Here is a 54,725-nt window from a genome sequence, read left to right as displayed (position 1 = left end):
GGTTCGCGTGCGGTCATGGCCGCAGCCTGCCCCCGGATTGAACCGGGGGCAAGTCAGCGATCAGCGGTCAGTCGAAGCGCTTGCCGCCCTTCGGCCCCTTGGGACCCTTGGCGAAGGGCTTGCCGGCCGGCTTGAAGCCCGGCTTGCCGCCGGCCTTGAAGTCCGACTTGGGCTTGAACGGCTTCTTGGCGCCCGGCCCCTTGGCGAAAGGCTTCTCATTGGGCTTGTCGAAGAACTGGCCGCCTTCCGGCACGTCGGCGCGGGGGGCGTAGGGCTTCTTCTTGAAGGCCGGACGCTCGCCGTCGGCCTCGCCTTCGCGGGGCTGCCACGGCTTCTTCTTGAACGGCGGACGACCGCCCTCGCCGTCCTCGTCGCGGCGGAAGGGTTTCTTGGCGTAGGGACGCTCGCCGCCTTCGTCACGACGGTTGCGCGTCCCGCCCTTGAACATGCCCGAATGCGGGGCTTCCGACGGCGTGATGTTCGCCTCGTTGGTGTTCATGGCCGCCAGCTTCCTGAAGGCCTCGACGTGGGTGTTGGCGATCTCGAAGCGGGTCTCTTCGGGGAAGGTCTTGATCGAACCGATCTGCTGCTTGGTGATGCCGCCGATGCGGCAGATCATCGGAATCAGCCACTTGGGATCGGCGTTGCGGTTGCGGCCGATGTCCATGCGGAACCACGACACCTGGTCCGGCTGCAGACGCTCGAAGGGCGAGGCCCCGGCGGCGAAGGCGTCGCCGCTCTCGCCGCGCGGCTTGCGCTGCGGACCCTGGCCCGGATCGACCAGATCCTCGGGAGCCGGCAGGTCCTTGCGCAGCAGGACCAGCAGGGCGCGGGCCAGGTCTTCCGCCGTGCGCTCGGCCACCAGCTTGGCGATCAGCCCGGCGTCGTCTTCATTGCCTTCCTCGGCGAAGACCGGAGCCGCCAGCAGGCGCTGCTCGTCCTTGGCCAGGATCTCGTCGGCGGTCGGGGCGCCGGCCCAGGTCGCCTCGACCCCGGCCGAGCCCAGCAACATCTCGGCCTTGCGGCGGCGGCTGCTCGGCACCAGCAGAATGGAGGTGCCCTTCTTGCCCGCACGGCCGGTGCGGCCCGACCGGTGCAGCATGGTCGCCTTGTTGATCGGCAGTTCGGCGTGGATCACCAGACCCAGGTCAGGCAGGTCCAGACCGCGCGCGGCCACGTCGGTGGCGACGCAGACGCGGGCGCGGCCGTCGCGCAGGGCCTGAAGCGCGTCGGTGCGCTCGCGCTGGCCCATTTCACCCGACAGGGCCACGGTCGCGAATCCGCGCTCCAGCAGCGAGGACTGCAGGTGACGCACGCTGTCGCGCGTCGAGCAGAAGACGAGGGCGCCGGGCGCCTCATAGAAGCGCAGCACGTTGACGACGGCGTGCTCGATCTCGTTCGGGGCGATGCGCAGGGCGCGGTATTCGATGTCGCTGTGCGGCTGGCTGCGGTCGACGGTGTCGATGCGCACCGCGTCGCGCTGATAGCGCTTCGCCAGCATGGCGATGTCGCGGGCGATGGTGGCCGAGAACAGCAGGGTGCGGCGTTCCGCCGGCGACTGCTCCAGGATGTATTCGAGGTCCTCGCGGAAGCCCATGTCGAGCATCTCGTCGGCCTCGTCGAGCACCAGCACCTTCAGCGCCGACAGGTCCAGGTTGCCGCGGTCGATGTGGTCCTTCAGGCGGCCGGGGGTGCCGACCACGATGTGGATGCCGAAGTTCAGGGCGCGGGCTTCCTTGCGGGCGTCCATGCCGCCGACGCAGGTGGTGATCTTGGCCTTGGACTCGCCGTACAGCCATTCCAGCTCGGCCGAGACCTGCAGGGCCAGTTCGCGCGTCGGGGCGATGGCCAGCATCAGCGGCGCGTCGGCGGGACCGAAGGTTTCGTTCTCGCCCAGCAGGGACGAGGCCGCCGCCAGACCGAAGGCCACCGTCTTGCCCGACCCGGTCTGGGCCGAGACCAGCATGTCGGCCTCGCCGTGGCCTTCCAGAACCGCCGCCTGGACGGGGGTGGGCTCGGCATAGCCCTTGTTGGCGAGAGCGCGGTCTAGCGCGGGGTGGATCGCGGGAAAGGGCATATACGACCTGAAAAAGAGCAAGGCGGTCGCCGAAACGACCGCGCCCGGCCAAGGCGAACAGCCGGCCGGGCGATGAGGAGGCGGTCTCTATACACCAATAACGGCCCCGATGCGGCGGATTTCCGCAAAAAGACCGTCGTTCACCACGCTTGTTCAGGCGTCATTGACCTCAAAGCCACGATCCTGACCGTCCGCAGAGTTCCATTTTCGCCCGGAGACCGATCATGACGATCCCGCCCCTGAGCATCGCGGCCGCCGGAATGCAGAACGCCGCCAACCGCTTCGAGGCCAGCGCCCGGCGCACGGCCACCGGTTCACTGGACAACCTGGCGGTCGAGGCGGTCGAGCAGATCCGCGCCAAACAGGACTTCTCCGCCAACGCCGCCGTGGCGCGTACAGCAGACGAGATGACGGGGACGCTGCTGGATATTCTGGTTTAAGGCCTCTCCGCCTCCCCTCAGCCCGCCTTTTCCGGCAGGTGGAAGAAGTCGATGAAGCGGGCGAAGACGGCGCGGTCGCCCTCGATGCTCATCGCCCCCTCGCCTTCCAGCGCCGCCAGCGGAACCTTGCCATAGACGGCGGCCGCCACGATCGGCGAGGCGGCGCGCACGATCACCTCGCCGTCCTCGACCTCGCCGCGCCGCGTCTCGATGCGCCCGTCGGCCACGCTCACCACCATGCGGTCCTCGTCCAGGGCGAAGCCGAGTCGCATGTTCGCATCGACCGCCCGCCCCGGATCAAACATGGTCTCGAAGGACTGCATGACGGAGACCGCGCTGATCGGCAGGGTCGGGTCGTGCAGGGGCGAGCGCGCGGCCCAGCGGCCCAGCACCATGAAGACCGGTTTGATCTCATAGCCCCAGTCGGTCAGCTCATAGACCTGGACCGAGGCGGGCGGCGGCAGCTTGCGCCGCTGGACGATGCCCGAGGCCTCCAGACCTTCGAGCCGCTGGGTCAGGACATTGGCGGACAGGCCGCACAGGTCCTTGCGCAGGTCGCTGAAACGCCGCGGCCCCATCATGAGTTCTCGTATCACCAGCAGGGCCCAGCGCTCGCCGATCAGGTCGAGCCCGTGCGCGGCGCCGCAGGCGTCGTGATAGCGGCGAGCACGGCCAGAGGACTCTTTAGTTACTTTTTCTAACTTCATAGTTGACTAACATAACACGATAAGACACCGTTACGCCAGATCAGGGAGGATCGCCAATGACCAAGCTCATATTCGTCAACCTGCCCGTCACCGACCTGTCCCGCTCGGTCGCCTTCTATGAAGCCGTCGGCGCGACGAAGAACCCGATGTTCTCGGACGACACCGCCGCCTGCCTGGTGTTTTCTGACACCATCCACGCCATGCTGCTGACCCACGAAAAGTTCTCCAGCTTCACCGACCGCGCCATCCCCGACGCCCACAAGACGGCCCAAGTGCTGATCTGCGTGTCGGAGGACAGCCGCGACGCCGTGGACGCCGTGATCGACCGCGCCGCCAAGGCCGGCGGTCAGGCCGACCCCAATGCGAAACAAGACTACGGCTTCATGTACGGCCGCAGCTACGCCGACCCGGACGGCCATATCTGGGAGGTCATGTGGATGGACCCCGAAGCCGCCGCCGAGGGCCCTGAAGCCTTCGCCGCCCAGGTCGGAGGCGGCTGAGCCATGAGCGACCTGTTCGAGCTGAGCGTCAGCCGCGTCTTCAAGGCCTCGCCTGAAACCGTCTGGCGCGCCTTCACCCAGCACGGGACGGAGTGGTTCACGCCCCGCCCCTGGACCACGCCCCAGGTCGATTACGACCTGCGCCCCGGCGGCCGCGCCGACATCGTCATGCAGTCGCCCGAGGGCGAACGGCATGAGTATCGCGGCGTGGTGCTGGAGGTCATCCCCGAGCGCCGCATCGTCACCACCGGGGCCATGACCGAGGGCTGGATCCCGCAGCCGGGCGAGATGAACTTCGTGCGCATCGACACGTTCGAACCCGAAGGCGACGGCACCCGCTACACTGCCCGCGCCCGCCACTGGGACGACAAGGCCATGCAGACCCACGCTGAAATGGGCTTCGAACCCGGCTGGGGCGCCGCCGCCGATCAGCTGGGCGAGGTGGCCGAGCGTCTCGCCGCACAGGAGGCGACGTCATGACCGACAAGATCATTCCCTGCATCTGGTACGATCTGGGTCAGGCGAAGAAGGCCGCCGAATTCTATGTCTCGCTGGGCCTGCCCGACAGCCGCATCGACCGCGTTGCGACCAGCCCGACGGACAACCCGTCCTCCCCCGAGGGCGCCGAGCTGGTGGTCGAGTTCACCCTGGCCGGGCGGCCCTACATGGGCCTGAACGGCGGCCCGACCTTTCCCCAGACCGAGGCCGTCTCCTTCATGATCATGACCGATGATCAGGCCGAAACCGACCGCCTGTGGGACGCCATCGTGGGAAACGGCGGGGCCGAAAGCGACTGCGGCTGGTGCAAGGACCGCTGGGGCGTCAACTGGCAGATCACCCCGCGCCGCCTGATGGCCTTCTTCAGCGACCCGAACCCCGCCCGCGCCAAGGCCGCCTTCGAGGCCATGATGACGATGAGAAAGATCGACATCGCCGCCATCGAGGCCGCTGCTGACAAGATTGCGTAAACGGTCAAGCTAGGCTGCACGACCCGCGAGCGACCTGTCGCTTTCCACCAAGACGCCGACCACGCCTGCCCCAACTATCCGCCCCCGTCCCTCATTCAGCGAGCCGCCGCGCGGCGAGCGATAGGGGCCAACCACAAGAGGAGACACCCAGATGGCCTACATCACCGGCTTTTTGACCCCCGTTAAAACCGAGAACAAGGACCGCTATGTCGAGTCCGCCCGCGTCGCCTGGCCCCTGTTCAAGGGCTACGGCGCCCTGGCCCATGTCGAGAACTGGGGCGAGGACGTGCCGGACGGCAAGGTGACCAGCTTCCCCATGGCGGTGAAACTGGAGGACGGCGAGGTCGTGGTCTTCTCCTGGCTGATCTGGCCCGACAAGAAGACCGCCGACGACGCCTGGGCCAGGATGCAGGAAGACCCCGCCATGGCGAACATGGACATGCCCTTCGACGGCAAGCGCATGATGTGGGGCGGTTTCGAAACCGTCTTCGACGAGCGCGCCTGACGAAAGCGCGGGGCCGGTCGCACGCCGGTCCCCGCATCTCTTCAGTGGGCGCTGTCCGGCCTCGTGCGGTGAGCGTGCAGGCAGGTGGCCACGCCCAGAACCACCAGAACAAAGGCCAGCGCCTCCATCGCGCTTGGCAAGCGCTGTTCCCAAGCGAAGCCATAGATCAGAGCGAACAGGGTCTCGAACAGGATCATCTGGCCCACCAGGGTCAAGGGCAGCAGCCGGCTCATCCGGTTCCACAGATTATTGCCGAGGATCGAGGCCAGCACCGCCACGCCGACCGAGACCCCCGCCAAACGCATCCAGTCTCCGGCTTCGTGATGCGCGCCCGAGGCGGTCAGCAGGGCGACCGGCAACAACAACAGGCTCTGCGCCCCGGTGACGACTCCGGTCAGCAGGTTCCAGTCCTGGGCTGACACCGTCGTCAGTTGACGCAGCCGCCGCGCGTTTTTCACCGCGAAGAAGGTCCAGGAGGCCAGGGCGCCGACGGCGCAGGCAAAGCCGATCAGGCGCGTGCCGTGCGCGGCCTCGGCCGAAGCAGCCAGGGCCTGCCAACCGATGCAGACGGCGCCGGCGACGCAGAGCAGCAAGGGCAGACGCAGCCGCCTCAGCGGCACGGCGCCGTGGTCGCGACTGCCGATGATCGTCACCGCCACCAGCAGGAAACCGATCACAAGCGAGGTCATGGCGATGCCGCCGGTCTGCACCGCCCCTGACAGCAGGATATAGTAGAGCGTGTTGCCGGTGAGGGCGAGCCAGAACAGGTTCAGCCAGTCAGCGCGTCCGATCCGTCCCGCCACCGCCTGCCATCGCGGCGCCAGCAACAGCCCGGCGATCAGGCCATAGGCGAGGTAGCGACCCACCGTCAGCTGCAGCGGATTGAAGTCCCGCGCCAGCTCCGGCGCCAGGAAGACCAGGCCCCACAGCGCGCCTGCGCCGACGCCGCAGGCCACGCCGACCGCCGTCCGGTTGTTTCACCCCTGATCGATGATGTCCGTCGTCATTTCCGGTTCCCGCCTGGCTCGGCGGCGAGCTATACCAAGGGGCGGACGGGGCGTTTCCTCTCGATCACGGGCCCAAACGCAACAAACACTCGCACAACAAGATCGCCAATGGCCGGACGAACCGCCTCTCCCCAGCGCCCGCTCGACAGCTTTGATCGCGCCATCCTGCGGATCATCCAGCGCGACGCCCGGACGCCGCAGCGCGCCATCGCCGAAGCCGTCAACCTGTCCGCCGCCGCCGTCCAGCGACGCATCGCGGCGATGGAGGCCAGCGGCGTCATTCGCGGCAATGTCGCCCTGGTGGACCCGAGGTCGATCCCCCTGACCATCACCGCCATCGTCGAGGTCTATCTTCAGGACGAGCGGGCCGAGACGGTCCAGAACGCCAAGGCCCGCTTCCAGAGCGAGCCGGAGGTGCAGCAGTGCTACTACGTCACCGGCGGCACCAGCTTCATCCTGATCGTCGTCACCACCGACATGGCGGCCTATCAGGCGCTGACGCAGCGGCTGTTCGAGGAGAACGACAGCGTCAACCGCTTCCGCTCCCTGATCGCCCTGGACCGGGTGAAGACCGACGCCTCGCTCATCATCCCCTGAACGCCTGAAACAGAACGAAAAACGCCGGCGAGGTCGAGACCCCGCCGGCGCTGATCTTCAGGCGATCGGACCGATCAGCTGTCCAGGAAGGACCGCAGCTTACGCGACCGCGACGGGTGCTTCAGCTTGCGCAGGGCCTTGGCCTCGATCTGACGGATGCGTTCGCGGGTCACGCTGAACTGCTGGCCGACTTCTTCCAGGGTGTGGTCGGTGTTCATGCCGATGCCGAAACGCATGCGCAGGACGCGCTCCTCACGCGGGGTCAGCGAGGCCAGGACGCGGGTGGTGGTTTCGCGAAGGTTCGACTGGATGGCGGCGTCGATCGGCAGGACGGCGTTCTTGTCCTCGATGAAGTCGCCCAGGTGCGAGTCTTCCTCGTCGCCGATGGGGGTTTCCAGCGAGATCGGCTCCTTGGCGATCTTCAGGACCTTGCGCACCTTCTCCAGCGGCATGGCCAGCTTTTCGGCCAGTTCTTCGGGGGTCGGCTCGCGGCCGATCTCGTGCAGCATCTGGCGGCTGGTGCGGACGATCTTGTTGATCGTCTCGATCATGTGCACCGGGATACGGATGGTCCGCGCCTGGTCGGCGATCGAGCGGGTGATCGCCTGACGGATCCACCAGGTGGCGTAGGTCGAGAACTTGTAGCCGCGGCGATACTCGAACTTGTCGACCGCCTTCATCAGACCGATGTTGCCTTCTTGGATCAGATCCAGGAACTGCAGACCGCGGTTGGTGTATTTCTTGGCGATCGAGATGACGAGGCGCAGGTTGGCCTCAACCATTTCCTTCTTGGCCTGACGGGCTTCGCGTTCGCCCTTCTGGACCGTCTGGACGATGCGGCGATAGTCGTCGATCGGCAGGCCGGCCTCGGTCGCCACCGCGGCGACGTCGCCGCGGATCTGGGCGATCTGGGCGGCTTCAACCTCGCTGAACTTGGTCCAGCGCACGCCCATTTCCTTGATGCGGTCGGTCCAGTTCGGATCCAGTTCCGAGCCGAAGTAGGCCTTGAGGAACTCGGGACGCGAAATGCCGTAGCTGTCGGCCAGGCGCAGCAGGCGGCCTTCCAGGCCGATCAGGCGCTTGTTGATCGCATACAGCTGCTCGACCAGGGCCTCGATGCGGTTGTTGTTCAGCTTCATCGTCTTCAGACGATCGCTGATGGCCGCGGTCAGGGTCTCATAGGCCTTGTGATCCTTGGCGCTCAGCACCTCGCCCTTCAGGCGGGCCTCGACCAGCTTGTCCTGCAGCTTGCGGAAACCGCCGAAGTCGGCCGCGATGGCGTCCAGGACCTCCATGACGCCGTCGCGCAGCTCGGCCTCCAGCGCCGAGATCGACATGCCGCCGCCGTCGTCGAAATCGTCCTCGTCCTCGTCCTCGCCTTCACCCTCAGGCTTCTCGGCGCCGGGCGCGGGGGCCTCGCCGGCCGGGGGCTGGTTGTGCGGCAGGGACGAGGGATTCAGGATGCCGTAGGTGGCGTCCAGGTCGATCACTTCGCGCAGCAGGATGCGGTTGTTGGCCAGTTCCTCGCGCCAGACCATGATGGCCTCGAAGGTCAGGGCGCTTTCGCACAGACCCGAGATCATGGCGTCGCGGCCGGCTTCGATCCGCTTGGCGATGGCGATTTCGCCCTCGCGGCTCAGCAGTTCGACCGAACCCATTTCGCGCAGATACATGCGCACGGGGTCGTCGGTGCGGTCATAGGCGGACTTGGCGGGGGTCTCCGCCACAGCCGTTTCGGCTGCCGTGGTGACTTCCTTACCTTCGACATCGGCGGCGTCTTCCTCGGCCTCGACGACGTTGACGCCCATTTCCGACAGCATGGCCAGGGTGTCTTCGATGGCGTCCGGGGTCACTTCCTCGGAGGGAAGGACCTTGTTCAGCTCCTCCATCGTGACATAGCCGCGTGCCTTGGCCTGCTTGATGAATTTCTTGACGCCGGCGTCCGTCAGATCGAGCAGGGGCCCGTCGGAATTGGCTTCGGTGTCCTGCGTCTCGGTCTGCGCGCTCATTCAGTCTGTCTCCACGACCGCCTGGGGTGATCAGTCCCCTGCGGCGAAAATACAACGCCCGACAACTTCGTTGGTTACGAAGAAGCCGCGTCTTCCCAAATCGTTCCGGTCTTGATGGCCCGTCGCAATGCATCGCGCTCGGCTTTCACCAGGGTGAAGGCCGAGTTGTCGAACGCATTGTGGGCGCCCGACTTTGCTGACGCCAGCGCCTGCTCCAACGCCGCGACGCGGGTCAGAGCGTCGAACGCCTGCGACCACCGGATCCTCGCCTCGCCGAGGGGCTTGTCTGCAGCCAGGAATGGCGCGCCGGACTTCGCCGCCGCCTTCTCGACCTCGTGCATCAAGGCATCATGACCCGAGTGGGCCAGATGGCGTCGGATCGCGGCAGAGTCAAGGCTCTGACCGGAAAACCGTAGCCGCACCAGTTCCTGCGCCAGTCCGTCCAGCGCCGGGTCGCCGAAACCGTGGCGGGCGATGGCCTCCAGATGATCGTCCATCCGCTCGGGATCATCGACCGCGCCGTGGGCCAGGGCGGCGGCCACCGGCTCGATGGAGCGAAACAGGGCCTGCATGGCCTGGGCGCCCTCGGCCGTCTGGCCCAGCTTGGGCGGCGGACCGCGCCAGCGCCCGCCGGGTCCGGCCCGTCCCCCGCCCTGCTGATAGGCTTGCTGGCCCTGCTGTTGGGACTGGCGCGGAAACAGGGCGTCGAAACGCTCGAACAGGTCGCGCCGGTATTGCTCGGCCAGATCCTTGTCCTGAATGGCGCTGGCCGCCTGACGCAGACGCCCCTTCAGCCCCGCCTTGCGCTCGGGCGTGTCCAGAGGTTCGGCCTCGGCCTCGCGCCGGAACAGGACCTCGATAAAGGGTCGGGTCTCGCTCAGGGCGTGGCGCAAGGCCGGCGCGCCCTTGTCGCGCAGGATGTCGTCCGGGTCCTGACCTGCGTCCAACAGGGCGAAGCGGAACGACCGCCCCGACTTCAGCAGGGGCAGCGACCGCTCGATCGAGCGATAGGCGGCCCGCAGCCCCGCCGCATCCCCGTCGAAGCAGAGCACCGGCTCGGCCGAGACCCGCCACAGACGCTCCATCTGCTCCTCGGTCAGGGCCGTGCCCATGGGCGCCACGGCCGGCAGGCCCGCGCGCTGGCAAGCGATGACGTCCATATAGCCTTCGACGACGATGATGCCCTGCTCGCCCCGGCTCTCGGCCCCCAGGATGCGGCGCGCTTCGGGCAGGCCGTAGAGGGTGGCGCCCTTGTGAAACAGCGGGCTCTCCGGCCCGTTCAGATACTTGGCCCGGTCGTCGGGGTTCATGGCCCGTCCGCCGAAGCTGACGATCCGACCGCGCGCGTCCAGGATGGGGAACATCAGCCGGTCGCGGAACCGGTCATAGGGGGCGCCGCCGCTTTCAGGCGAGATCAGCATCCCGGCCTCGACCAGATCGCCGGGCTTGGCCCCGCGCTGGATCAGGGCCGCCTTCAACCCCTCGCGGTCGTTGGGCGCATAGCCCAGGCCGAAGCGCTCCCATTGGTCCTCGGGCAGGCCGCGCTTTTCCAGATATTCGCGCGCCGCCTTGCCGACCGAGCGACGCAGGTTGGCCGCGAACCACTTCTGGGCCAGGTCCATCCAGTCGGTCAGGCCCTGCTTCTTGGCCTCGCGCTCGGCGGACTGCGGGTCCTCGGCGGGCAGTTGCATCCCCGCCTCGCCCGCCAATCGCTGCACCGCCTCGACGAAGCTGAGCCGCTCGGTCTCCTGCAGGAAGCTGATGATGTCGCCGTGCTTGCCGGACGAGAAGTCGTGGAAGAAGCCCTTGTCGTCGTTGACGAAGAAGCTGGGCGATCGCTCCTTGGAGAAGGGGCTGAGGCCGACATACTCGCGCCCCTGCCGCTTGAGCTTCACCGTCCGGCCGATGACGTCGGACGGGCGAAGGCGGGCCTTCAGTTCTTCAAGGAAACGATCGTCGAAACGCACGATCTCAGACACTCCTGCGCGACGAAGAGGGGAAGGGCCGCCGCGACCTCAAGACATGGCCGTCCCCGGTTGCGTTTTCCACAGCCTGTGAAGATCGAGGAGAACCGCGTCGCTTTTGGACGCAGGCCTATTTCCACGCCTCGCCGGTGCGGCCCAGGGCCTCGCCCAGGTCATAGACGGCGATCATCGACTCCTGGCTGAAGTCCAGGCTGTCGGCGCCGTCGAAGTCCTCGGGGATGGCGGCGACGTGGAACTCCAGCCCGTTGCGGCTGGCGAAGGCCCGGTTGGCGGCGATGGTCGCCCGCAACTGACCGCCCAGCACGGCGTCGAGACTGCGGCTCAGGACGGGAATGGCGGCGTCGCGGGTGACGGCGAAGCGCGGCGCGTCCTTGCCGTTGACCACGACATGCAGGCGCGCGCCCTCGAACACGCCCGACACGTCGTCCCAGTTCCACATGATCTGCGGCAGGGCGACAAAGGGGTTCATCACCCCGCCGTCGACGTGCATCTCTTCGAACACCGCGCCGCGCCCCTGCGAGCGGATCATGACGGGGGGAAAGGCGCCGGGAATGCTGGCCGATGCGACCAAGACGTCCCGGAACAGGGCCAGGGCCTCCGGTCCCCCGTGCTCGGCGATAGCGCCCATGTTCCAGATCACGCCGCGCTGGGCGTCCAGATCGGTGGTGGCGACCAGCAGCAACCGCCCCTTGGCGTGTTCCGCCGCGACCTCGGCGAGCAGGGCCTCATCGACGTTGTTCTCCACCAGCTGGCGCAGCGGCAGGCCGCTGAACACGCCCGAGCCGACGAAGGCGCGCAAGCCCCGGCTCTTCAACAGGCCCGTGGCCTCTCCGCCGGTATAGGCCTCCTTCAACCGCGCATCCCAGCGCGGACCCAGAAAGACGAATGGGGCGGCCAGGGCGCCGGTCGAGACACCCGTCACCACCTCGAAGTCGGGCCGCTTGCCGCTGGCGGTCCAGCCGTTGATCAGGCCGGCGGTGAAGGCGCCGTTGGCCCCGCCGCCGGACAGGGCGATCAGGTCGAAGTGGCCGTCCGGCCCCTTCGGCACGCCCTCGCCCAGTTGCTGCTCGATCTTCTGGGCCGCCGCCTCATCCTCGACCGAAAAGCGGACATTGGGAAAGCCCACCGGCGAGGCCGCGTCGCGCTCATTCAGGCCGAAGTCGCTTCGCGCCCCGCTGGCGCAGGCCGACAACAGCAGACCGGCGCTGAGAACGACGGCGACCGTCCGCATCAGGCTGAAACTCATGAGCGTCCTCCAAGGCGCGCCATCCTAGGCGCTTTCCATGACAGGAGGAAAAGCCTCTCCCAGAAAAACCGCGTTAGGTTTTCATTAACCAAGAAGGCCGCGTCGGCCTCGCTATCGTCCGAATGCGAACGAAGTCACGCGCGACAACAGATCTATCCACAGCCTGTGGATTGATTTGCTTTACGGAAGCTCCCGATGTTCATCGCCATCGCCCGCCCGGCGGTGGAGCCCCGAGGCCCCGACGCCGTCGCCGTCCCCGGCTCCCCCGCCGTTCCGAACCTGACGCCCCGCGCCCTGCATGCGCGCCTGCTGGACAACGCCGCCGCGCGACGTCGCCGCGGACTGGAACGCAAGCAGGCCCGCCGGACCGACGACGCCGCCTACTGGATTTCCGCCGCGCCGATAGCGGTGCGAAAGGCCTGCGAACTGCGGCGGCATTCGACTTTCGTCGTACTGCCCTAGGACTTTTGCAACCGCTCGAATTACAGAAAAATTCAGAGATCCGGCGCAAACCGGCGGAACGTTCCTATCCGAGTTTTCCATGCCCGACGCCGATCATCCCCACGCCGCCTTTCTTCGTCCCATTCTTGAAGTGATGGCGGAGCGACTGGGGGGCGCCGTCATCCTGCACGCCGCTCCCAGCGGCGAGGTCCTGGCTGTGACGGGGGGCGTGCCGGGCCTTGATATCTGCGATCCGATCGGCGCCCGTCCCGGGGATTACGCTGACCGCTTCCAGGTCTTCGCCCAGGACGGCTCGGTCGCCCGCTTCGACGACCTGCCCGTGGTCCGCGCCATGAAATCGGGAGAGCCGATCATGGACGAGGTCTGGCTGCTGGGCGGTCAGGCAGGCCCGGTGCCGGTCTTCGTCGATTCCTATCCCCTCAAGGGCGAGGACGGCGCGGTCATCGGCGTGGTCGCCACCGCCACCGATCCCAAGCGCTGGAGCATTCGGGCTGAGCGGATGAAGCAGTCGATCTCCATTCGCGACGGCTTTATCGGCGGCTGAACCCTAGCGGATGTCGGGCAGTCGCCGCTCGACCGAAGCCGCCGTCTTGCGCCGCCAACGCGTCCAGCCGCCCGGCCCCTTGGCCACGCGGTCCGGCAGGGCCTGGCTCCAGCGCGCGCGCATGGCCTCGACCAGCTCGGGACAGCGGTCGTACTGGTGCACCACAGGGCTGACGCCGCCGCCCGGATTGACGATCAGTCCGTCCTTCAGACCGACGCCGTCCGAGGCCATGCCGATGGTGGCGACGCGGCGATAGTTGTCCTGAACCTGCGCCGGGATCAGGCCATAGCCGACCGCCAACGCCAGCGAGGCCTGATCGACGCCGAAGCCGCCGCCGACCGCCGACCGCGGAATGGCCCCGAGGGTGAGAATCAGGCGGCACAGACGCGCCGCTTCCTCGGCCGGACCGACGATGGTGCCGGCGCATATGCAGGGCCGGTCCTCCAGCTGCTCCGCCAGAGCCTCGCCGGCGAGGGCGCGCAAATGCTTCATCTGGAAGGCGTGGTCCGCCATGCGGCCGGTTTCATACTCGACGAAGACCTCCAGCCCGGTCGGCGCCGGGGCGAAGGGCTCGCCCTGGAAGACCACATCGCGCACGTCGGTCATCAGCACATGACGCAGGTCGCGCCGCGCGGCGATATAGCGCTCATAGGCCGAGAAACGCGCCACCACCGGCTGCGGCGTCCATGCGTCGCTTGGGGCGACCACGACGGCTTCCACGTCATGCGCGGCCAGGAAGGCCAGCAGGGCCGGATCCTTGTGCACGAACAGGGCGACGCCGCCGGAATAGACCGACCGCAGCGAGCGCACGAAGGCCTCGACGTGCTCGACCCCATAGCCTGTGGCGTAACCCAGAACCATGTCCCGCGCGCCCGCCTCGCCGACGGAGACGGGCGCCGGGCGCAGAACCGCGCCCAGCCAGTTCAGATAGCGCGAGCGGGCGATATCAGGCGCCCTTCATCGTCTCGATGAAGCGGTTAAACAGATAAAGGCTGTCAGTCGGGCCCGACGAGGCTTCCGGGTGGTGCTGCACGCTGAACACCGGCTTGTCCTTCAGGGCGATGCCGCAGTTGGTGCCGTCGAACAGGCTGACGTGGGTCTCGACCACGGCCTCGGGCAGGCTGTCGCGATCGACCGTGAACTCATGGTTCATCGACACGATCTCGACCTTGCCCGTAGTCAGATCCTTGACCGGGTGGTTGGCGCCGTGGTGGCCCTGATCCATCTTCATGGTCTTGGCGCCCAGGGCGATGGCCAGCATCTGATGGCCCAGGCAGATGCCCATGACCGGCTTGCCGCTGGCGACCAGCTTCCGGATTTCCGGCACCGCGTAGACGCCGGTCGCGGCCGGGTCGCCCGGGCCGTTCGACAGGACCACGCCGTCCGGGTTGCGGGCCAGGATGGCCTCGGCCGTCGTGCCGGCCGGCACCACCGTGATCCTGACGCCGGTCGAGGCCAGGGCGCGAAGGATGTTGCGCTTCACGCCGTAGTCGATGACCACCACCGACTTGTCGCCGAGGCCCGGCGTGGCGTAGCCGGCCGGCCAGTCCCAGAGCCCCTCGGTCCAGTCGAAGGCCTGGGTGGTCGAGGCGTCCTTGGCCAGGTCCAGGCCGACCAGACCCTTCCAGTCGCGCGCCTGGGCCACCAGGGCGTCCAGATCGAACTGGCCCTCGGGATTGTGGGCGATGACGGCGTGGGGGGCGCCCTTGTCGCGGATGATCTTGGTCAGGGCCCGCGTATCAATGCCGGCCAGGCCGACGACGCCGCGAGTCTTCATCCAGGCGTCCAGGCTGCCGGTGGCGCGCCAGTTGGCGGGTTCGGTCGGCACGTCGCGGAAGATGGCGCCGCGGGCCGCGCGCTCGGGCGCCCCGCCGATCTGCTCAACGTCTTCCATGTTCACGCCGACATTGCCGACGTGGGGGAAGGTGAAGGCCAGGATCTGGCTCATGTAGGAGGGGTCGGTCAGGATTTCCTGATAGCCCGTCATCGAAGTGTTGAAGACCACCTCGCCGAGGACCGAACCGACCGCGCCGACTCCAATGCCTTGCAGGATGGTGCCGTCAGCGAGCGCAAGGACGCCAGTGGCGCCGGACAGAATCTGGGTCGTCATGGCGCAGGCTCCTAACAATGAATACGGGCAGACAAACGGCGGCGTCACTAAAGAGATGCCGGGGCGGGGTCAACCGCCCTTGGACCTTTATACCTTCTGTCCCTGGCGCACCCAGACCCAGGCCAGACTGGTCAGGGCGAAGAAGCCGACGCTGGGCAGGATGTAGCCGCCCGCCGCCGCCGCCACCGCAAAGGCCGAAAAGACGACGCCGACCATGGCCAGGGCGCGCCAGCCGGCCTTCCGGGTCAGCTTCCACAGCGTCACCGAGCACAGGGCGTAGAGGCAGAGCGTCAGCACCGAGGTGACGCCGATCAGGACGCCGAACTGCTGACCCAGCGTCGGCTGGGCGCTGGCGACGACCATGACGCTCATGACGACGCAGTTCAGGATCGGATTGCTCAGCGGCGTCTTGCCCTTCTGTGCCCCGCCGAACCAGCGCGGCATCCAGCCGGCCTCGGCGGCGCCGCGCGAGGTCTCGCCCGCCAGCATGGTCCAGCCGGCGATGGTGCCCAGCACCTTGATGACGGCGCAGGCCGCGACCAGACCGGCCACGGACGAGCCCATGACCCGCGCCACCAGATCGGCATAGGGGCTGGTCGAATGCACCAGCACATCCGCCGGAATGACGCCGAAGACAGCGACGCTGGCCGCGACATAGACGATAAAGGCCAGGGCGACGCCGCCGAGCGAGGCGCGGCCCACGTCGACCGAGGGGTTCCTGACCAGGCTGGACAGGGCCGCGGCGCTCTCGACGCCCAGAAAGGCCCAGAAGATGATGGCCAGCGAGGCCGGGACGGTCTTCAGCAAGGGCTGGTCGCCGGGGCTCCACGAGGCCGCGAAGGTGTCGCCGCTGAAGGCCATGGCCCCGGCGATGATGGCCAGAACAATGGGGATCAGGCCGAGGCCCAGGGTGATGGCGCCAAAACGCGCCGCCGTCCGGGCGCCTGAGGCATAGGCCGCCGAGGTCAGCCAGATCAGGGCCAGATTGCTGACCGCCGCCCACAGGGGTTCCTTCAGCGCCGGAATGAAGAAGGCCAGATAGCCCGTACCCGCCACCGCCAGAGCCACATTGCCCGCCAGACAGGCCGCCCAGTAGGCCAGCCCCGTCTGATAGCCGATGAACCGCCCCATGCCGCGCCGGGTGAAGTCCGACAGACCGTCCGCATCCGGCTGCATCCGCCCCAGACCGCCGAACACCAGGGCCAGGGTCACAGCCCCCAGGCCGCAGATCAGCCAGCCGATGATGCTGCTGCTGCCCGTCGGCGCCAGGGTCGCGGGCAGCAGATAGACGCCCGAACCGATCATGTTTCCGGCCACGACGAGGGCGGCGAGCGCCCAGCCGATGCGGTGCGGCGGGTCAGGCAGGATTTCCGTCTGGGTCATGCCCGCCCTTTACGCGGGAATCCGCGCGCCGTCCCATCCGAATACGCCGCCGCTGTCCGCCGGCGTCAGGCCCTCGATCACCGTCAGCAGGCTGGCCGCGGCAAACGCCGGGGAGAACAGCTGATCGGGCTTGACCCCGCGCTGGAAGGGCGCGCTCAGGGCCGTGTCCACCGTGCCCGGATGCAGGCCCGCCACCACCGCCTGCGGATGGGTGCGCGCCAGTTCCACCGACAGGGTCTTCAGGATCATGTTCAACCCCGCCTTGGACGCGCGATAGCTGTGCCAGCCGCCCAGCCGGTTGTCGCTGATGGAGCCGACCCGCGCCGACAGGGCCGCGAACACCCCCCGCTCGTCGCGCGGCAGCAGGGGCAGGAAGTGACGCGCCGCCAGGGCCGGTCCCACGGCGCTGATCCGATAGTCGCGCATCAGATGCTCCGCCGTCATTTCGCGCCAGCTGCGTTCCGGCGTCTGGCCGGAATGCAGCACCCCGGTCGCCACCACGATCAGGCTCGGCGCCGGCCCCTCGGCGATGCGCGCGGCGGCGGCGGCCAGGCCGGCCTCGTCTTCCAGATCGAGAAGACCGAGCGTCACGCCGTCGATGGGGGCGACCGGCGTGCGCGACAGGCCGTGCACCACGCGGTCGCCCGCATGGCCCAGTTGCTGCGCCAGCGCCCGTCCCACGCCGCCCGACACGCCCACGATGATCGCCGAACCCTTGATCATGGCCTTCGCTCTTCCTTGGTCGGGAAGAAATACGTCGCCGAGCCGCCGCTGGACCGCCCGGCGCCCTACCCTCGCCATCAGCGGGGGTCTAGGAAGCGCCCAGCCTACACACCGCCTGATCCGGACGCTCCCATGACGACCATCACCACCGTCGGCCTCGATGCCGACGACACCCTGTGGCACAACGAGACCATCTTCCGCCTCAGCCAGAAGCGGTTCGTGGACCTGCTGGCCGACCACGCCGACGAGCCGGTGATGATGGGACGTCTGGCCGAGGTCGAGGGGCGCAACCTGCGGCTCTACGGATACGGCGTGAAGGGCTTCACCCTCTCGATGCTGGAGACGGCGATGGAGCTGTGCGACGGCGCCGCCCCGCCGCACATCATCCGCGAGATCCTGGCCGCCGGACGCGAGATGCTGGCCCATCCGGTCGAGACCCTGCCCGGCGTCGACGAGGTCCTGACCGAACTGGCCGAGAAATACCGCCTGGTCCTGATCACCAAGGGCGACCTGATGGATCAGGAACGCAAGCTGGCGGCCTCGGGTCTCGGCGACCTGTTCGCCGCCGTCGAGATCGTGTCGGAGAAGGACCGCTCCACCTATGACCGCGCCTTCGCCCTGCACGGTAGCGGCGCCGCCGAGGCGGTGATGGCCGGCAATTCCATGAAGTCCGATGTCCTGCCGGCCATCGAGGCCGGGGCCTTCGCCGCCCACATTCCCTACCACATCACCTGGGCTCACGAACTGGCCGACGCGCCCGAAGGACACCCGCGCTACGTCTCTCTCAGCCGCATCGCCGAGTTGCCCGACTGGATCGCCGCGATGGAACAATCCATATAAATATCGACGATCTTCGAATGAAAATCGCCCATTTCACAGCATTCACTTCAGTGAACGTCGTGACACCAAATATTGAGACCGAGATCGTCTCAAATGTGTCTTGCTTGCACCACTACGACCACAAGGTGTCATCTCACCCACACTTTGACCAAACCTAGGCAGGTTTAGCCCCATTTCGGTCACAGCCGGGGGAATGTGTGACTGCTTCCGGCTTTTTTGTGTCAGGTGTATTAAAGTAATGAGAGCTTTCCTCCTCGGTTCCACGGTTCTGGTGAGCGCCTTCGCGCTGACGGCTCCGGCGATGGCCCAGTCGGCCGACGCTGCCCAGCCCGTCGCGCAAGACGTCGCCACCGAAGTGGGCGAGATCGTCGTCACGGGTTCGCGCATCCGCCGCGATCCGACCAACGCGCCGACCCCGCTGATCCAAGTCCAGCGCGAGGCGCTGCTGACCACCGGCCAGACGACGGTCATGGACTATCTGGCCACCATCCCGGCCCTGGGCAATTCGGTCGTTCCGTCGGACACGACGGGCTCGAACCTGGGCGACGGCGGCCTGTCGCTGCCGAACCTGCGTTCGCTGGGCTCCAACCGCACCCTGACCCTGGTCGACGGTCGCCGCCACGTCGGTTCGGCCGGCGGCTCGCTGTCGGTCGACATCGACACCATCCCGCGTCTGCTGATCCAGAACATCGAGATCGTTACGGGCGGCGCCTCGTCGGTTTACGGCGCCGACGCCGTTTCGGGCGTGCTGAACTTCGTGATGCGCAAGGACTTCGAAGGCCTGGAGATCGACGCCAACTACGGCATGATCAACCAGGGCGGCGAAGCCAACAAGCGCGTCTCGGCCCTTATCGGCAAGAACTTCTTCGACGACCGTCTGAACGTCTATGCTCACGCTGAATACGAGCAGATCGACGAAGTCACGTCGATGGACATCGACTGGATCCGTCGCGCTCCCGTTCGCCTGGGCATCGACGCTGACCCGACCAACGCACTGTACGACGGCCGCATCGACACCCACGTCTTCACCGGCGTGAAGCGTCTGGACATCCCGCGTTGGGGTCAGACGACCCTGGCCAACGTCCAGCGGCCCAGCGACCTGACCAACCCGAACGTCGCCTACGCCGACTGCTTCCCCGGCGGCGAGTTCTCGTACAGCGCCAACTGCTTCGGCGTCGCGCCCGGCAAGACCTTCTGGTACGAAAACGGCGGCGCTCGCCTGGCCAACTTCGGCCAGCGCGTCGGCGAGACCGGCATCAACCGCCCGTACAACATCGGCGGCGACGGCGAGAACCCGGCCGACTTCTCGACCGGTTCGCGCGTTCCGCGCTCGGAGTCGCAACGCTACCAGGTCGGCTCGACCTTCAAGCTGACCGACAGCATCGATCTTTACGGCGAAGCCAAGTACGTCACGGAAGACACCTTCGACCGCGGCCAGCCGACCTTCTTCGACGTTGATCTGGTCAACTCGTACGACGCGAACACGGCCAACCCGATCTACGGCACCAACAGCTTCGACCTGCGCTGGGACGACAACGCCTTCCTGCCGTCGATCGTCAAGGAAGCCATCCGCACCAACGTCGTCACGCCCTACAGCCGCCCGACGGCCGACGCGGCCGGCCAGGCCCTGCCGGGCATCGCCCTGCAGAACGCCCGCCACACTCTGTTCGGTCCGGATCGCACCCAGGACAACACGCGTGAACTGCAGCGCTACGTCGTCGGCGCACGCGGCAACCACGACCAGTTCGCCTTCGTCAAAGACATCGCCTGGGACCTGGGCTACACCTATGGCAAGGTCGAGATCGAGAACCGCGAACGCGGCGTTGACTCGCAACGCTTCGCCCTGGCCGCCGACGCCGTCGTCGACACCGCCGGCATCGTCAACGGCAAGGCCGGCGAAGTGGTCTGCCGCGTCCAGCTGCTGAACGCGCAAGGCGTGCCGAACGGCGCCCTGGGCGATCCGCAACGTGGCGGCGATCTGCGCGACACCCAGTACGGTCGCGACTCGATCTCGCAGTGCGCCCCGCTGAACATCTTCGGCAAGGGCAACCAGAGCGCTGAAGCTCTTGAGTACGTCGACGCCGTCATCGGCATCACGGAACGCAACGAGCAGCAGCAGTTCCTGGGCTCGGTCTCGGGCAACCTGTGGGACTTCTGGGGCGCCGGCGCCATCGGCCTGGCCATCGGCGGCGAATACCGCAAGGAAACGACCGAGGCCACCGGCCGCGATCGCGACACCGACGGCCGCCTGCTGTTCCTGAACTCGGGCCCGGACTTCCCGGAAGCCTCCTATGAGTCGAAGGAAGTCTTCACCGAGCTGTCGATCCCGCTGTTCCGCGACAGCTTCCTGGGCGAGTACGCCGAGCTGAGCGGTTCGTACCGCTACGCCGACTACTCCACCGTGGGCAACGTCGATGTCTATGGCGTCAACCTGGTCTATCGTCCGATCCCGGACATCAGCTTCAAGACCAGCTACAACACCTCGGTCCGCGTGCCTGACCTGGGCGAAAACTTCTCGCCGCTCAGCCAGACCTTCCTGAACAACATCACCGACCCGTGCGCGACCCTGAACATCGCCGCGGTCACCGAAGCCGACAAGAAGGCCAACCGGATCAAGAACTGCACCGCCCTGGCGGCGCAGCAAGGCCTGACCTTCGACTTCGCTGGCGCCACCGCCACCAACGCCGACGACTTCAACCCGACCTACACCTCGGGCATCGCCGGTTCGGCTGGCGGCAACCCGAACCTGAAGCCGGAAGAATCGACCAGCTTCACCTTCTCGACGGTGCTGAAGCCCCGCTTCATCCCGAACTTCTCGCTGGTCCTCGACTACTACGAGATCGAGATCGAACAGGTCATCGCTTCGGTTTCGGCTCAGACGGCGGCGGAAAACTGCGTCAACGGCGACAGCCTCAACGAGGCCGCCTGCTCGACCATCTTCCGCAACAACCCCGACATCGCCTTCGGCATCGGCGCTCCGAACACGGATCCGATCGGCGGCTTCATCGAGGGTTCGCTGAACTACGCCAAGCTGCAGACCCGCGGCCTGGACGTCACGGCGCGCTACAGCTTCGACTTCGACGAGATGCTGGGCCGCAACTGGGGCGTTCTGGACTACTCGCTGTCGGGGAACTGGCTGATCGAGCAGAAGAACTTCCTGAACGAGTCGGACCCCGGCGACTATGACGAACTGGCCAGCACCCTGGTCACGGCCGGCAATGGTTACCCGCGCGTTCGCCTGTCCTCGTCGCTGACCTGGACGCCGAACGACGTCTGGAGCGTCAACTGGACCGCAGACTGGCAAGCCGCCCAGGACATCGTCCAGGTTCGCGACTGGGTGCTGAACGCCGACTCGCGCACCTCGGACCAACTGGACACCGAGAACTTCGTGCGTAACGACGTGACGGTGCGCTGGAACGTTCGTGACGATCTGTCGGTTCGCGCCGGCGTGGTGAACCTGTTCGACGCCGAACAGCCGTCCTACCTGGGCACCACCCTGTACTCGAACTTCGACCCCTATGGTCGTCGCTTCTTCGTCGGCCTGAACTACCGTCCCTGGTAATTCCGGTCTGAAGACAGCTTGAAGGGCGGCCCGCGAGGGCCGCCCTTTTTCTTTGCCTGCTGCAAGGCTTTCCGGGTCTTGCCAGCGGGGGTCCGGCTCTCTAAACGGGCCGCTTAACCGACAACCTGAACGGATCGGTCGCGGGCCTCGCCCTGCGTCCGGTTTCTTCGCGCGCGTGGAGCCCGGCGCTGAACAGTCACGAGGAAAAGGATGCTATGGTGCGCGCTGCTCTGGCCGAGCAGGGCGACAGCGGGATCACCCCGCGCCATACGTTGTTCTATTTCTACGGCGACGAGGATGCGCACGGCGATCTCTGCGAGGTCGCGCGTCGTGCGGGTTTTCTGACTCGGGGCCAGGGCGACATGACCGTTCTGGAAACAACCATGCCGGTCGATGAGGCGTCGTTTTCGCCTGTGTCGGCCATGATGCAATCCTGGGCCGCGGCCTTCCAGCTCGATTACGACGGCTGGGAGTGCGCGGTCGTGACGAACTGAGTAACGCCGATGCCCAAGCGCACAGACATCAAGTCCATCCTGATCATCGGCGCCGGCCCGATCGTCATCGGCCAGGCGTGTGAGTTCGACTATTCCGGCGTTCAGGCCTGCAAGGCGCTGAAGGCCGAGGGTTACCGGGTCATCCTGGTCAACTCGAACCCCGCCACCATCATGACCGACCCGGAAGTGGCCGACGCCACCTATATCGAGCCGATCACCCCGGACATCGTCGAGAAGATCATCGCCAAGGAGCGCCCCGACGCCCTCCTGCCGACCATGGGCGGCCAGACCGCGCTGAACACGGCCCTGGCCCTGAACGCCTCGGGCGCCCTGGCCAGGTACGGCGTCGAGATGATCGGCGCCAAGGCCGAGGTCATCGACAAGGCCGAGGACCGTCAGAAGTTCCGCGACGCCATGGACAAGCTGGGCCTGGAATCGCCCCGCTCGCGCGCCATCCACCACATCGAGGAAGCCGACGACGCCCTGGCCTTCGTCGGCCTGCCCGCCATCATCCGCCCCAGCTTCACCCTGGCCGGCACCGGCGGCGGCATCGCCTACAACATCGAGGAGTTCCACGAGATCGTGGAGCGCGGTCTGGACCTGTCGCCGACCACCGAGGTCCTGATCGAAGAGTCGGTCCTGGGCTGGAAGGAATACGAGATGGAGGTCGTCCGCGACACGGCGGACAACTGCATCATCATCTGCTCGATCGAGAACGTGGACCCCATGGGCGTCCACACCGGCGACAGCATCACCGTCGCCCCGGCCCTGACGCTGACCGACAAAGAATATCAGCTGATGCGGACCGGCTCGATCAACGTCCTGCGCGAGATCGGCGTCGAGACCGGCGGCTCCAACGTCCAGTGGGCGATCAACCCGGCCGACGGCCGCATGGTCGTCATCGAGATGAACCCGCGCGTGTCGCGCTCCTCGGCCCTGGCCTCCAAGGCCACCGGCTTCCCCATCGCCAAGGTCGCCGCCCGTCTGGCCGTCGGCTACACCCTGGACGAGCTGCAGAACGACATCACCCAGGTCACGCCGGCCAGCTTCGAGCCGAGCATCGACTATGTGGTCACCAAGATCCCGCGCTTCGCGTTTGAAAAGTATCCGGGTTCGGAACCCCACCTGACCACGGCCATGAAGTCGGTCGGCGAGGTCATGGCCATCGGCCGCACCTTCCAGGAGTCGATGCAGAAGGCCCTGCGCGGTCTGGAAACCGGCCTCAACGGCTTTGACGAGATCGAGATCGAAGGCGTCGCCGACGCCGACGACGACGCGGGCGCCCGCGCCGCCGTCATCCGCGCCCTGGGCGAGCCCACGCCGGACCGCATCCGCGTCATCGCCCAGGCCTTCCGCCACGGCCTGACGGTCGAGGAAGTCCACGCCGCCTGCTTCTACGAGCCCTGGTTCCTGCGTCAGATCGCGGACCTGATCCGCACCGAGGGCCATGTCCGCGTCCAGGGCCTGCCCGCGACCGAGACCGAGTTCCGCAAGCTCAAGGCCAAGGGCTTCTCCGACGCCCGCCTGGCGGCCCTGACCGGCAAGACCGAAGCCGAGGTGCGCGGCGCCCGCCGCGCCCTGAAGGTCCGCCCGACCTTCAAGCGCATCGACACCTGCGCCGCCGAGTTCGCCTCGGCCACCGCCTATATGTATTCGACCTATGAGACCGGCGCCCTGGGCCAGATCCCCGAGTGCGAGGCCGAGCCGTCGGACAAGAAGAAGGCCATCATCCTCGGCGGCGGTCCCAACCGCATCGGCCAGGGCATCGAGTTCGACTACTGCTGCTGCCACGCGGCCTTCGCGTTTGCGGACATTGGCGTCGAGTCGATCATGGTCAACTGCAACCCCGAGACCGTCTCGACCGACTACGACACCTCCGACCGCCTCTACTTCGAGCCTCTGACGGCCGAGGACGTGCTGGAGCTGATCGACGTCGAGCGCTCCAAGGGCGACCTGATCGGCGTCGTCGTTCAGTTCGGCGGCCAGACCCCGCTGAAGCTGGCCCACGCCCTGCAAGAGGACGGCGTGCCGATCCTGGGCACCAGCGTCGACAGCATCGACCTGGCCGAGGACCGCGAGCGCTTCCAGCAGATGCTGCAAGCCATTGGTCTGCAACAGCCGCCGAACGGTCTGGCCCGCTCGGCCGAGGAAGCCGCGCAGAAGGCCGAGGAAGTCGGCTATCCCGTCGTCCTGCGCCCCTCCTATGTGCTCGGCGGCCGCGGCATGATGATCGTCCACGATCGTGAGCAACTGGACCGCTACGTCCATGAGGCCATGCGCGTCTCGGGCGACGATCCGGTGCTGATCGACCACTATCTGAACCGCGCCACCGAGGTGGACGTCGACGCCCTGTGCGACGACGAAACCGTCTTCGTCGCCGGCGTGCTGGAACATATCGAGGAAGCCGGCGTCCACTCGGGCGACAGCGCCTGCTCCATGCCGCCCTTCTCGCTGCGCCCCGAGATCGTGGCCGAACTGAAGCGTCAGACCACCGCCATGGCCAAGGCCCTGAAGGTGCGCGGCCTGATGAACGTGCAGTTCGCCATCGAGGAGCCGCACAGCGAAAACCCGCGCATCTTCGTCCTCGAAGTGAACCCGCGCGCCAGCCGCACGGCGCCCTTCGTGGCCAAGACCATCGGCCAGCCGATCGCTGCCATCGCCGCCAAGGTCATGGCCGGCGTGCCTCTGGCCTCCTTCGGTCTGGTCGATCACGATCTGGACCATATCGCGGTCAAGGAAGCCGTCTTCCCCTTCGCCCGCTTCGCCGGAGTCGACACCATCCTGGGCCCGGAAATGCGTTCGACCGGCGAGGTCATGGGTCTGGACTGGAAGCGTGACGGCGAGGCCGATCTGGCCCCCGCCTTCGCCCGCGCCTTCGCCAAGTCGCAGATCGGCGGCGGCACCGTCCTGCCGACCGAAGGCTGCGCCTTTGTCTCGGTCAAGGAAGCAGACAAGCCCTTCATCGTCGAGGCCGTCCGCTCCCTGCTGGAGCAGGGCTTCTCGGTGATCGCCACCTCCGGCACCCACGACTATCTGGCGTCGCAGGGCGTCGAGGTCGGTCTGGTCAAGAAGGTGCTGGAAGGCCGCCCCAACATCGTCGACGCCATGAAGAACGGCGAGGTCCAACTGGTCTTCAACACCACGGACGGCAAGCAGGCCCTGGCCGACAGCTTCTCCATCCGCCGCACGGCCCTGATGATGAAGATTCCCTACTACACCACCGCCGCCGGTTCGCTGGCCGCGGCTCAGGGCATCGCCGCCATCCGCGCCGGCGAACTGGATGTCCGCCCGGTGCAGTCCTACAACTGAGCCCTCGCGGTTTCAGCCTGATCCAGCCCCCGGCGCGGAAGCGCCGGGGGCTTTTTCGTATCCCGGGTCCGTCCCGGCAGAGGCCGGTGATCCTTCGCGACACGGCCGGGCTGGCCGGAAGCTTCCACTGGCGACGGCCGCCGCTCGCCGCCGCTGGCGAAGCCTGACGACCTGAACTGGCGGACGCCTCATCCGTTCAGGGTCCAGTCGACCGATCTTTCGGAGTTTTTCCCATGCGCCTGCCCCGCCTCGCCACCCTTCTCGGCGGTCTGTTGCTGTCGCGACGCGGACGCGGCTTCGCCGGGCGTCATGCCGGCAAGCTGGCCCTCGCCGCCCTGGCCTTTGAACTGTGGCAAAAGCACCAGGCCGGCCGACCCGACGCCGCGCCCCGGTCCTCGTCGGGAGCCAGGCCGAACACCGGAGGTCACGCCCGCAACCGCTGGAGCCGCCGCCGCCGTCGTTGACGCCCGCCTCTGGACGGACGCTGCGTCAGGCGCTCAAGCTGGGACTGCAATAGACGGAGCGCCCCCATGATCCTTGTCCACCATCTGAACAATTCCCGCTCGCAGCGTGTGCTCTGGCTGCTGGAGGAGTTGGGTCTGCCCTATGAGATCAAACGCTATCAGCGGAACCCGGCCACCATGCTGGCCCCGCCCGAGCTGAAGGCGGTGCATCCGCTCGGCAAGTCGCCGGTGCTGGACGACGGCGACGTCCGCGTGGCCGAGACGGGCGCCATCATCGAATACCTTCTCGACGCCTATGATCCGGAGGGGCGGCTGCGCCCGACGCGCGGCACGGCCGAGGGGCGGCGCTTCAGCTACTGGCTGCACTACGCCGAGGGCTCGGCCATGCCGCCCCTGCTGCTGAAGCTGGTGTTCAGCCAGTTGCCGACACGCGCGCCGGGTCTGGTTCGCCCCCTGGTCAACGGCATCGCCGCCAAGGCGCAGCGTACCTTCATCGACCCGCAGTTGAAGAGCCATGCGGACTGGCAGGAGGCCGAACTGGCCGCCACCGGCTGGTTCGCCGGGCCGCACTTCAGCGCCGCCGACATCATGATGAGCTTCCCGCTGGAGGCCGCCGCCAGCCGCGCCATCGACCTGGCGGCCTATCCCAACATCGCCCTGTTCCTGAAGGCGATTCACGCCCGCCCGGCCTGGAAACGCGCCCTGGAGCGCGGCGGAGATTACGCCTACGCCTGAAGTCCGCGTTCGTCGATCACGGCTTCGAGAGGCCGCAACCCCGGCGCTGCGCTGGCGTTTACGACCCCATGCGCTTTTCCGTCATCCAAGTCATTGCGGCCCTGGCCGCCGCCGTCTGCGTCGTTATCGCCTTCATCGCCGCCGGCGTAGGCCTGATCTCCGCGATCTTCAGCCTTCTGGCCGTCGCCGCTCTGGGTTTTATCGCCTGGACCGCCATCCGCCGGGCCATGGGGTCGAGCAAGCCCTGATCCGTCGCCCATGATGCTCTTGAGTTTGGCGAAAGGGCGCCCTACCCTCTTTGCCCGATCACGCGCGCCCCGTGACCGTGACTGTGCCGATTAAACGTCTCTCCTTAGTCTCCGGGCGAAACAAGAAACTCACGACACAATGGAAAAAGTGCCGATGACGGCCGAGGGCTACCGTGTCCTCGACGAACAACTGAAGCAATTGAAGCAGGTCGAACGGCCGAGCGTCATCGCGGCCATCTCCGAGGCCCGCGAGCACGGCGACCTGTCCGAGAACGCCGAGTATCACGCCGCCAAGGAACGCCAAGGCTGGATCGAAGGCTCGATCGCCGAGATCGAGGACAAGCTGTCGCGCGCCCAGGTCATCGACGTGACCAAGCTGTCGGGCAGCCAGGTCAAGTTCGGCGCCACCGTCACCTTCGTGGACGAGGACACCGAGGAAGAGGGCGTCTATCAGATCGTCGGCGAGCACGAGGCCGACGTGAAGTCGGGCAAGATCTCCATCGCCTCGCCGATCGCCCGCGCCCTGATTTCGAAGGAAGTCGGCGACGTGGTCGAGGTCAACACGCCCGGCGGCGTGAAGGCCTATGAGATCCTCAAGGTCGAGTGGAAATAGGCTCGCCTCCTCACGAGGACGCCACAGGGGCGCGCGGTTCCGCCGCGCGCCCTCTGTCCATCTGGGTGGTGTCCGACGGCCGGACCGGCATCCAGAACCAGGCCCTGGGCCTGGCCGAGGCGGTCGCCCGCCTGACGCCCGCCGACATCGCCGTCAAGACCGTCCGCTGGCGCCCGCTGTTCGACCGCTGGCCCTCGGGGTTGAAGACCCCCGCCATGCTGGCGCCGGGCGCGTTCGATCCGCGCGCCGCGACCGAATGGCCCGACCTGTGGATCGCCACCGGGCGCGCCAGCCTGCCCCTGTCGGCCAAGGTCCGCGAGTGGAGCGGCGGCAAGACCTTCGCCGTCCAGACCCAGGACCCGCGCTGGAAGAACAGCGCCTACGACCTGATCGTCGCCCCCGCCCATGACAGCCTGTCGGGCGACAATGTCTTCGAGATCATCGGCAGCCCGCACCGCATCACGCCGCGGCGGCTGGCCGAGGCCGCGCCCGCCTTCGCCGACCGGATCGAGGCCCTGCCCCACCCGCGCGTCACGGTCATGATCGGCGGCAAGTCCAAGGCCTTCGACCTGCCCGAGGCCCACGCCGCCGCCCTGGCCGACCAGATCAAGACGGCGGTGCAGGCGGCGAAGGGGTCGCTGCTGCTGACCTTCTCCCGTCGCACGCCGGAAGCCGCCAAGAGAGTGATGACCGAGCGCCTGTCGGCCCTGCCCGGCTGGATCTGGGACGGCGGCGGCGACAACCCCCTGTTCGCCATGCTGGCCGCCGCCGATCATGTTCTGGTCACCGAGGACAGCGCCAATATGGCGACCGAGGCCGCCTCGACCGGCAAGCCCGTCCACATCCTGCCCATGATCGCACTGAAGCCCGCCGGCAAGTTCGCCCGACTGCACGCCGACCTCGCCGCTCACGGCGCCGCCCGGTCTTTCGACGGATCGCTGGACGACTGGACCTACGCCCCGCTCAATGAGACCGAGCGGGCGGCCCGCGCCGTGCTGGAGGCCATGGCCGCGCGCGGCTGATCAGCCAAGGTCCAGTCGCGCCAGGTTCTCGTCTCCGCGCAGGCAGGCCGGTCCCTCTTCATCACGGATCGAGACGCCCGCCGCCGCCAGTTGGGAGCGGAAGGCCTCGCCCGTGTTCGGCGACGGCGCCTGGCCCTCGATGGCCGCCGCGCCAGGCGCGGGGCGACAGTCGCTGAGGGCCGGGCTGGCGCGCCAACGCTTCAGGGCCCAGACCGCTCGCGCCCGCGCGTCCGCGTCGCCCAGATCGACCGTCTTCAGTTCCTGCACCGGGGGCGTGACCCAGACGTCCACCCCCTCGAACCGGCCGCGCAGCGCCGCCTCCAACGCATAGGCGCTGGCCAGATCGAGGCCCGCGTCAGGCCGCAGCAGAACGATGGCCCGACGGCCCTCGGCGTCCACCATGACCGCGTCGGTGGCGAAGGGCACGGCCTCGGACAGGCGGGTGCGCAAGGTCGCGGTCGGATCCGGGTTCGAGCCGGCGCTGGCCTGAACCGCGCGCGAGGCCGCCTGGGGATCGGCCACGACGATCTGGTCCAGGGTCGCCGTGACCGGCGTGTGCAGGGCCGCCGACAAGCGGTTCTGCAGGTGCGTCTGCGCGTCAACGACCAGCTTGCGAGTGCTGACCAGGGTCGAGACCGTCACGCCCTTGCCCTCGCTGCGGGCGTCGAGAAGGGTGATGCGCGCATCCGACCCCGCGAAGATGTCGGCCACCGCCGTCCGCGTCTCGGCCGTGGCCTGGCTCTCCAACCCGATAGCGCGCAGCGAGATCATCAGAGGGATCGACAGCAAAACGAAGACGGCCAGCACGGCGATCCCGCGCCACGGCGACGGCCGTTCCATCAACCGGGGGCGGAACCCGAAAAAGCCCGCCGTCAGCGTCGCCGCCAGGGCGATGGCCAGCAGGTTGGTCATGAACAGATAGAAGGCCCCGATCGAGATCGACAGGTCCCCTGTGCCGATGCCGAAACCCACCGTCGCCACCGGCGGCATCAGGGCGGTGGCGATGGCCACGCCGATGATGGTCTCGCCGCGCTGGCGCACCACCGCATAGGCCCCGGCCACCCCGGAAAAGACCGCGATCAGCAGGTCGAAGAAGTTGGGCCGTGTCCGGGCCAGGATTTCGCTGGTCGGCTCTTTCAACGGCGACAGAAGGGTCAGCAGGATGGCCACCGTCAAGGCCACGGCCATGCCCACCACCAGACAGGTCAGCGACTGCTTCAGCCGCGCCCAGTCCAGCAGGGCCAAAGAGAACCCCAGAGCCACGATCGGTCCCATCATCGGCGAGACCAGCATGGCCCCGATGACCACCGCCGGCGACGACAGCATCAGCCCCAGCACGGCGATGGCCGCCGAGATCACCGTCATCATCAGATAGCGGCCGCTGAGACCGCCGTTGTCATAGACCGAGGCCTCGACCGCCGCCTGATCGACGCCGCGCCGCGCATAGGCCAGCACGCGGCGCAGATAGCTGCGGGTCTCGCGGATCGGATCGGCGGCGGCAGGCATGACGTAACCTCGTTCCTCGGCGCAGGATGAGCCCCGACGAGGAGGCCCGTCAATCGCCGCCGCCACCCCCGTCGGCCCCGCCGCAGTCCGCGCCCGGAGCGCAGTGGCCGCCGCTCGACGTCGAAGCCCCGCCGTCCGACACGATCGGCGAACCGTCCGACGCCGTCTTGTCCTTCTGCGCCTTCACATTGGCGGCCCCCATCAGAGCCACGCCGAGGCCCGAGCCGATGGCCACGCCCAGCGAGAGGCCCAGTGCCAGGTTGTCGGTCGCCACGCCCAGGGCCGTGCCCATGCCGACGCCCAGGCCGATTCCGATCGGCAGAAGGGCCGCGCTCTTGTTGCTCATGATCAAATCCCCCGTGCAGAACCCGCAGCCTAGCATCGCGCTTCGGGGAATCAGCGCCTAAATAGGGCCATGACCCAAGCTCGTACTGTCCGCCTCGCCGTCATCGGTTCCGGTCCCGCCGGCTGGACCGCCGCCATCTATGCCGCCCGCGCCTCGCTGAACCCGGTGGTCATCGCCGGCCTGCAGCCCGGCGGTCAGCTGACCATCACCACGGATGTAGAGAACTATCCCGGCTTCGCCGAGACCATCCAGGGTCCCTGGCTGATGGAGCAGATGCAGGCCCAGGCCGTGCATGTGGGGACCGAGGTCATCCACGACATCGTGGTCAAGGCCGACCTGTCGCAGCGCCCCTTCCGCCTGACGCTGGATTCGGGCGCCGAGCTGTTGGCCGAAACCGTGGTCATCTCGACCGGCGCCCAGGCCAAGTGGCTGGGACTGGAGTCGGAGGCCGACTATCAGGGCTTCGGCGTCTCGGCCTGCGCCACCTGCGACGGCTTCTTCTATCGCGGCAAGCAGGTCGTGGTCGTCGGCGGCGGCAACACCGCGGTCGAGGAAGCCCTGTTCCTGACCAACTTCGCCGAGAAGGTCACGGTCATCCACCGCAAGAATGAGTTCCGCGCCGAGAAGATCCTGCAGGATCGCCTGTTCGCCCACCCCAAGATCGAGGTGATCTGGGACGTGACGGTCGATGAAATCCTCGGCGTCATCGACGGCGTGGCCCGCAACGTCACCGGCGTGCGGCTCAAGAACGTGAAGACCGGCGACCTGTCGGAAATCCCCGCCGACGGCGTCTTCATCGCCATCGGCCACGCCCCGTCGTCGGAACTGTTCAAGGGCCAGCTGGAGATCAACTCCGGCGGCTATCTGCGGGTCAAGCCCGGCACGGCCTCGACCGCCATCGAGGGCGTCTACGCCGCCGGCGACGTGACCGACGACGTCTATCGCCAGGCCGTCACCGCCGCCGGCATGGGCTGCATGGCCGCCCTGGAAGCCGCGCGCTTCCTGGCCGAGGAAGACCACAAGGCCGCCCACAACCCCATCAGCCACAAGGAAGCCGAGAAGATCGGCGCCTGGTGATCCGCTAAGCCCTCCCCGCCTTGGGGAGGGAAACAATCGGACGGGACGACATGAACTCAGCCACGCGATCGGCGATGATGGCTGTCTTGGTCTTGGCCCTGTGCGGGTGTGCGGGAGCCCCCGGCCGGCATGTCGACAAGGCGGATGCCAGCGCTTTCGTCTTCCTGCGAAAGGACGGCGGATGGGCCCTGTCTTCAGCGCAACCGGCCTATCCCTATAATGCCGAACCCAGGCTTCAGGCCCTGTCGGGGGCCGGGGGCGCCACGCCCTTCGGATGCGGCCTTATGTCAGTCCGCAGCAGCTATTTCTTCGGCGCTCGCGGAGAACTGGCCTGCGTCAACCGCGACTCCGACGGACGCCTGCGGTTCCGCAGCATCGGCCAAGGCGCCGGCTGGTCTCGTGTCTATGACGCCGCGCCCGCGCCGGACGGCTACACCCTGATCGCCAGACCGGTCGGCCGTAAGCCTGCCAGGGCCATCCGGCTGGACGCCCGCGGACGGGTCTGGGAGATCGCCGACCTGCCCGGCGACGCCCCGGCCGAAGCCGTCCTTCTGAGCACGAGGCGCATCGCCCTGCTTCGCCATGACGGCGCAGCCTGCCACTGGAGCCTTGTGGAGCGCGAGCGGGCCTCATTCAAAACCGTCGCCGTCGTGGCGGCGGATCCTACGCTCTGCCATCTCTCGAACACCGGCGGAGAGGTGCTGCGCGACCAGATCAGCGGCCAAGTCTATCTGCGCTCCCGACAGCCCTTGCCCAACGCCCTCTACCGCCTCGACGACAAGGGCGCGGCGAGCCCCGCTACCTTGGCGGCTCGCGACTTCGCCCACGAGGTCGCGCCCGGCGAGAGGGTCGAGGCGGACCTGGTGACCCTTCACGACGGCGCGGTCTACTTCGTGGCGCCGACCGAGGCCGGCCCCATCCTCGGCCGACATGATCTGGCCGGCGGGACGACCACACTCACGGACCTCAGGGCCGCCAGCGGGCGGTGGCAGGATGCAGAACGCCTCTACGGCTTCATGACAGCTCCGAGCCTTGGCCCGTCGCCGCGCGCGGCCGTCATGAACAGCTCCGGTCAGACGCGCGTCCTCCCCCTCCAGCACTGACAACGGCAGGCAGCTGGTTCAGGCCGCAGGCCTGCCCACTTCCTCGACGGCCATGGCGGTGACGCCGGGCGGGGGCGGCGCCACCGTGACGGCCGGGGCCTCATAGGCCTTCAGCCGCTCGTTGATGGCGGCGATCTCGTCCTTGCTGGCCTGACGACGACCGCCCAGGCTGGCGACGCCGACGACGCGGGTCTGGCCGTTGATCTCGACGGTGCGCAGTTGGTTCGGCGCGGCGCCGGCCAGGGCCTCCTCGACGCTGTCGGCGGCGGTGGCCAGAAGGATGCGGGGCCGGGCGAAGCGAGCCTCGTCGATCACGGGCTCGCGGCCCGCCGACCTCTGGACGAAGGCGTTGCTTTCCCCCGGCGCGCCCTTCCAGCGATAAAAGATGTGCGCCCCGACCTGAGTGATCTTGGCCAGGGTCGGCGACCACCAGGGATGGACGTAGTCGGCGTGGTAGTGGGTCGCCGTGCCCACGCGCGTCGCCACATGACCGGCCAGGGCGCGCTCGGCCACTCGCGCGGCGCGGTTCCAGGCCCAGGGCATAGGCGCGCGGCTGAGGGCCCCGTCGCAGGTGAAGCTGAACTGGCAGCCCGTGGTCCGCTCGGCGCCCTGATAGACGACGCCGCAGACCGTGGCGGGATAGTTGGGATCGCGCACCCGGTTCAGCACGACCTGGGCCACGCCCTCCTGCCCCTCCGTCGGCTCCAGCGCCGCCTCGTAATAGACGGCCTGGGTCAGGCAGCGCAGGGCGCGCTTGCGGTCCGCCTCGGTGGCGGGACGCAGATCGAAGGGTTTGGCCGGTTGCAAGGCCCCCAAGGCGTTGGGCATGGCCGCGTTCAGTTGCTGGGCGGCGACGCCGGAAACGCCCGCGTCCAGCGACGGCTTGCCGCCGAGAGACAGGCTCTCCCACCCCGGCGTCAGGCCGTACAGTTCGGGCTGGTTCAACGCCGGATCAAAACGCCGCGCGATGGCCAGCTGGCCGGGGTCCAGCCGCGCCATGATCAGCTTCAGGCCGTTCGGGGTCAGGTCGCCGCCGGTGGCGCGCGCCACGGCCTCGGCCGTGCGGTCCAGGTCGGGACGCACGCTGGAGCTGGCCGACATGGCCAGACCCATGACCGCCAGGCTGACGGCCATGGCCATGGGCGCCGCGGCGAGGGCCCGGCGTCCGGTCGTCTTCAGCTGCGGCAGGCGGCCTTTCAGCATCCAGCGTCCCATACTGCGGCGCTGGCGAGCGCCGGAGGGTGATCTGATTGACCGCCCAATCCGGCGCTTTTCAGGCCCGAAGATTACCGTTCCGTGAGGGGATCAGCGATCGCCCAGGCTGGACCGCAGCATCCAGGCGGCCTTTTCGTGAGCAGCCAGGCGCTGGGTCATCAGATCGACGCTGGCCTCGTCGCCCACTTCGTCGGCGGCGTCCAGGGCGGCGCGAGCCGTGGCGATCAGCACGCCGTGGTCCTTGATCAGCTCCTTGAGCATCTCGCTGGCGTCCTTCTCGGGGTCGCCATCCTTGATCGAGGTCAGGTTGGCGAAGGCCGAGGCGCTCTGCGGGGCCAGTTCGCCCAGGGCGCGGATACGCTCGGCGATATCGTCCAGCGCGGCCCAGATTTCGTTGTACTGCTGCTCCAGCAGCTTATGCAGGCTGAAGAACTCCGGCCCGCGGACGTTCCAGTGGTAGCCGTGCGTCTTCTGATAGACGGCGAAGCTGTCGGCGAGGACCTTGGACAGCTCGCGGGCGACCTCGTCGCGTTCCTTGGGTTTCAGGCCGGTGTCGATGGCGGCGGTCATGGCGGCTCCTGTTTGCGTCGCTGTGTGAATATCCAGCCTTGCAGTTAGGAAACCCGGGCCGCGATCCAAGGGGTCGCGCCCGGCGCCGGCCGGAATCTTCATGCCTGTAACGCTGGAGCCGCAGGGGCGTTGCACGCCCCTGCCGGCCGGTCGCGTCCTAGCGCTGGCGCGCCTTGCGGGCGGCGTAGCGGGCGTCGCGCGCGGCCTTCTGTTCTTCCTTGGTCAGCTGCTTGCGCTCCTTGCGGGCGGCGCGCTTGGCGGCGTCGACCTCGTCCTGGGCGGCCATTTCGGCGGCCAGACGGGCGGCTTCCTTCTCAGCCTTCTGGCGACGCACTTCAGCCTTCTCCAGTTCGAACTGCTGGCGCTGGGCTTCCTTCTCGGCGGCGCGCTTCTCAGCCAGCTTCTCGAACTCGGGGTCCTGGACCGCCGGCTTGGGCTTGAACTTGGCCAGCAGGGCCTTCTTGGCGTCTTGCTGGGCGGAGATACGATCGTTGAAGCCGGTTTGTTTGAGGTCTCGCATGCGTAGAGGCGGTCTTCCTTGAAACTCTGATGGGGGGCGACGCCGATCAACGGCGGCCCGGCGGGCGTGCGGATGCGCGAACGGCCCGGCGCGCTGCCAAAGCGGAATCCGGCGCAGAAATCAAGCTCTGCCGCCGTATCCGAACCTCAAACACGCAATTTCGAGCGAAAATCGCGCCGCGAGCCCTATGTGGGCGCCGGCCTGGTCGCCTACAAGCGACGCCGTGAGGCCGATCTAGCGTTTCGGCTTGTCGATATGGCCGACCGCCGTCCCGGCAGCGCCGCCCACCGCCGCCCCGACCGGTCCGGCCACCACGGCGCCGGCGATGGCGCCGGTCGCGGCCTTTTGCTCGACCGTGTGTCCGCAGGCGGAAAGCGCCATCGCGGAGGCTCCCAGAACGAGAAGGGCGGCGGCGCGGATCGGGAAACGGGTCATCAGGCGGAGAACTCCTTGAAATGGTTGAGCTTGCAACGCTGCCAGGCGCCAAAAGTTCCCGCCTTGCCGGCCAGCGCATCGAGCAAGTAACCCATGCCTCCCCAATAGCGCTTACAGCGAAACCGCCTCCGCCTCGAGATCATCATCCCGTAATCGAATACAGATTTCGCAAGATGTTCTGAAGCAATGACAAGCGGTCGTCAGGGTCGCAAAATTCACCGTCTCTACGGGCGCGACGAATTGTTGCGGCGCAACAGCAATTGCCGAATCAACCACATTGAGGACATAAACAGGTGGCTTAAGGCCCGCCTTCCGGTGGTCGGCCGTTCGTCGACCTCTGGTCCGGAGCGGGTTCGCGACGCGTCTTGTCGCCCGGTTCCGTTGAGTAAAGGGGCGGCATCCTCGCCCTGCTGAACAGGACTACGCTTTTGAGTTTCTCCTCGCAGACGCGTGCGCTGATGCACGCCGCCCGCTCTGTTCGCCTGCGCCCCAAGACGGCGGCTGCGGCGTTCGGCGGCGTCGTCAGCCTTGCTGTCGGTGGAGCCTATCTGGGCGGCGTGGCCGCCCAGGCTTCGACCGTTCGCGCCCAGGCTGAACGCCTGCAGGGCGCCGGGGCCGAGGGCTATACCCAGGAAGCCATGGCCGCCGCGGCCGGCGGCCTGGACGCCAGCGCCCTGGCCATCGCCGATCGTCACGACCCCTACGCCGTCGCCGGCGCCGCCCAGCGCGACCGCCAGGCGGAACTGCTGACCGCCCGCCTCGAAGAATCCCGCAACGGCCTGCGTCGCGCCAACCTGGCCAGTCCCGCCGCCAAACCCTTCCGTCTCGGCACCGCCCTGGATCAGTCGCGCGATCTCGATTGCCTCACCAAGGCCGCCTATTATGAAGCGCGCGGCGAAGGCGTGGACGGCATGAAGGCCGTGGCCCAGGTGGTGCTGAACCGCGCCCGTCACCCTTCCTTCCCCAATACGGTCTGCGCCGTGGTCTTCCAGGGCTCGAACCGCAGCGCCGGCTGCCAGTTCAGCTTCACCTGCAACGGCGCCATGCGCGGCTCCGTCAACCGCACGGCCTGGAACCGCGCCCGCGACGTCGCCTCCAAGGCCCTGTCGGGTCAGGTCTACGCCCCAGTCGGCAACGCCACCCACTTCCACACCACCGGGGTCTCGCCCAGCTGGCGCAACAGCCTGGTCAAGGTCGGCCAGGTCGGCGACCACCTCTTCTACCGCTTCGGCGGGCGCTCAGGCTCCAGCGACGCGTTCCGCTACACGCCGCGTCCCTCGACCGCCCCTGAAGCGCCGCGTCTGATGCAGGCCAGCCTGACGACCACCGAGGCCTCCAGCGGCCCCGTGCCCTATAATCAGCTCGCCGGAAACGCATCGAACACGACTGCGGTCGGCGTCGCCGGCTAACCATCTTCCGGCCAGCGGCGCTTAACGGTCCTGTGTCTTCCACTGGGTGGTCAGGTTCTGCTTCAGATTGCCGAACCGCCCCTGCTGGCCGGTGTTGACGTCGGCGTCCCCGGGCTGACCTGATTGGGCGCCCGTGGCCAGATCGCGTCGGTCCGCCATGTCGTCGATCGGCCGGGCGCCATGGTCGGCGAAGCTGCGCTGCTCCTTGGGAACCGAGGGGGTCTTGCTCATGGGCCTCTCCTTTCGTCGGAATGAAACGGCCCCCGACGGAAAGACGTTCCCGGCGCGTTTCTTGCTGAACGGATGACGATGCGCCTCCCCCCAGGGCGCGGGAGACGGCCCTTGACGACGACGACCACCGCCACGCCCCAGCCGGCCGCCCTCGTGCGGGGCGGGGCGCTCGACGCCCTGCGATTCCTCGCCTCCATGTTCGTGGTCCTTTTCCATTTCGGCGACGAGGCCCCGATCCCCCTGGCCGACCTGCACAGCGTGTGGGAACGCGGCTATCTGGCCACCGACTTCTTCCTGCTGTTGTCGGGCTTTGTCCTGGCGCGGGCCTATGGCGCCGGCGTCGTCTCCGGCCGGATCACGCCCGTCCGTTTCTGGCTCAAGCGCTTCGCCCGCAGCTATCCGACCCATCTGATCACCCTCGCCATTCTGGCCCTGCTGGTCCTCGAGGCGTCCATGATCGGGAAAACGCCGGTCCACGCCGAGCGCTTCGAATGGTCCGGCCTGCCCGCCCAGATCCTGCTGCTGCACGCCTTCGGCCTGGGCGGGGGCCAATGGAACATCCCGGCCTGGACCCTGTCGGCCCTGCTGATCTGCTACGCCTTCTTTCCCTGGCTGTGGCGCGCCATGCGACGCCTGCCCGGACCGCTGACGGCCCTGGCCCTGGGCCTGACGCTGATGCTGGTCGGCCAGGCCCTCAGTCTGACCTTGCTGGGGCACGCCCTGTTCGACCTGCCCTTCCAGTGGGCCATGTTCCGCGCCGCCCCCCTGTTCCTGATCGGCCTGACCCTGGCCCGCGCGGTCGAAACGGCGGACTGGTCGCCCCGCACCGCCCGCCTGATCGGTCTGGGCGGCGGCGCGGCCCTTCTGGCCAACGTCGCCGTCGCTGGGCCGGACCTGGTCAGTCTGATCGCCATCTGCGCGGCGGTGCTGGGCTGCGGCGCCTTGCCGACGGCCAAGCCGATCCCCGGCGCGGCCTGGGGCGCCAAGGTCAGCTTCAGCGTCTTCATGACCCACACCATCACCGGAATCGTCTGGTTCAGCGGCGTGCAGCCCCTGGTCGAGAGATTGCATCCGGCCGCCGCCACGGTCGCCTGGCAGGCCTGGGGCCTGTGGGGGCTGGCTTTGGTCGCCGCCGTGGTCGCCGCCGACCTCTACAACCGGCTGATCGATGCGCCCTTGCAGCGCGCCATCCGCCGCCGTTGGTTCAGCACCGGCAACCTCAGTTCGCGTCCAGACCCACGTCCAGTTGCGGAACCGAGTGCGTAAGGGCGCCGACCGAGATCACGTCGACCCCGGTCGCGGCGATGCCCGCCACTGTCGTCAGGTTCACCCCGCCCGAGGCCTCCAGCGTCACCGGACCGAAGGCGCTGCCGCGCACGCGGCGCACGGCCTCGGCCATGTCATCGAGGGTGAAGTTGTCCAGCATGATGACGTCGGGGCGTTCGGGCAGGACCTCGTCCAGCTGATCCAGACCGTCGACCTCGACCTCGACCTTCATCAGGTGGGGTGCAAAGGCCCTGGCGCGGCGCACCGCCTCGCCCGCCCCGCCGCAGACGGCGACGTGGTTGTCCTTGATCAGGATGGCGTCATCCAGACCGAAGCGATGGTTCAGCCCGCCGCCGCAGGCGACTGAGTGCTTCTCCAGCGCCCGCAGGCCGGGCGTGGTCTTGCGGGTGTCGGCGATGCGGGCGCTGGTTCCCGCGACCGCCTGGACATAGGTCCGGGTCAGGGTGGCGATGCCGCACATCCGGCCCAGCAGGTTCAGCGCCGTCCGTTCCGCCGCCAGCAGGGCGCGCGCATCAGCCTCGACCGCGACCAGCACGGTTCCGGCCTCGAAGGCCTCGCCGTCGGCGACCTTCACCGAAACCTTCGCCTGGGGATCCATGGCGTGGACGGCGATCCGCACCACGGCCCCGCACGCCATCACCCCGGCCTGACGGGCGGCGAAGACGGCGCTGAAGCGCGCGTTCTCAGGAATGCAGGCCTGAGCCGTCACATCGCCCGCGCGACCCAGGTCCTCGGCCAGGGCCATCCGCACGACAGGCTCGATCAACAGGTCCGGCAGGGTACGGGTCATGATCTCAACGTCTCTCATTATCATTATTCGCCGTCATCCCGGGACGCGCAGCGGACCCGGGACCCAGACGGTCAGACTATCTCAACCGCCTGGGTTCCGGCTCGCGCCTGCGGCGCGTCCGGAAGGACGGAAGAATGGGTCATGCGGGTATGCACCGCCGTCGGCAGGCTGTCGGGATAGTCGGCGCGGAAATGCCCGCCCCGGCTCTCGCGCCGGTTCAGCGCCCCCTCGGCGATCAACCGCGCGGCGGTCAGGACTACGGCGTCGGGATGGGCCTTGGCCAGCCGGTCGATGACGGCGATCAGGGCGCTCAGCCCCTCCTCGTCGCGCACCACGCCCGCGAACCGGGTCATGGCGGCGCGCAGCTCGGCCATGGCTTCAGACGGCAAGTCCTTCGAGGCTCGCGCGGGTCTCAGCTCGACCTTGGGCGGCTGAACTTCCCTCGCCGCCGCTCGGCCCGCCCGCCGACCGAAAGCGCCCGCTTCCAGCAGGGAGTTTGAGGCCAGACGATTGGCGCCGTGCACCCCCGTCGCCGCGCACTCGCCGATGGCGTAGAGGCCGGGGAGCGTGGTCCGCCCCTCGTCGTCGGCGACGACGCCGCCCATATGATAGTGGGCCGCCGCCGCCACCGGAATGGGGCTGACGCGCGGATCCAGCCCGGCGCGCATGCAGGCGGCGAACACCGCCGGAAACTCGTGCGGGAAGGCCTCGCCCACGGCCCGGGTCGCGTCCAGAAACGCGCCGCGTCCGTCGGCGCGCGCCGCGTGCACCACCCGCGCCACGATGTCCCTCGGCGCGAGGTCGGCGTCGGCGTCCGCACCCAGCAAGTAGGCGCCGCTTCCATCGACCAGCCGCGCCCCCTCTCCGCGCAGGGCCTCGGTCGCCAGGGGCGCCGGGTCCAGCCCGACGTCGATGGCGGTGGGGTGGAACTGCACGAACTCGGGGTCAAGCACTTCAGCCCCCGCCTCAAAGGCCAGGGCCAGCCCCTCGCCGCGCAGGGCCGAAGGATTGGTCGTCACTTCATAGAGGCCGCCGACGCCGCCGGTCGCCAGCACCACGGCCGGCGCAAAGACCTCGTCCACCCGTCCGCCGGATCGCTCGATCAGGGCGCCGCGCACCCGGCCGTCCACATCCTGGATCAGGCCGCGCAGCCGACCGTCCTCCCAGATTTCGACGTGCTTGGACGCCCGCGCCGCCGCCACCACCGCCGACAGGATGGCCCGCCCCGCCCCGTCGCCGCCGACCCGCGCCACGCGCGGCAGGCTGTGGGCCGCCTCCAGGCTGACTGAGAAGCCGCCCGTCTCGTCCCGGTCGAAGGGCGCGCCCAGCGAGGCCAGCCACTCCACCGTCTCGCGTCCGCGCTCGGTCAGGGCGCGCGCCGCCTCGGGCTCGACCAGACCGGCCCCCGCCCCCTCGGTGTCCTTCGCGTGCAGGACCGCGCTGTCCTTGGCCGACAGGGCCGCCGCCAGCCCGCCCTGGGCCCAGGCCGAGGAGCAGGCGTTCAGCAGCAAATCCGGCGTGACCACCAAGGCCTTGGCCGGTGCCGCCTCCAGCGCAGCCGACAGGCCCGCCAATCCGCCGCCGATGATCAGCGGCCCGTCATGCCGGATGCGCGCCATGCCCCTAACGGCCTCCCACGCCGATGAACCGCAAGCCCATGTCGAAGGCCGGCTCAATGGCCCCGCCGGTCAGGGGCAGCAGGGCGCCGATGGCCGCCGCCGCACAGACCACGGCCGTCGCCAGATACAGCGCCAGACTACGCCCCGCCTCGGGCCAGCTCAGCCGCCCCCACGCCGCGCGCCAGACGCCGCGCTTCAGATGGCTGAAGACGGCGATGCCGAGAAACGCCGCCAGAATGAACCGTCCCGTCGACAGCCCCCACCAGACGGCCAGACCGCCGACGGCCAGCAGGGCGACCTGCTCCAGCCGCGGATGCACCCGCGTCAGCACCGGGCCGAGCGCTTTCGAGCCGTCCAGCGGCGGAGCCGGCAGCAGGTTCACCAGATTGATCATGGCGATGAAGAAGGCCCCCATCAGCCACTCGGGCGACCGCAGCGCCAAGCCGAGGGCCACGAAGGGGATCATGGCGATCAGGCCGAAGGCCGGCCCCGCCAGCGACACCAGCACCCCGTGCCACTCGCTCTTCGGCTCGCGCTGGGCCTTGGCCAGCCCGCCGAGGAAGGGGATGATGTAGATGCGCGCCGGCCCCATGCCGAGGCGGTTCATCGCCAGCACGTGGCCATACTCGTGCACGAACAGGCCGAACAGCACGGCCCCCGCCACGATGACGCTGCCGGTGATCCACCACAGGAAACCCGCCATCAGCAGGGTCGAAGCGATGGCCCAGGCCGGATGCTGGCCCTTGTCCTCCAGCCGCGCGGCCTTGGACGCGCGCACGGGCTCGGACGTCGCCGGTTCGGGCGGCAGATCCCAGGGACCGGGGCGGCGTGGAGTGTTGTCGATATCGCTCATGGCGTCGAACTGGGCTTGCGACGCGCGGCCCGCAACGGGCCGCATCGCCGCAGGACCTCAGATCAGCTCCACGTCGACGTGGTGCCTGGCCTTGATCAGGTCATAGCGCGCCGGGACGGCGGGCGGCGGCAGGTCGATCATCCGCTGCACGGCCAGACGCCCGCGCTCGGCCATTTCCGGCTCCACCGTCACCTCGAACTGCATGTATTTGAGGCAATCGCGGATGTTTTCCAGGGTGATGCGCTTCATGTGCGGGCACAGGTTGCACGGGCCGATGAAGTCGACGCCCGGCACGTCGCCCTTAACGTTCGAGGCCATCGAGCACTCGGTGATCATCACCACCTGCTTCGGCTTGCGATCCACCACATAGTCGATCATGGCCGCCGTCGAGCCGGCGAAGTCCGACGCCGCCAGCACCTCTTCGGGGCATTCCGGGTGGGCCAGGATTTCCGCGCCCGGATAGGCGGCGCGCATCTCGGCGATGTCGTCGGCGGTGAAGCGCTCATGCACCTCGCAGCGGCCCTTCCAGGCGATGATGCCGACGTTCGTCTGGGCCGCGACGTTGCGCGCCAGGAACTCGTCGGGGATCAGGATGACCTTGTCGACGCCCCATTCCCTGGCCGCCCATTCCACCACCTGAACGGCGTTGGCGCTGGTGCAGCAGATGTCGGTCTCGGCCTTCACGTCGGCGGTAGTGTTCACATAGGTGACCACCGGCAGGCCGGGGTAGCGCTGCTTGATCAGACGCACGTCGGCGCCCGTGATCGACGAGGCCAGCGAGCAGCCCGCGCGCAGGTCGGGGATCAGGACGGTCTTGTCGGGCGACAGAATTTTCGACGTCTCGGCCATGAAGTGCACGCCCGCCTGGACGATGACCTTGGCGTTCGAGCGCGCGGCCTCCTTGGCCAGACCCAGGCTGTCGCCGACGTAGTCGCCGACCCCGTGGAAGATCTCGGGCGTCATATAGTTGTGGGCCAGGATGACGGCGTCGCGCGTCTTCTTCAGCGCATTGATCTCGCTGATGAGTTTGGCCTGTTCCGGCCACTCCAGCGGGGTCACCAGACCCTTGACCTTCTCCCACACGGGCGCGGTCTCTTCCGCCAGTTCTTTCGACAGACCGAAAGCGCCGTCCGCCATCGCCTCAACTCCCTTGCGGCCGTCTGCGCGGCCCCGACTTATGCTCAAAGTTAGCATAAGCAGGCGCAATGTAGGCCCTTCCGCACACGGCGCAAGGGAAATCGGCTCAGTCCTCCAGCGTGAACAGGGCGTCCAGCGGCACGTCCAGCGCGCGCGCCAGCGTCAGTGCGACCAGGACAGAGGGGGTGAAGACGCCGTTCTCGACCGTGTTCACCGTTTTTCTCGACAGCTTCGCCCGGTCGGCCAGCTCCTGCTGGGTCAGGCCCGCCGCCGTGCGCACCGCCTTCAGGTGGATGATCAGACGCGGCTCAGCCACCGCTGGCCCGCCGGTCCAGCTGCCAGTAGCGCAGCGCCGACGCCGAGGCCGTGACGAACATCAGCCCCGGCAGAGCCGCCACCGCCGCCTCGGGCCGCCACAGCCCCAGACCGAAGACGACCAACAGGCCGATCATGGCCACGCCCAGAGCCACATTGAGCGCGTCGCGACGGAAGGACAGGGTCAGTTCGTCCTCCAGCAACCGCTTCATCTTCTTGTCGCCCGGATTATCGAGGCCCGCGACCATCAGCAGCAGAACCAACGGAATCATCGGCGACAGGGCAGTCATGCTCCAGTCCGCTTGGTCGCCCTGCCCGTTTGCGATGTTCCAGGCCCCGAGCGTTCCCCGATAGACCAGATAGAGCGACGTGATCGGCATCAGGGCCATCGACACGGCCCGCTGCTTCTGGATCATGTCGCGATAGCCGCCCTTGGCGTTCTCGACGCGGACGGTGTCGCCGTTGGGCATATGACGGCCGCCCCCGGCGAAGCTGGAAGCCACGACGCTGATCCCGACGACCGCCAGCATCACGGCCAGCGGCTCGCAAGCCGGCCAGCCCGTATTCCATAGAAAAACAGCACAAGGCAGGGCTGCCACGCCCAGCCAGCCCGCTCCCGCCGCCATCCACAAACGCTGCGTCCGATGCCGCTCGTTCGCCCTGGCCTTTTCCAGTTCGTCGCTCATCCGCCCCTCCTGTGACACCTATGGGTTACAGGTATCACCTACAGGTTACATTGCAAGAGCGCCGGTTCAGAGCTTCTCTGCGCCAAGCCGCGCGGCCCACAGGGCGGCGCGCTTCTTCAGTTCATCCTTGCGGGCCATATCAGACAGATCGGGGGCCAGGCGGTCCAGTTGCTCGAAGCGGAAGCTGTCGGCGCCGTGGGCGTTCCATTCGGCTTGCAGCGACCGGAAGGGACTGCCGCCCATCTTCAGCGAGAACCACAGGCCGTTCTGCTGGGTGTCGATGTGGCGGCTCTGACCCACCCAGGCGCGGCCAGTGGCGGAACAGATGACGGCGAACACCCCGGCGATGGTTTCGCGGTCCTTGTAGTCGGCGATCAGCGCCTTGCGGTCTGTGGTCGTCATGGACGCCTCCCTTTGTTTTACCCGGATCAAATAGCTCAAATTATTACCCGGGTAAATATAGACGACCACCAACGATACGCTCGCAACACGACGCAAGACCCTTTCCCCGTGCGGCGGTTCTGGCCTAGAGCAGAGGTCGTTTGATCCTGTCGACCGCGCTGTTTCGAGTTTTTTTGTGCAAGACACCGTCCGCCGCATCCTGACCGCCCGCGTCTATGACGTGGCCGAGGAAACCCCTCTGGACCCGCTGAAGCGACTGTCGGCGCGCATCGGCCGCCCCGCCCTGCTGAAGCGCGAGGACCTGCAGCCGGTCTTCTCGTTCAAGATTCGCGGCGCCTACAATCGCATCGCCAACCTCAGCGAGGCCGAGCTGGCGCGCGGCGTCATCTGCGCCTCGGCGGGCAATCACGCCCAGGGCGTGGCCCTGGCGGCGGCGAGGCGCGGCGCCGCCTCCACCATCGTCATGCCGACCACCACGCCGGGCATCAAGGTGGCGGCGGTCAAGGCGCTGGGCGGCGACGTGGTGCTGCACGGCGAGAGCTTCGACGACGCCTACGCCCACGCCCGCGCGCTGGAACAGGAGACGGGCGCCGCCTTCGTCCACCCCTTCGACGACCCCGACGTCATCGCGGGCCAGGGCACGGTCGGACTGGAAATCCTGCGCCAGCATCCCGACCCCATCGACGCCGTCTTCATCCCCATCGGCGGCGGCGGTCTGGCGGCGGGGGTCGCCGCCATCGTCCGCTTCCTGCGCCCGGAGACGAAGATCATCGGCGTCGAGCCCGCCGACGCCCCGACGATGAAGAGCGCCATCGACGCCGGTCAGGTCGTGACCCTGGATCAGGTCGGCCTGTTCGCCGACGGGGTGGCGGTGCGCCGGGCGGGCGACGAGACCTTCCGCCTGTGCCGCGACCTGCTGGACGACATCGTCCTGGTCGACACCGACGCCATCTGTGCGGCGGTGAAGGACATCTTCGACGACGTGCGCGCCGTGGCCGAGCCCTCGGGCGCCGTGGCCCTGGCCGGGCTCAAGGTCTGGGCGGCTTGTAATCCGGGCGACGCCGCCCTGGTCGCGATCAACTCGGGCGCCAACGTCAACTTCGACCGACTGCGCCACGTGGCCGAGCGAGCCGAGATCGGCGAAGGCGCCGAGGCCCTGCTGGCCGTAGCTATGCCCGACCGCCGCGACGACTATCACCGTTTCCTGCAAAGCCTCGACGGCCGCTCGGTGACCGAGTTCAACTATCGCTGGTCCGGCGACGGCACGGCCCAGATCTTCGTCGGCGTCTCCCTGAAGAACGGCGCCGAGGAACGCCACGCCCTGATCGAACGCCTGCGCGCCGACGGCTACGCCGTCGAAGACATGAGCGACAACGAAACGGCCAAGCTGCACGTCCGCTACATGGTCGGCGGGCGCACCATCGGCCTGCCGCACGAGCGGCTGCTGCGCTTTGAGTTCCCCGAACGCCCCGGCGCCTTCCTGCGCTTCCTCAACAGCCTGCAGCCCGCCTGGGCCCTGACCCTGTTCCACTATCGCAACCACGGCGACGACGTCGGCCGGGTTCTGGCCGGCGTCAGCATCGCCCCCGATCAGGTCGCCGCCCTCTGGACCGCGCTGGACGCCCTCGGCTACCCCTATGTCGACGAGACCGACAATCCGGCCTGCCGCCTCTTCCTCGACGGCGCGGCCTAGCGCCCGATGGACGTGCGCAAGAAGCGACGCCATACGAACAGAACCAGAATGACTATGAGCGTGGCGAGAGCTATGGCCCCGTTAGATATACCCAGGAAACCCGTCAGCCACGGATGTTCCGCCTGCGTCGCCTTGTCGAACACCCAATGGATATCTGGCCGTCGCGCGCCCGTCAGAACCTTCTCGCCATCAAGCCGCCAAGCCAAGGCTGGACGCACGACAGCGTTCAACAAAACCGCTATCGCTAGAGGCATCAGGAACCAGAGAGCGCCGCAAAAGCCTTTTAGCGTGGGTTTCATCATTCCCTCATCACCAAGAAGCGGGGCAGCCATGTCAACAACCAGGCAGCTCACCTTCATTCAGGTCAAGACGGCATGACCTTGAACCGCCGCGCCGTCCTGGCCGCTCCGCTGGCGCTCGCGCCGCTCGCCGCCTGCGCCTCCTACCTGCCCGCCCCGGTCGCGCAGCCGGGCCAGGCCGTCTGGACCTTCGACCGCCTGACCGGCATCGGCAGCGAGACCACCCACGTCGAGGGCGCGCCCCGGATCATCGCCAGCCCCTTCGGCCCGGCGGTGCAGTTCGACGGCGTGGACGACGCCCTGTTCATCGACAGGCATCCGCTGGCGGGCGCCTCGACCTTCACCTTCGAGGCCGTCTTCCGCCCCGACGGCGGCCCCTTCGAGCAGCGCTGGTTCCACCTCCAGTCGGACGAGGCGCCGGGCGGCCCCGGCACCCGCATCATGTTCGAGATCCGCGTGGTCGAGGGCGGCTGGTATCTGGACGCCTTCACCAAGGGCGAGGGCTACAACAAGCCCCTGATAGAGACGACCAAACTCCACCCGCTCGGCCAGTGGGCCCACGTCGCCCAGACCTTCGACGGGACCACCTACCGCTCCTTCGTCAACGGCGTGCTGCAGACCGAGGCCGAGATCGCCTTCAAGCCGCAGGGACCCGGCCGGTCCTCGGTCGGCACCCGCATCAACCGCGTCAACTACTTCAACGGCGCCGTCCGCGAAGCCCGCTTCACCCCCCGCGCCCTGGCACCCGACCAGTTCACCTCGCCGCTCAGATAGGGCGGGCTGCGGCGCCCTCGTGCGCCAGCAACCAGCGCTTGCGCTCCAGCCCGCCAGCATAGCCGGTCAGGGTTCCATTGGCGCCGACGACGCGATGGCAGGGCACAATGACGCCGACCGGGTTGGCCCCGTTGGCCAGGCCTACGGCGCGCACGGCGCTGGGCTTGCCGATGGCGTTCGCCAGTTGGCCATAGGACCAGGTCTCGCCAGCCGGAATGGTGCGCAGCGCCGCCCAGACCGAGCGCTGAAAGTCGGTGCCGCCGGTCTTGACCGCGATGCCGTCCAGCGCCGTGGCGTCACCGCCGAAATAGGCCGTCACCGCAGCCCGCACCGCCTCGGGCGCCCGCCCCTCGGTCAGCACGACCTCGCCGTAGTGGCGGGCCAGCAGCTTCAGCATCCGCGCCTCGTAATCCACGAAGTCGAAGGCCCGCACCGCGCCCTCGGCGTCGGTCACCAGCAGGACCTCGCCCACCGGCGAGGCGATGCGGTCCAGGGTAAAGGTTTCAGGCTGCATCTTTTTCATCGCCGCTCTCCATCAGTACTGCGCCGTCGATCCCTGCTTCCCGCAAGTGCAGCGCGCCGTAGGCCCGCCAGGGCCGCCATTGCTCGGCTCTCACTTCGAGCCGTCCGTCCTCAAGCCGGTCGCTGGCCATGTCGGCCGCCTCATCGATCCAGTCGCCCGGCAGACGCAGGCCGGGCCGCGCCTTTACCAACGGCGCTAGCAAAACGTCCGCCGACAGGTCTCTCCGAATCGCCTCGGGGTCCGCCGACAGGTCGAACACCCGCCGCACCCTCGCCAACACCCCCGGCAGGGCCTTCAGGTCCGAGGCCGCAACCGTGACCGCCAGCCGGTTTCCAGCCTCGAACCGGGCCGAGACTTCACCGGTCGCGCCGTCCACCTCGGGCGTTAACTCGCGCCGCCAGACCCCGCCCTCGACCCTTTCACCGCGCGCGGCCAGCGCCGCCAGCATGGCCTCGACCGCATAGGGCGGACGATAGGGCAGGCTCAGCCTCACCCCGCCGTCAGCGGGCCTCTCCGCCCGTCGTCGCAGCGCCGAGGGCGGGCGGCCATAGAGCCCCTGAAACGTCTCGTTGAAACGCCGCACGCTGCCGAAACCCGAAGCCAGCGCCACCTCGGCCATACCCAGATCGGTCTGGTGGATCAGGGCCTTGGCCAGCAGCACGCGACGGGTCTGGGCCACGCTGACCGGGGCCGCGCCGAGGTGCTGACGGAACAGGCGGCGCAGGTGCCGCTCGCCCACCCCCAGCCGCGCGGCCAGACCGTCGACGTCGCCTTCATCCAGCGCCCCCGCCTCGATCAGGCCCAGGGCCCGGCTGACGGTGTTGGACGTCCCGCGCCACGCCCCCATGTCGGGCGCCGTCTCGGGCCGGCAGCGCAGGCAGGCGCGGAACCCCGCCTCCTCCGCCGCCGCCGCCGAGGCGACGAAGCTCATGTTTTCCCGTTTCGGGGTGCGCGCCGGACAGACCGGGCGGCAATAGATTCCCGTCGTCTTCACGCAGGTGAAGAACCGCCCGTCAAAGCGCGGGTCGCGCGTCAGGACCGCCCGGTAGCAGGCCTCCTGATCCAGACTGTCGCGGGCGTCTTCCATGCCCGCAACATGCGCCCGTCGCGTCGCCCTGTCTCGCGGTTTTCGGACATGACGGCGCCGCGACCGATCAGTCCCGCGCCGTCGCGATCCGCCACAGGGCCTTCAGGATATCGACCGCCAGGCACAGCATGATGATCGCCAGCACCCAGCTCAGCACCGTGCCCAGGGTCAGGGCCGTCTCGGCCAGGCCTCGCTGAGCCTCGGGAATGGCGTGGATGGCGTCGAAGTCCATGTGGATGGGCGAGGTTCCCGTGACCCGCGCCGTCTGGTGCCCCTGGGTCAAAGTGGCCCAGTGCCCGGCCTGGAACAGGCGCCAGCCGATCCACAGTCCCACCGCGGCTACCGGGATCTTCAGCAGGGCCTGCAGCCGCCGCGCCTCCGGTCGCCACAGGGTGACGCCGTCCACCGCCATGCCCGCCACGGCCCAGGCCAGGATCAGCCCGAACAGCAGCGACCAGATCGGCGCCGCCGTCACGCTGACGTCGCCGCCGCGCAGGGCGAAGTCGCCGACGCCGGTGAAGCGGATCACGCCGATCCACCACAGGATGAAGACGGCGCTGGCGATGAAGGACCACAGGGCCTCGGCGGCGCGCGGCGTCTCGGCCCGCACGCCCCAGACCTTGGCGCCCTTGGGCAGCCATTCGGCCTTGGCCTTGTCGCTTCCAGCCATCGACGCGCCCCATTTCGCCGGATCGGCCAGACCAAAGGCCGACAGGTCGCGCACCCGCCATTTCGTCAGCCAGGTCGGCTTGATGTCGTAATGCTCCATGATCGCCCCGGCCAGGGTCAGCGCCCCCAGCAAGGTCAGGGCGCCGGAGAAGAAGCCGTTGAAGGCCTGACCGATCGATTGGCCGAAATTGGCCGGATCGCCCAGCACATGGACCAGCAGGCCCAGCGCCTGCACCGCTGCGATCACGATCAGCCCCGCCTTGGCCCCGAACAGCCAATAGGGAAACAGCTCCGGCCCGATCAGCGAATCCGGCCCCTTGCGATAGCGGGCGGCGACGACCAGGGGGTGGCCGATCTCATGCAGGATCGCCTCCTTCTCGTCGTCGCTCAGGGCGCGTCCCAGTTCCTCCTCACGCGCCTCGATGCGGCTCAGGATCAGATCGCGCAGCTCGGCGACGATGTCCTCGCGGTCCTCGACCGACAACTGGGCCGCCACGGCCTCCAGATAGCGTTCAATCACGTCCATTGTGGTCTCCCTCCCCCGAAAATTCACAGCATGCGATCCAGCGAGGCGTTGATGCCGCGCCATTCGTCGGTCAGGGCGGCCAGCATGGCTTCGCCGCCGGGCGACAGGACGTAGAAGCGCTTCTTGCGCTTCTCCTCCTCGCGCCATTCGCTGGTCAGCAGCCCCTGCCCCTCCAGCCGCCGCAGCAGGGGGTAGAGGGTGGATTCCTCTATCTCGAGCCCGTCCGCCGCCAGGGCCTGACGCAGGGTGTAGCCGTAGCGTTCGGTCCTCAGGCAGGCGAGTACCGCCAGCACCAGCGACCCTCGCCGCAGCTCCAGCCGCATCGTCTCGAACAGCTCCTTGTCCACGCCGCCTCGCCTCACTCGCCGCCACATAGTGTGTGACGCACAGTGTATGCGACATACTATATGAGGCCGTCAAGAACTCTCGCTATGCCAGTGTGTCAGGACCACTTAGCGCCGGCTCAAAACCACTTAAGACCGGCGCAGATTGAGAGCGGCTCTCAACAATCAGCCCCGAAGGCCTTAGGGAATGGCTGCGTTGCGCCATGAGCAGACATCACAGGCCAGCCGATAAACAGACACTCCGGAACGACGAAAGCTGGCCACGCTTGCGCGCGACCGGCTCCCGTCATCCCTTGACGCACACCAAGCACCGCTGAAATCGACCGGCCGGTCGTGGCTATTCAAAGCTCTCTTCCTGTTCGGACTCCCGCTCGCGTTCGGCGGCGATCCATCGATCGATGCGTGGATATTCCCGCGCGCGCCAAGCCGCGATGTCAGGATGGTTCGGCAGATCATCGAGAAGCGCTTTCCTGGACGTCAGGATCTCGGCGAGGGACCCGCTCCATCCGCTGGGATGGACACGGGTATAGGCCTCGCCAAGAAAGGCCACCTTGTCCGGCGCGCGTTCCAGGAGCGCGGTGAAGGCCGGATTGACGCCGAGCACCTTGTCCATCTGGTCTTTGCGGAAAAGCGACAGCACCTCTCCCAGACAAGCGTATCGCCGCTCTGGCGCGCGGTCGGCCCAGGCGATCAATACGTCTGTATCAACCCCATCGAGTGGAGACCCGCGCCCCACCCTTCTCTTGAACAGTCGTTCCGCTGGTCCTTTGGCGCCATCGACGAAGACGTCGAGAGCGACCTCGGGCTGCGTCTTGAAGAGTTTATCGACCAGACCATGAGCCTCCCGACGCCATCCCCCTTTGGCCGTGACGCCGGCGTAGACACGATGGCTGACCGCCAGAGCGGTCTCGCGGCCCTCCTCACCCGCGAGAACGGCCGACGCTAGGGATCGAATGGACGAGTCCCGGAAGTCGTTGAAGTCGTCCAGGTCGATGAGTGTCAGGACCCGGCGGGCGCGATCGACAAGCAGGGAATCATAAACTTGCTCCGAGTCCTTCTGCGTGCGGTAGAAGTATCGCCACATCATATCGACCACGAGCCCAGGCCCGTGCGGCAGGCCGATGACGACATCGACGAGCCGCGCCACCTCCGCCGCCGGGAGCATTTCCACGTCAATATAGGAAAGGTGCCGGAAGGCCTCGATCGCGCCGGTTTGATTCAACGCTCCGATGACACGGTCAACGCCCGCGCTGTCGAGGCCCGCGACGACCTGCAAGAAGCCGAAATGACGCCCGAGGTCCGGGTCTGCAACCGCCGCATCCAGACAGGCCGACACGAAGGTCGCATCGCGCAGCTGCGCCGCCTTCAGGAAGTTGCCGAGCACCGTCGGGTTACGGACCGCCTGATCGGTCTGGGCGAAGACCTGGGACAGGGTCGTCCATGCCGCCTACAGGTCTTCGGCGCCCTCCCCCAGACCGACGCCGAACGGCGCGCTGCGTTCACCGCCGCCGTTGGCGATGAGAATTTCGGGCAGGAAGGCAACAAGGGCGTCCGGGCTGTTGACCATGACGCGGCCAATCTTACGGGCCTTCTCTTCGGCCCTACGCCAGCTGGCCGACGGGTCTACCTCGCTGTCTTCATCCCCATCGGCCACATCCCAGGCGCCCGGTCTGACGGACAGTACATAGGCCCGCGCCTCCGCAACAAGGTCCGTTGGCGCCAGCCGTCGAATGACTGCGAGGGTCTCGGCACGAATGTCTTCCGGCATTTGCGCCCCGTCGAACTGCAGCATGACCCGCAGTGCGGTCCAGCCCTCCAGCCACCCGCCGTCGGCGGCGAAGGCCTCGGCGGCGGCGGTCAGTCGGAAGCGGCACCCGCTATAGCCCCAAAGCTCGCGGATCGTGTCAGCGAGAACCTTCCGGGTTTCGACAGGATCGAGTCGATCGCTGAGCACGAGGTCGATCGCCGTCTCGTACCAGTCTGCGATAGAGGCGTTCGTCAGCGGCTCCCAGCCGTACCCCCGAGGTCTTGCCCCGAAGTCCATAATTGAGGTGGCGCTGAAACGGTTGGCGATGAGTAAGTTGTCCAACGCCACACGGCCGACGCGTCTCAGGCCGGGGTCAGGACTGTCCAGCCATTCGGCGATCAAAGCCCGACGCCCCTCCGGTGCCGCCTGGGTGCCGGAAAGATAGAGCTGGAACAGCTCCCCGAGCGGTCCGCGGGCGCTGTTATAATTCTCAGCGGGTGCCTCTGCGGCGACAAGACGGGCCAGGAGCGTCGCCGCCCTTGAAAAGAGGTCGGCCTCATAGGCCAGCGCCTTGAGCAGATGGATCCACACGCCTCGCCCGGTGGTTCGACCCGCGAGATCTTCCAGCGCGCCGGCCGCTGCGGCCGCCTCGAGCCGCGCTAGGACGGCGGCCGGGTCGACCGGAGCGATATTGGTGAGGAGCGCCAGATCCGTCTCGGCCAGCAAATCTCCCGCCGGCCCCGTCGGCTCCAGCCAACGCGCGACAACGGACTGTGCCTCGCGCACGTCATGTAGGAAGCCAAGGCGTCGGGACAGAGAGCGGCGCATCCGTTCTGGCAGGGCCTGACAGAAGACGTTGAAGGCCAGAGGCGGAAACCGCTTCAACAGGCGGTCGCCAGTTGGCTGAAGGGACAAGGCCTGACCGCCACAACCTCGGAGGCGGGCCGGATCGCGGACCAGGTCATTGCGTCCCTCGGCGGTCTGTGGGGAACCCACCGGATCAAGCATCCCGAGATCATCCAGTTGCTCGACAAGATGGCGCGCAGCCGCGTCGTGCGGACTGGAGGCGACAGCGAGGAGTTTCCGGACTCCACCGCGCCGGCCAAGACCTGGATCGACACCCTGAAACGGGTGGACCAGAAGCGATTGGCGCCCGACGATCAATCCCTTCAGCGCCTGGTCGACGCCAATGTGCTTAAGCTCGGCCTAGCTCCGCGCTGCAGTCATTGCACCAAGGAGAACTGGTACAGCCTGGACGATGTGGCCTCGACCCTGCGATGCGAGCGATGCCGCAAGGATTACGCCTATCCGCAAGGCAAGCCGTCCGCCGCCCCCTGGAAATACCGGCTGGTGGGGCCGTTCGTGACGCCGCACTTCGCCCAAGGCGCCTATTGCGTGGCCCTCACCCTAGCCTTCCTTGAAGGATTGTTGTCGATGGCACCTTTTACCTACACGACCAGTCTCGACCTCGTCACGGGAACCGGTGCCCGGCTGGAAACGGATCTGTTCGCGTGGTGGGGCGGGGACAACCTCGGCCGCGCCGCCCGGGATCCCTCGACCGTGGTCGGCGAGTGCAAGAGCCTGGGAAACGACGGCTTCAAACCTCAGGACATCTCTCGGCTGAAGGCCTTAGGCGAGACCCTGCCGGGCGCCTTCCTAGTGGTCGCGACCCTCAAGCGTCAGTTCTCGACCGAGGAGGTCCGGCGGCTGAGGCAGCTATGTCGCTGGGGCTGGGGCCGGGCCAGCGGGGACCGCAAGCCGTCCCGGGTGATCGCCCTCACCGCCGTTGAACTGTTCGGGGACGGTCCGCTCTCATACGACTGGAAGAAGGCGGGCGGGACTCTCGCGCACCTGGCCGAATCCTCTGGCCACGTCTTCGACCTGACACGCCTCGCGGTGGCGACCCAACGCGGCCACTTAGGGTTCAGCGATGAGGAGATGTTTGCCATGCGGTATCCACCGCGCAAAGGAACGCCCCCGACGGCTCACGGCATGCTGATTAGCCTCAACTGAAGCGCCTGTAGCCCGATTGCCGAAGAAAATCGCCTGTTCGCGTCTTCGAAGTGTTCCTTCGAACGTCTGCATTGAAGCCCCAGGCCTAGGTCCGCTTGTGGCGCTTAGGAGCCATTAGAACGTCGCTTTGTCTGAGCAGAGAATCCTGGCCTGATCATCGTGCGGGCTCGCGGATTGCGCCGTTCTTAGGTGGTTCTGGGAGAGATTGAGCCGATTTTAGCTGGTCTGGCTAAATGGTCGAGTTTTCCCGGTCAGTGAGAGCGGCCCCAAATTGCGCCGCTCCTAACCGGTCCTGACATCAGGACCACTTAGCGCCGGCTCAAAACCAGTTAAGAGCGGCGCAATCGGAGAATGACTCTCAACAATCGCCCAGAAAGCTAGGCGCCCGATAGTTTAGTGAGGCCAACGCTCGGTGAGAAGCTTGGCTTCCCCATTCTCAAAACGAACCTCGGCTGAGGGTTCGCCGGGTTGTCCGGGCGCAAACAGTTCGAAGATGGCGACGCCGTCTTTCTGAACGCTCTCGATGATGCGCGCGGGACGGTTTTGCCCCAGGGCGCTCGCGGTCAAGGCGCGGACCGGTTCGGGCATGTCGTCGAAGGCCAGGTCACGCTGGATCTCGACGATGTCGAAATCGCCGTCAATCTGCTGGATGTCCAGTTCGATCTCGGCGCCGTCGGGCCGCCGGCCGGCCACGTCGAAGTATATGCGGTCTTCGCGTTCCTTCCGCTCGGCGCCGGTGATGGTCAGGCCGGGCGCCGCCGCCAGCACACGGGCGGTCAGGGCCGGCGGCAGTTCCGCCGGGGTCAGGGGCGTGATGATCGTGTGCGGCCCCTGCGGCAGGGCGACCTGAATAATGGCGGCAAGGACGGGCAAGGCGATCATCGTCTGTCTCCTAGGCGGCGCTGTAGCTGGTCTTGATCTGGGTGTAGAATTCGACGGCGGCGAAGCCCTGTTCGCGGGGGCCGTAGGAGGACTTCTTCGTGCCGCCGAAGGGCACGT

58 protein-coding genes (1 of these 58 running past the window's edge) are annotated in these 54,725 nt (G+C 67.7%); 24 read left to right on the top strand and 34 right to left on the bottom strand.

Translation table 11 applies throughout. From position 1 onward, the window contains the following. Positions 1-17, bottom strand: partial view of an Mpo1-like protein gene (locus ACI2KI_RS16600; protein ID WP_404621855.1) — the 5' end (the start) only. It extends 334 nt beyond the left edge of the window; the window shows 17 of its 351 coding nt (coding positions 1-17); its start codon is at positions 15-17; its stop codon lies off the left edge, out of view. A 50-nt stretch (positions 18-67) separates the two neighbouring features. Beyond that, positions 68-2,077 carry a DEAD/DEAH box helicase gene (locus tag ACI2KI_RS16595; RefSeq protein WP_404621853.1) on the bottom strand — a complete coding sequence of 670 codons (2,010 nt, stop codon included), beginning with the start codon at positions 2,075-2,077 and terminating at the stop codon, positions 68-70. A 224-nt stretch (positions 2,078-2,301) separates the two neighbouring features. On the opposite strand from ACI2KI_RS16595, the gene ACI2KI_RS16590 reads away from it, so the two are divergent. Continuing rightward, a complete protein-coding gene (locus ACI2KI_RS16590; protein WP_292083595.1) occupies positions 2,302-2,517 on the top strand; it encodes a flagellar basal body rod C-terminal domain-containing protein in 216 nt (71 codons plus the stop codon). Positions 2,518-2,534: 17 nt separating this feature from the next. Here the strand turns inward: ACI2KI_RS16590 and ACI2KI_RS16585 are convergent, their stop codons facing one another. Beyond that, positions 2,535-3,224, bottom strand: a complete 690-nt coding sequence (locus ACI2KI_RS16585) for a winged helix-turn-helix transcriptional regulator (RefSeq protein ID WP_404621851.1) — start codon at positions 3,222-3,224, stop codon at positions 2,535-2,537. 56 nt (positions 3,225-3,280) lie between these two features. Here ACI2KI_RS16585 and ACI2KI_RS16580 point away from each other — a divergent pair, with 56 nt between their 5' ends. The 4 genes from ACI2KI_RS16580 to ACI2KI_RS16565 all read left to right on the top strand — a co-directional run bounded on the left by ACI2KI_RS16580 (position 3,281) and on the right by ACI2KI_RS16565 (position 5,197). Further along, positions 3,281-3,724 (top strand): VOC family protein, encoded by a 444-nt coding sequence (locus ACI2KI_RS16580; RefSeq protein WP_404621849.1) that lies wholly within the window; start codon positions 3,281-3,283, stop codon positions 3,722-3,724. Positions 3,725-3,727: 3 nt separating this feature from the next. Continuing rightward, positions 3,728-4,204 (top strand): SRPBCC family protein, encoded by a 477-nt coding sequence (locus ACI2KI_RS16575; RefSeq protein WP_404621847.1) that lies wholly within the window; start codon positions 3,728-3,730, stop codon positions 4,202-4,204. Next, positions 4,201-4,692, top strand: a complete 492-nt coding sequence (locus tag ACI2KI_RS16570; RefSeq protein WP_404621845.1) for a VOC family protein — start codon at positions 4,201-4,203, stop codon at positions 4,690-4,692. The genes ACI2KI_RS16575 and ACI2KI_RS16570 overlap by 4 nt, the downstream gene beginning before the upstream one ends. A 151-nt stretch (positions 4,693-4,843) precedes the next feature. Beyond that, entirely contained in the window at positions 4,844-5,197 is a 354-nt protein-coding gene (locus tag ACI2KI_RS16565) for a DUF1428 domain-containing protein (protein ID WP_292083600.1), read from the top strand. A gap of 41 nt (positions 5,198-5,238) precedes the next feature. Here ACI2KI_RS16565 and ACI2KI_RS16560 read toward each other — a convergent pair whose 3' ends face one another. Further along, on the bottom strand, positions 5,239-6,153 hold the full coding sequence (locus tag ACI2KI_RS16560; RefSeq protein WP_404621843.1) for a DMT family transporter: 915 nt from the start codon (positions 6,151-6,153) through the stop codon (positions 5,239-5,241). A 159-nt stretch (positions 6,154-6,312) separates the two neighbouring features. On the opposite strand from ACI2KI_RS16560, the gene ACI2KI_RS16555 reads away from it, so the two are divergent. Beyond that, the gene (locus ACI2KI_RS16555) at positions 6,313-6,801 is read left to right on the top strand and encodes an Lrp/AsnC family transcriptional regulator (protein ID WP_404621841.1); all 489 of its coding nucleotides are present in this window, start codon (positions 6,313-6,315) and stop codon (positions 6,799-6,801) included. Positions 6,802-6,875: 74 nt separating this feature from the next. Here the strand turns inward: ACI2KI_RS16555 and rpoD are convergent, their stop codons facing one another. The 3 genes from rpoD to ACI2KI_RS16540 all read right to left on the bottom strand — a co-directional run bounded on the left by rpoD (position 6,876) and on the right by ACI2KI_RS16540 (position 12,041). Continuing rightward, on the bottom strand, positions 6,876-8,810 hold the full coding sequence (gene rpoD, locus ACI2KI_RS16550; protein ID WP_404621839.1) for an RNA polymerase sigma factor RpoD: 1,935 nt from the start codon (positions 8,808-8,810) through the stop codon (positions 6,876-6,878). A 74-nt stretch (positions 8,811-8,884) separates the two neighbouring features. After that, positions 8,885-10,777, bottom strand: a complete 1,893-nt coding sequence (dnaG, locus tag ACI2KI_RS16545) for a DNA primase (RefSeq protein ID WP_404621837.1) — start codon at positions 10,775-10,777, stop codon at positions 8,885-8,887. Between the two features lie 127 nt (positions 10,778-10,904). After that, a complete protein-coding gene (locus tag ACI2KI_RS16540) occupies positions 10,905-12,041 on the bottom strand; it encodes a patatin-like phospholipase family protein (RefSeq protein WP_404621835.1) in 1,137 nt (378 codons plus the stop codon). A 195-nt stretch (positions 12,042-12,236) separates the two neighbouring features. Between ACI2KI_RS16540 and ACI2KI_RS16535 the strand changes: the two genes are divergently transcribed. Beyond that, complete coding sequence (locus ACI2KI_RS16535) at positions 12,237-12,503, top strand: hypothetical protein (protein ID WP_292083608.1); 267 nt, start codon at positions 12,237-12,239, stop codon at positions 12,501-12,503. Between the two features lie 79 nt (positions 12,504-12,582). Further along, positions 12,583-13,047, top strand: a complete 465-nt coding sequence (locus tag ACI2KI_RS16530; protein WP_404621833.1) for a hypothetical protein — start codon at positions 12,583-12,585, stop codon at positions 13,045-13,047. Positions 13,048-13,050: 3 nt separating this feature from the next. On the opposite strand, the gene ACI2KI_RS16525 is transcribed toward ACI2KI_RS16530, so the two are convergent. The 4 genes from ACI2KI_RS16525 to ACI2KI_RS16510 form a co-directional block, all read right to left on the bottom strand. Then, positions 13,051-13,908: a hypothetical protein gene (locus ACI2KI_RS16525; protein WP_404621831.1), complete on the bottom strand. Its 858-nt coding sequence runs from the start codon at positions 13,906-13,908 to the stop codon at positions 13,051-13,053. 85 nt (positions 13,909-13,993) lie between these two features. Next, positions 13,994-15,157, bottom strand: a complete 1,164-nt coding sequence (gene carA / locus ACI2KI_RS16520) for a glutamine-hydrolyzing carbamoyl-phosphate synthase small subunit (RefSeq protein ID WP_404621829.1) — start codon at positions 15,155-15,157, stop codon at positions 13,994-13,996. 87 nt (positions 15,158-15,244) lie between these two features. Further along, on the bottom strand, positions 15,245-16,540 hold the full coding sequence (locus ACI2KI_RS16515; protein WP_404621827.1) for an amino acid permease: 1,296 nt from the start codon (positions 16,538-16,540) through the stop codon (positions 15,245-15,247). 9 nt (positions 16,541-16,549) lie between these two features. Continuing rightward, on the bottom strand, positions 16,550-17,263 hold the full coding sequence (locus tag ACI2KI_RS16510) for an SDR family NAD(P)-dependent oxidoreductase (RefSeq protein WP_404621825.1): 714 nt from the start codon (positions 17,261-17,263) through the stop codon (positions 16,550-16,552). 132 nt (positions 17,264-17,395) lie between these two features. Between ACI2KI_RS16510 and ACI2KI_RS16505 the strand changes: the two genes are divergently transcribed. The 9 genes from ACI2KI_RS16505 (at position 17,396) to ACI2KI_RS16465 (ending at position 28,550) form a co-directional block, all read left to right on the top strand. Further along, positions 17,396-18,103 carry an HAD family hydrolase gene (locus ACI2KI_RS16505; RefSeq protein ID WP_404621823.1) on the top strand — a complete coding sequence of 236 codons (708 nt, stop codon included), beginning with the start codon at positions 17,396-17,398 and terminating at the stop codon, positions 18,101-18,103. 238 nt (positions 18,104-18,341) lie between these two features. Continuing rightward, positions 18,342-21,665 (top strand): TonB-dependent receptor domain-containing protein, encoded by a 3,324-nt coding sequence (locus tag ACI2KI_RS16500; RefSeq protein ID WP_404621821.1) that lies wholly within the window; start codon positions 18,342-18,344, stop codon positions 21,663-21,665. Positions 21,666-21,880: 215 nt separating this feature from the next. After that, on the top strand, positions 21,881-22,159 hold the full coding sequence (locus ACI2KI_RS16495; protein ID WP_292083616.1) for a ribonuclease E inhibitor RraB: 279 nt from the start codon (positions 21,881-21,883) through the stop codon (positions 22,157-22,159). A gap of 9 nt (positions 22,160-22,168) precedes the next feature. After that, positions 22,169-25,468: a carbamoyl-phosphate synthase large subunit gene (gene carB, locus ACI2KI_RS16490; protein ID WP_404621819.1), complete on the top strand. Its 3,300-nt coding sequence runs from the start codon at positions 22,169-22,171 to the stop codon at positions 25,466-25,468. Positions 25,469-25,701: 233 nt separating this feature from the next. Continuing rightward, the gene (locus ACI2KI_RS16485; protein WP_404621817.1) at positions 25,702-25,932 is read left to right on the top strand and encodes a cysteine protease; all 231 of its coding nucleotides are present in this window, start codon (positions 25,702-25,704) and stop codon (positions 25,930-25,932) included. 66 nt (positions 25,933-25,998) lie between these two features. After that, positions 25,999-26,667, top strand: coding sequence for a glutathione S-transferase (locus ACI2KI_RS16480; protein WP_404621815.1), 669 nt, complete (start codon positions 25,999-26,001; stop codon positions 26,665-26,667). Positions 26,668-26,735: 68 nt separating this feature from the next. Further along, positions 26,736-26,915 carry a hypothetical protein gene (locus tag ACI2KI_RS16475; protein ID WP_313102834.1) on the top strand — a complete coding sequence of 60 codons (180 nt, stop codon included), beginning with the start codon at positions 26,736-26,738 and terminating at the stop codon, positions 26,913-26,915. A 139-nt stretch (positions 26,916-27,054) separates the two neighbouring features. Beyond that, positions 27,055-27,528, top strand: a complete 474-nt coding sequence (gene greA / locus ACI2KI_RS16470) for a transcription elongation factor GreA (RefSeq protein ID WP_292083622.1) — start codon at positions 27,055-27,057, stop codon at positions 27,526-27,528. Next, positions 27,519-28,550, top strand: a complete 1,032-nt coding sequence (locus tag ACI2KI_RS16465; protein WP_404621813.1) for a mitochondrial fission ELM1 family protein — start codon at positions 27,519-27,521, stop codon at positions 28,548-28,550. Before greA ends, ACI2KI_RS16465 begins: the two co-directional genes overlap by 10 nt. Here the strand turns inward: ACI2KI_RS16465 and ACI2KI_RS16460 are convergent, their stop codons facing one another. Continuing rightward, a complete protein-coding gene (locus tag ACI2KI_RS16460; protein ID WP_404621811.1) occupies positions 28,551-30,056 on the bottom strand; it encodes a DUF389 domain-containing protein in 1,506 nt (501 codons plus the stop codon). Between the two features lie 49 nt (positions 30,057-30,105). Continuing rightward, a complete protein-coding gene (locus ACI2KI_RS16455; RefSeq protein ID WP_404621809.1) occupies positions 30,106-30,402 on the bottom strand; it encodes a hypothetical protein in 297 nt (98 codons plus the stop codon). 69 nt (positions 30,403-30,471) lie between these two features. Here ACI2KI_RS16455 and trxB point away from each other — a divergent pair, with 69 nt between their 5' ends. Next, positions 30,472-31,479 (top strand): thioredoxin-disulfide reductase, encoded by a 1,008-nt coding sequence (gene trxB / locus ACI2KI_RS16450; protein ID WP_404621807.1) that lies wholly within the window; start codon positions 30,472-30,474, stop codon positions 31,477-31,479. 284 nt (positions 31,480-31,763) lie between these two features. Further along, positions 31,764-32,582, top strand: a complete 819-nt coding sequence (locus tag ACI2KI_RS16445) for a hypothetical protein (protein ID WP_404621805.1) — start codon at positions 31,764-31,766, stop codon at positions 32,580-32,582. Positions 32,583-32,600: 18 nt separating this feature from the next. Here ACI2KI_RS16445 and ACI2KI_RS16440 read toward each other — a convergent pair whose 3' ends face one another. The 4 genes from ACI2KI_RS16440 to ACI2KI_RS16425 all read right to left on the bottom strand — a co-directional run bounded on the left by ACI2KI_RS16440 (position 32,601) and on the right by ACI2KI_RS16425 (position 35,322). Beyond that, positions 32,601-33,785, bottom strand: coding sequence for a cell wall hydrolase (locus tag ACI2KI_RS16440; RefSeq protein ID WP_404621803.1), 1,185 nt, complete (start codon positions 33,783-33,785; stop codon positions 32,601-32,603). A 102-nt stretch (positions 33,786-33,887) separates the two neighbouring features. Beyond that, positions 33,888-34,367: a Dps family protein gene (locus ACI2KI_RS16435; protein WP_312780912.1), complete on the bottom strand. Its 480-nt coding sequence runs from the start codon at positions 34,365-34,367 to the stop codon at positions 33,888-33,890. A gap of 157 nt (positions 34,368-34,524) precedes the next feature. Beyond that, entirely contained in the window at positions 34,525-34,887 is a 363-nt protein-coding gene (locus ACI2KI_RS16430; RefSeq protein ID WP_292083632.1) for a DUF6481 family protein, read from the bottom strand. Between the two features lie 234 nt (positions 34,888-35,121). Continuing rightward, positions 35,122-35,322: a hypothetical protein gene (locus ACI2KI_RS16425; RefSeq protein ID WP_313472492.1), complete on the bottom strand. Its 201-nt coding sequence runs from the start codon at positions 35,320-35,322 to the stop codon at positions 35,122-35,124. A 428-nt stretch (positions 35,323-35,750) separates the two neighbouring features. Here ACI2KI_RS16425 and ACI2KI_RS16420 point away from each other — a divergent pair, with 428 nt between their 5' ends. Further along, a complete protein-coding gene (locus ACI2KI_RS16420; RefSeq protein WP_404621801.1) occupies positions 35,751-36,731 on the top strand; it encodes a cell wall hydrolase in 981 nt (326 codons plus the stop codon). A 21-nt stretch (positions 36,732-36,752) separates the two neighbouring features. Here ACI2KI_RS16420 and ACI2KI_RS16415 read toward each other — a convergent pair whose 3' ends face one another. Next, complete coding sequence (locus tag ACI2KI_RS16415) at positions 36,753-36,962, bottom strand: hypothetical protein (protein WP_312065219.1); 210 nt, start codon at positions 36,960-36,962, stop codon at positions 36,753-36,755. A gap of 111 nt (positions 36,963-37,073) precedes the next feature. Between ACI2KI_RS16415 and ACI2KI_RS16410 the strand changes: the two genes are divergently transcribed. Further along, on the top strand, positions 37,074-38,228 hold the full coding sequence (locus tag ACI2KI_RS16410; protein ID WP_404621798.1) for an acyltransferase family protein: 1,155 nt from the start codon (positions 37,074-37,076) through the stop codon (positions 38,226-38,228). Here the strand turns inward: ACI2KI_RS16410 and nadC are convergent. From nadC to ACI2KI_RS16375, 7 genes are all read right to left on the bottom strand, one after another. Then, on the bottom strand, positions 38,182-39,039 hold the full coding sequence (gene nadC / locus ACI2KI_RS16405; RefSeq protein ID WP_404621796.1) for a carboxylating nicotinate-nucleotide diphosphorylase: 858 nt from the start codon (positions 39,037-39,039) through the stop codon (positions 38,182-38,184). The two genes, ACI2KI_RS16410 and nadC, sit on opposite strands and share 47 nt — an antisense overlap. Before the next feature lie 71 nt (positions 39,040-39,110). After that, the gene (locus ACI2KI_RS16400; RefSeq protein ID WP_404621794.1) at positions 39,111-40,658 is read right to left on the bottom strand and encodes an L-aspartate oxidase; all 1,548 of its coding nucleotides are present in this window, start codon (positions 40,656-40,658) and stop codon (positions 39,111-39,113) included. 4 nt (positions 40,659-40,662) lie between these two features. After that, on the bottom strand, positions 40,663-41,556 hold the full coding sequence (locus tag ACI2KI_RS16395) for a metalloprotease (RefSeq protein ID WP_404621792.1): 894 nt from the start codon (positions 41,554-41,556) through the stop codon (positions 40,663-40,665). Between the two features lie 12 nt (positions 41,557-41,568). Then, positions 41,569-42,648: a quinolinate synthase NadA gene (nadA, locus tag ACI2KI_RS16390; protein ID WP_404621790.1), complete on the bottom strand. Its 1,080-nt coding sequence runs from the start codon at positions 42,646-42,648 to the stop codon at positions 41,569-41,571. Positions 42,649-42,754: 106 nt separating this feature from the next. Then, positions 42,755-42,964, bottom strand: a complete 210-nt coding sequence (locus ACI2KI_RS16385; protein WP_404621788.1) for a helix-turn-helix transcriptional regulator — start codon at positions 42,962-42,964, stop codon at positions 42,755-42,757. Continuing rightward, the gene (locus tag ACI2KI_RS16380) at positions 42,957-43,649 is read right to left on the bottom strand and encodes a hypothetical protein (RefSeq protein WP_404621786.1); all 693 of its coding nucleotides are present in this window, start codon (positions 43,647-43,649) and stop codon (positions 42,957-42,959) included. Before ACI2KI_RS16380 ends, ACI2KI_RS16385 begins: the two co-directional genes overlap by 8 nt. Before the next feature lie 66 nt (positions 43,650-43,715). Next, positions 43,716-44,051 carry a GIY-YIG nuclease family protein gene (locus ACI2KI_RS16375; protein ID WP_404621784.1) on the bottom strand — a complete coding sequence of 112 codons (336 nt, stop codon included), beginning with the start codon at positions 44,049-44,051 and terminating at the stop codon, positions 43,716-43,718. 175 nt (positions 44,052-44,226) lie between these two features. Here ACI2KI_RS16375 and ilvA point away from each other — a divergent pair, with 175 nt between their 5' ends. Beyond that, positions 44,227-45,744, top strand: coding sequence for a threonine ammonia-lyase, biosynthetic (ilvA, locus tag ACI2KI_RS16370; protein WP_404621782.1), 1,518 nt, complete (start codon positions 44,227-44,229; stop codon positions 45,742-45,744). On the opposite strand, the gene ACI2KI_RS16365 is transcribed toward ilvA, so the two are convergent. Further along, on the bottom strand, positions 45,741-46,076 hold the full coding sequence (locus ACI2KI_RS16365; RefSeq protein WP_404621780.1) for a hypothetical protein: 336 nt from the start codon (positions 46,074-46,076) through the stop codon (positions 45,741-45,743). The two genes, ilvA and ACI2KI_RS16365, sit on opposite strands and share 4 nt — an antisense overlap. Positions 46,077-46,118: 42 nt before the next feature. Between ACI2KI_RS16365 and ACI2KI_RS16360 the strand changes: the two genes are divergently transcribed. After that, the gene (locus ACI2KI_RS16360) at positions 46,119-46,817 is read left to right on the top strand and encodes a LamG domain-containing protein (RefSeq protein ID WP_404621778.1); all 699 of its coding nucleotides are present in this window, start codon (positions 46,119-46,121) and stop codon (positions 46,815-46,817) included. Here ACI2KI_RS16360 and ACI2KI_RS16355 read toward each other — a convergent pair. From ACI2KI_RS16355 to ACI2KI_RS16330, 6 genes are all read right to left on the bottom strand, one after another. Continuing rightward, positions 46,810-47,340, bottom strand: a complete 531-nt coding sequence (locus ACI2KI_RS16355; RefSeq protein WP_404621776.1) for a methylated-DNA--[protein]-cysteine S-methyltransferase — start codon at positions 47,338-47,340, stop codon at positions 46,810-46,812. The two genes, ACI2KI_RS16360 and ACI2KI_RS16355, sit on opposite strands and share 8 nt — an antisense overlap. Beyond that, positions 47,321-48,427 (bottom strand): bifunctional transcriptional activator/DNA repair enzyme AdaA, encoded by a 1,107-nt coding sequence (locus tag ACI2KI_RS16350; RefSeq protein ID WP_404621774.1) that lies wholly within the window; start codon positions 48,425-48,427, stop codon positions 47,321-47,323. Before ACI2KI_RS16350 ends, ACI2KI_RS16355 begins: the two co-directional genes overlap by 20 nt. Positions 48,428-48,494: 67 nt before the next feature. After that, on the bottom strand, positions 48,495-49,622 hold the full coding sequence (locus tag ACI2KI_RS16345; protein WP_404621772.1) for a hypothetical protein: 1,128 nt from the start codon (positions 49,620-49,622) through the stop codon (positions 48,495-48,497). A gap of 23 nt (positions 49,623-49,645) precedes the next feature. Continuing rightward, the gene (locus tag ACI2KI_RS16340; RefSeq protein ID WP_404621770.1) at positions 49,646-49,996 is read right to left on the bottom strand and encodes a PadR family transcriptional regulator; all 351 of its coding nucleotides are present in this window, start codon (positions 49,994-49,996) and stop codon (positions 49,646-49,648) included. Positions 49,997-50,303: 307 nt separating this feature from the next. Continuing rightward, positions 50,304-51,350, bottom strand: coding sequence for a hypothetical protein (locus tag ACI2KI_RS16335; RefSeq protein WP_404621768.1), 1,047 nt, complete (start codon positions 51,348-51,350; stop codon positions 50,304-50,306). 63 nt (positions 51,351-51,413) lie between these two features. After that, the gene (locus ACI2KI_RS16330) at positions 51,414-52,598 is read right to left on the bottom strand and encodes a hypothetical protein (protein ID WP_404621766.1); all 1,185 of its coding nucleotides are present in this window, start codon (positions 52,596-52,598) and stop codon (positions 51,414-51,416) included. A gap of 138 nt (positions 52,599-52,736) precedes the next feature. Here ACI2KI_RS16330 and ACI2KI_RS16325 point away from each other — a divergent pair, with 138 nt between their 5' ends. Then, positions 52,737-53,726, top strand: a complete 990-nt coding sequence (locus ACI2KI_RS16325) for a hypothetical protein (RefSeq protein ID WP_404621764.1) — start codon at positions 52,737-52,739, stop codon at positions 53,724-53,726. A gap of 393 nt (positions 53,727-54,119) precedes the next feature. Here the strand turns inward: ACI2KI_RS16325 and ACI2KI_RS16320 are convergent, their stop codons facing one another. Together ACI2KI_RS16320 and ACI2KI_RS16315 are read right to left on the bottom strand one after the other, a co-directional pair. Further along, positions 54,120-54,608, bottom strand: a complete 489-nt coding sequence (locus tag ACI2KI_RS16320; protein ID WP_404621762.1) for a hypothetical protein — start codon at positions 54,606-54,608, stop codon at positions 54,120-54,122. Between the two features lie 10 nt (positions 54,609-54,618). Beyond that, positions 54,619-54,725: aldehyde dehydrogenase family protein (locus ACI2KI_RS16315; RefSeq protein WP_404621920.1), on the bottom strand; the 107-nt coding region annotated here is incomplete at its 5' end.

Origin of the sequence: Brevundimonas sp. NPDC046655 (assembly GCF_044901625.1) — a bacterium.
Lineage (GTDB): Bacteria > Pseudomonadota > Alphaproteobacteria > Caulobacterales > Caulobacteraceae > Brevundimonas.
Note: the sequence above shows the minus strand (reverse complement) of the source record. Positions and strands in the feature narration are given on the sequence as shown.

Coding starts and splice junctions, on each gene's coding strand:
- ACI2KI_RS16595 (WP_404621853.1), bottom strand. CDS start 2,077: ATGCCCTTTCCCGCGATCCACCCCGCGCTAGACCGCGCTCTCGCCAAC.
- ACI2KI_RS16590 (WP_292083595.1), top strand. CDS start 2,302: ATGACGATCCCGCCCCTGAGCATCGCGGCCGCCGGAATGCAGAACGCC.
- ACI2KI_RS16585 (WP_404621851.1), bottom strand. CDS start 3,224: ATGAAGTTAGAAAAAGTAACTAAAGAGTCCTCTGGCCGTGCTCGCCGC.
- ACI2KI_RS16580 (WP_404621849.1), top strand. CDS start 3,281: ATGACCAAGCTCATATTCGTCAACCTGCCCGTCACCGACCTGTCCCGC.
- ACI2KI_RS16575 (WP_404621847.1), top strand. CDS start 3,728: ATGAGCGACCTGTTCGAGCTGAGCGTCAGCCGCGTCTTCAAGGCCTCG.
- ACI2KI_RS16570 (WP_404621845.1), top strand. CDS start 4,201: ATGACCGACAAGATCATTCCCTGCATCTGGTACGATCTGGGTCAGGCG.
- ACI2KI_RS16565 (WP_292083600.1), top strand. CDS start 4,844: ATGGCCTACATCACCGGCTTTTTGACCCCCGTTAAAACCGAGAACAAG.
- ACI2KI_RS16555 (WP_404621841.1), top strand. CDS start 6,313: ATGGCCGGACGAACCGCCTCTCCCCAGCGCCCGCTCGACAGCTTTGAT.
- rpoD (WP_404621839.1), bottom strand. CDS start 8,810: ATGAGCGCGCAGACCGAGACGCAGGACACCGAAGCCAATTCCGACGGG.
- ACI2KI_RS16540 (WP_404621835.1), bottom strand. CDS start 12,041: ATGAGTTTCAGCCTGATGCGGACGGTCGCCGTCGTTCTCAGCGCCGGT.
- ACI2KI_RS16535 (WP_292083608.1), top strand. CDS start 12,237: ATGTTCATCGCCATCGCCCGCCCGGCGGTGGAGCCCCGAGGCCCCGAC.
- ACI2KI_RS16530 (WP_404621833.1), top strand. CDS start 12,583: ATGCCCGACGCCGATCATCCCCACGCCGCCTTTCTTCGTCCCATTCTT.
- ACI2KI_RS16525 (WP_404621831.1), bottom strand. CDS start 13,908: ATGGTTCTGGGTTACGCCACAGGCTATGGGGTCGAGCACGTCGAGGCC.
- carA (WP_404621829.1), bottom strand. CDS start 15,157: ATGACGACCCAGATTCTGTCCGGCGCCACTGGCGTCCTTGCGCTCGCT.
- ACI2KI_RS16515 (WP_404621827.1), bottom strand. CDS start 16,540: ATGACCCAGACGGAAATCCTGCCTGACCCGCCGCACCGCATCGGCTGG.
- ACI2KI_RS16510 (WP_404621825.1), bottom strand. CDS start 17,263: ATGATCAAGGGTTCGGCGATCATCGTGGGCGTGTCGGGCGGCGTGGGA.
- ACI2KI_RS16505 (WP_404621823.1), top strand. CDS start 17,396: ATGACGACCATCACCACCGTCGGCCTCGATGCCGACGACACCCTGTGG.
- ACI2KI_RS16500 (WP_404621821.1), top strand. CDS start 18,342: ATGAGAGCTTTCCTCCTCGGTTCCACGGTTCTGGTGAGCGCCTTCGCG.
- ACI2KI_RS16495 (WP_292083616.1), top strand. CDS start 21,881: ATGGTGCGCGCTGCTCTGGCCGAGCAGGGCGACAGCGGGATCACCCCG.
- carB (WP_404621819.1), top strand. CDS start 22,169: ATGCCCAAGCGCACAGACATCAAGTCCATCCTGATCATCGGCGCCGGC.
- ACI2KI_RS16485 (WP_404621817.1), top strand. CDS start 25,702: ATGCGCCTGCCCCGCCTCGCCACCCTTCTCGGCGGTCTGTTGCTGTCG.
- ACI2KI_RS16480 (WP_404621815.1), top strand. CDS start 25,999: ATGATCCTTGTCCACCATCTGAACAATTCCCGCTCGCAGCGTGTGCTC.
- ACI2KI_RS16475 (WP_313102834.1), top strand. CDS start 26,736: ATGCGCTTTTCCGTCATCCAAGTCATTGCGGCCCTGGCCGCCGCCGTC.
- greA (WP_292083622.1), top strand. CDS start 27,055: ATGGAAAAAGTGCCGATGACGGCCGAGGGCTACCGTGTCCTCGACGAA.
- ACI2KI_RS16460 (WP_404621811.1), bottom strand. CDS start 30,056: ATGCCTGCCGCCGCCGATCCGATCCGCGAGACCCGCAGCTATCTGCGC.
- ACI2KI_RS16455 (WP_404621809.1), bottom strand. CDS start 30,402: ATGAGCAACAAGAGCGCGGCCCTTCTGCCGATCGGAATCGGCCTGGGC.
- trxB (WP_404621807.1), top strand. CDS start 30,472: ATGACCCAAGCTCGTACTGTCCGCCTCGCCGTCATCGGTTCCGGTCCC.
- ACI2KI_RS16445 (WP_404621805.1), top strand. CDS start 31,764: ATGTCAGTCCGCAGCAGCTATTTCTTCGGCGCTCGCGGAGAACTGGCC.
- ACI2KI_RS16440 (WP_404621803.1), bottom strand. CDS start 33,785: ATGCTGAAAGGCCGCCTGCCGCAGCTGAAGACGACCGGACGCCGGGCC.
- ACI2KI_RS16435 (WP_312780912.1), bottom strand. CDS start 34,367: ATGACCGCCGCCATCGACACCGGCCTGAAACCCAAGGAACGCGACGAG.
- ACI2KI_RS16430 (WP_292083632.1), bottom strand. CDS start 34,887: ATGCGAGACCTCAAACAAACCGGCTTCAACGATCGTATCTCCGCCCAG.
- ACI2KI_RS16425 (WP_313472492.1), bottom strand. CDS start 35,322: ATGACCCGTTTCCCGATCCGCGCCGCCGCCCTTCTCGTTCTGGGAGCC.
- ACI2KI_RS16415 (WP_312065219.1), bottom strand. CDS start 36,962: ATGAGCAAGACCCCCTCGGTTCCCAAGGAGCAGCGCAGCTTCGCCGAC.
- nadC (WP_404621796.1), bottom strand. CDS start 39,039: ATGACCCGTACCCTGCCGGACCTGTTGATCGAGCCTGTCGTGCGGATG.
- ACI2KI_RS16400 (WP_404621794.1), bottom strand. CDS start 40,658: ATGGCGCGCATCCGGCATGACGGGCCGCTGATCATCGGCGGCGGATTG.
- ACI2KI_RS16395 (WP_404621792.1), bottom strand. CDS start 41,556: ATGCGGCCCGTTGCGGGCCGCGCGTCGCAAGCCCAGTTCGACGCCATG.
- nadA (WP_404621790.1), bottom strand. CDS start 42,648: ATGGCGGACGGCGCTTTCGGTCTGTCGAAAGAACTGGCGGAAGAGACC.
- ACI2KI_RS16380 (WP_404621786.1), bottom strand. CDS start 43,649: ATGAGCGACGAACTGGAAAAGGCCAGGGCGAACGAGCGGCATCGGACG.
- ACI2KI_RS16375 (WP_404621784.1), bottom strand. CDS start 44,051: ATGACGACCACAGACCGCAAGGCGCTGATCGCCGACTACAAGGACCGC.
- ACI2KI_RS16365 (WP_404621780.1), bottom strand. CDS start 46,076: ATGGCTGCCCCGCTTCTTGGTGATGAGGGAATGATGAAACCCACGCTA.
- ACI2KI_RS16360 (WP_404621778.1), top strand. CDS start 46,119: ATGACCTTGAACCGCCGCGCCGTCCTGGCCGCTCCGCTGGCGCTCGCG.
- ACI2KI_RS16355 (WP_404621776.1), bottom strand. CDS start 47,340: ATGAAAAAGATGCAGCCTGAAACCTTTACCCTGGACCGCATCGCCTCG.
- ACI2KI_RS16350 (WP_404621774.1), bottom strand. CDS start 48,427: ATGGAAGACGCCCGCGACAGTCTGGATCAGGAGGCCTGCTACCGGGCG.
- ACI2KI_RS16345 (WP_404621772.1), bottom strand. CDS start 49,622: ATGGACGTGATTGAACGCTATCTGGAGGCCGTGGCGGCCCAGTTGTCG.
- ACI2KI_RS16340 (WP_404621770.1), bottom strand. CDS start 49,996: ATGTGGCGGCGAGTGAGGCGAGGCGGCGTGGACAAGGAGCTGTTCGAG.
- ACI2KI_RS16320 (WP_404621762.1), bottom strand. CDS start 54,608: ATGATCGCCTTGCCCGTCCTTGCCGCCATTATTCAGGTCGCCCTGCCG.